The organism is Bacteroides sp. 3_1_23, assembly GCF_000162555.1.
GTDB classification, from domain to species: domain Bacteria; phylum Bacteroidota; class Bacteroidia; order Bacteroidales; family Bacteroidaceae; genus Bacteroides; species Bacteroides ovatus.
Map to the genome: position 1 here is coordinate 2,003,252 of NZ_GG774949.1, position 57,671 is coordinate 2,060,922.

Consider the following 57,671-nt stretch of genomic DNA (forward strand, 5'->3'; position numbering starts at 1 on the left):
GACGGAATTCTACAGGAACAAACTGGAATTCACCTTCTCAAATAAACGCTGGTTGACAAACGAAGAAGTTCGTCAGGATGTGAAGTATGACCAGATGAATGCGGTGGGTTTCCACATTCCGGGAGCCTTTGACAAGGTGCTGGCTATTGAGAAATGCTGGTTACAGGATGATATATCCAACCGTATCCGCAACGCTGTACGTGACTACGCTTACGAACACGATTACTCTTTCATCAATCTGCGCACACAGGAAGGTATGCTGCGGAATATGATTGTACGCACCTCTTCAACTGGCGAACTGATGGTAATCGTCATTTGCAAGATTACGGAAGATCACGAAATGGAACTGTTCAAGCAGTTACTCCAATTCGTAGCGGACTCTTTCCCAGAAATCACTTCTCTTCTATACATTATTAATAATAAGTGCAATGACACAATCAATGATTTGGATGTGCATGTATTTAAAGGGAAAGATCACATCTTTGAAGAAATGGAGGGACTGCGTTTCAAAGTAGGACCGAAATCATTCTATCAGACCAACTCGGAACAGGCTTATAATTTATATAAAGTGGCCCGTGAATTTGCCGGATTAACAGGCAACGAACTGGTATATGACCTCTATACAGGAACGGGAACAATCGCCAACTTCGTATCACGCCAGGCTCGCCAGGTAATCGGTATCGAATATGTGCCGGAAGCTATCGAAGACGCAAAGGTAAATGCAGAAATCAATGATATCAAGAATGCATTGTTTTATGCCGGTGATATGAAGGATATACTGACGCAGGATTTCATCAATCAGCATGGACGCCCGGATGTAATCATTACTGATCCTCCTCGTGCCGGTATGCACCAGGATGTAGTTGATGTCATCTTGTTTGCCGAACCGAAACGGATTGTGTATGTAAGTTGTAATCCTGCTACTCAAGCACGGGATTTGCAATTACTCGATGAGAAATACAAGGTGAAAGCCATTCAACCGGTAGATATGTTCCCTCACACCCACCACGTAGAAAATGTGGTGTTGCTGGAACTTCGATAATCCGTGATGATAATAGAATTTCAAAAGAAAAAAGAAATGGGAAAAAGACCTAGAAGAACTCCTGCTGAAAAAGCACGTGCTCAATATACCAATTATGCAGTGAAAGAACCCATGGAACTAATGGAGTTCCTGGCTACCAAGATGCCGGACGCAAGTCGTACGAAATTAAAATCGTTGTTAAGCAAACGGGTTGTATTTGTTGATAATGTGATAACCACACAATTCAACTTTCCTCTTGAAGCGGGCATGAAAGTGCAAATCAGCAAACAAAAGGGAAAAAAAGAATTTAATAACAGACTGCTGAAAATCGTATATGAGGATGCCTATATCATTGTTGTCGAGAAGATGCAGGGACTTTTATCAGTCAATACAGAAAGACAGAAAGAGCGCACAGCCTATACAATACTTAACGAATACGTGCAACGTTCCGGACGTCAATTCCGTGTGTTTATCGTTCATCGCCTGGACAGGGACACTTCCGGCCTGATGATGTTTGCTAAAGACGAAAAAACACAGCGGACACTACGTGATAACTGGCACGATATCGTGACTGACCGTCGATATGTAGCTGTGGTGGAGGGAAGTATGGAAAAAGATTATGATACAGTCGTTTCCTGGCTGACTGATAAAACGCTTTATGTAAGTTCCAGTGAATATGATGACGGTGGATCAAAATCTATTACCCACTATAAGACCATCAAACGTGCCAACGGATATTCTCTGTTGGAACTCGATTTGGAAACCGGCCGAAAGAATCAGATTCGTGTACACATGCAAGATTTAGGACATCCTATTATCGGTGATGGAAGATATGGAAGAGAAGATGCTCCCAACCCTATCGGACGACTGGCACTCCATGCTTTCAAACTTTGTTTCTATCATCCGGTAACGGGAGATTTGATGGAGTTCGAGACACCTTATCCGGCGGAGTTTAAGAAGTTGTTTCTGAAAAAATAAATTCCTATATTCAAAAATAAAGCCAGAATCATAATCGACTCTGGCTTTATTTTTAATCTTCATTATTATTTTATTGACGCCTCATATAAAATGGCTGTCCATCTATTCTATCTCTAAAATCCTGCCAATTATTATACCATGTTCCACTAAATGTCCTGCCGGTAGCTTCTGCACCCCAAATATAGGCATAAGTGCGGTCACCGTAGAAAAATAATTCCATTGAATTATATCCTCCATCAATCCATCTCCACTCAAAAACCAGATAATTTGGATCACCAGCAGAACCAATCGTTCCTTGATTTCTCGCATTAAATGTCATGAGCGTACCTCTTCCCCAGGTATATGCCCCGAAATCAATTTCTTCATTAGTATACCACTCGCCAGGCAGATTAAATTCTGTCTCTTCTTCACTCTCACACGAAGTAAAGCCAACCAATAAAGTCAGCATCATCAAGATACCTGCATATCTCTTTATCATTTTCATAATTCTCTAGTTTATTGCGTTTATTAATACAAAATTAGCATTTTATATTTACTATACATCACAAGCCACAAGTTTTTTGTACCTTTGCAAAGATAATATTAAATTTTCCACATGAAACTTCTTTGGCTTGATTTAAATAGTTCGTACGCTCATTCTTCGCTGGCATTGCCAGCCTTACATGCCCAGATAGCAAATAATACAGACATTGAATGGTGTACGGTCTCCGCCACTATCAATGAAAATACCGGTAGTGTCGTCAATCAAATCTACCGCCATCAACCGGATATCATTGCAGCTACCAACTGGCTATTTAATCACGAGCAACTCCTGCACATCGTTTCACGCGCAAAAGCGTTACTACCTCACTGCTGTGTTATACTCGGAGGTCCCGAGTTTTTAGGAGATAATGAAGCTTTCTTATATAAGAACAAATTTGTAAGCGGAGTGTTTCGCGGAGAAGGCGAAGAAGTATTTCCTTTATGGTTAAAAGTGTGGAATCAGCCAAGAAAAGAATGGAAATCGATCACAGGACTCTGCTATCTGGATGAATCGGAAGCATACCATGACAATGGGCTCGCCCGTGTCATGAACTTTTCCGAATTAGTTCCTCCTGAAGAGAGCCGTTTCTTCAATTGGAGCAAACCCTTTGTGCAATTAGAAACTACCCGCGGATGTTTTAACACCTGTGCCTTTTGTGTCAGTGGAGGTGAAAAAACGGTTCGCACCCTATCTCTTGAAGCAACCCGGAAACGTCTTGACGTGATACACCAACACGGAATCAAGAATGTACGGGTACTGGACCGCACTTTCAATTACAACAACAAACGGGCAAAAGAATTACTAAATCTATTCCGCGAATACCCGGATATCTGTTTTCATCTGGAAATTCATCCTGCACTCCTTTCTGATGAACTCAAACGGGAATTAGCCACCCTTCCTAAAGGACTGCTACACCTGGAAGCCGGAATCCAAAGCCTTCGGGAAAACGTGCTTGAACAAAGCCGGAGAATAGGAAAACTCTCCGATGCTCTGGCCGGACTCAAGTATCTATGTTCCCTTGAAAACATGGAAACTCATGCCGACTTAATAGCAGGACTCCCACTCTACCATCTATCAGAAATTTTCGATGATGTCCGTACTTTAGCAGAGTATGACGCAGGAGAAATCCAACTGGAATCCCTCAAATTACTTCCGGGCACCGAAATGAAAAGAAGAGCGGACGAATTAGGTATACAGTACTCTCCACTCCCTCCATACGAAGTTCTTCAAACTCGTGAAATCACCGTAGATGAACTACAGACAGCACATTATCTGTCCCGCCTGTTAGACGGTTTCTACAATACCCCAACTTGGCGAAGCATCACACGGATACTCATTCTCGAAAACCCTCATTTTATACATGAGTTACTCGATCATTTAGTTCAAACAGATGTGATTGACACCCCTCTTAGCCTGGAAAAAAGAGGATTAATCCTCTATGACTTCTGCAAGAATCATTATCCCGACTACCTGACACAAGTCAGCATTGCATGGATAGAAGCGGGTATGTCATTAAAAAAAGCTCCGGCAGAAAAAGTAAGAACAAAAAGACAGATACCACCTGAAAGCTGGGAAATAGAATACGGAGCATATCGCGAGAATCTACGATTATGTTTCCTTCCCACCGATGAAGAAGGACATGGTTACTGGTTTGGTTTTGAGTCGGAGATTCAGAAGATACAACCGGTTTTCAAGGCTAAAAAACTATCATAAATAAAAGAAAAGTATTCTCATATTATGTGAAATTATTATTAGTCGCTAATCGTTTAGAGCAGCATTTCCTGTTTTCCACCGTCCATACAATAAACTCTACTAGCACAGTGTATGGACATTCGAAAATATCAATTCAATATTTTTTGCCTATTATTGTTTCCCTTATCCGTAACAGGACAAGAATGGAACAAACAGGATTCATTGAGACTTCAGCAAATGCTGGAATCCGGTCAGGAGATCAAGATAAATAGAAAATTTATCGAAAAAGTAGAGCAAAACATGTACTCTCGAAAACCGTTCGTAGATTTTGATCCCACACTACCGACTTTAAAATCTTCCATGATTTTTTCGAAACCTTCCATTCGCACTTATCAGACATTCCTAAAACCGGGTTCCACCTTTTTACCCACTTACTCCTGGTTAAGAATAAACAAGAATCTTGTGCTGCACAGTAAAAGTAATTTTGCAGAAAATTCCAGTTGCTTTCATATCCAAAGCCAAATAGAATATAATTTATCTCCCAAATGGTCTCTCAACATATATGGCGTACAAAACCTTGATACCCGAAAACACCGGGGCCTCCCTTCCGAAGTGGAACCCACCCAATTGGGTAGTAATGTTGTTCTCAAAATAAATAAAAACTGGAAAATAAAAACAGGGGTACAATACCAATACAATGTCCTCCGCAAAAGATGGGAATGGATACCTCAAATTAGTGTTTCATACGAATGGTAACCCGTGCCGACAATCAGGAATCGAAAAGTTTTAGAAAACAAGAAAGCATATTTTCCATTTATTCTCGTACCTTTGTCATACGATTAAATATGCTATCATAATGAAGAACTTTATCAAGGGATTCCGGTTTACCCCCTCTAATTATCCGGCAGAAGTAGAAGCAAAAATACAGAAATACAGAAAGCAAGGTTATAAACTTCCACCGCGCAAAGTACTCCGTACTCCCGAGCAACTGGAAGGTATCCGGGAAAGTGCCAAGATCAATACTGCACTGCTGGACTATATTTCAGAGAATATCCGGGAAGGCATGTCCACCGAAGAAATTGATGTGCTAGTGTATGATTTCACTACCAGTCACGGTGCCATCCCTGCCCCACTCAACTACGAAGGATTTCCCAAAAGTGTTTGCACCAGCATCAACGATGTAGTGTGCCACGGAATACCCAATAAAAATGAGATTCTGAAAAGCGGAGATATTATCAATGTAGATGTTTCCACCATTTACAAAGGATATTTTTCCGATGCATCCCGTATGTTTATGATTGGAGACGTCAACCCTGATATGCAAAAGTTAGTACAGGTAACCAAAGAATGTATGGAAATAGGAATTGCTGCCGCACAACCCTGGAAACAGCTGGGTGATGTAGGCGCCGCCATCCAGGAACATGCAGAAAAGAACGGATTCAGCGTAGTCCGTGATCTCTGCGGACATGGCGTAGGGATGCAATTCCATGAGGAACCGGACGTAGAACATTTCGGACGCCGGGGCACGGGCATGATGATCGTGCCGGGCATGACCTTCACCATCGAACCCATGATCAATATGGGAACCTACGAAGTGTTTATAGACGATGCCGACGGATGGACTGTCTGTACCGACGACGGACTGCCTTCCGCCCAATGGGAAAATATGATTCTGATTACTGAAACCGGAAACGAAATTCTGACATATTAATGGAACTGATTCTACTTATTGTTATTGCCGTGTTAATGATAGTCCTACTTGTATTATCACTAACCAAAGGCAACAATCAAACTCAAGCAGAACAATTACAAATAGCCTTGCGTCAGCAAATGCAGGAAAACCGGGAAGAACTGAACCGCAGCATCCGGGAACTTCGCATGGAAATGACGCAAACGCTGAACCAGAATATGCAACAGCTCCAAGATGTTCTGCACAAGAATATGATGACTACCGGAGAACTGCAACGACAGAAATTCGACATGATGGCCCGCCAGCAGGAAGCATTACTGAAATCCACCGAGAAACGACTGGATGATATGCGCCTGATGGTGGAAGAAAAGCTCCAGAAAACCCTGAATGAACGTATCGGTCAATCATTCGAAATCGTCCGTTCGCAACTTGAGAACGTGCAAAAAGGACTGGGAGAAATGAAATCTCTTGCTCAAGATGTCGGCGGACTAAAAAAGGTATTGAGCAACGTAAAGATGAGAGGAACGTTCGGCGAAGTCCAACTGGGTGCACTCTTAGAACAAATGATGAGCCCCGAACAGTACGACGCCAATGTCAAAACCAAAAAGAGCGGAACCGAATTTGTAGAATTTGCCATCAAACTTCCGGGAAAAGATGACGCCAACAGCACCGTCTACCTCCCCATCGACGCCAAATTTCCGAAAGATGTATACGAACAATATTACGATGCATTCGAAGCGGGAGACGCAGCATTGATGGAATCGTCCGGCAAGCAATTGGAAAATACAATCAAAAAGATGGCAAAAGACATCCATGATAAATATGTAGACCCGCCTTTTACCACAGATTTTGCCATCATGTTCCTCCCGTTTGAAAGCATATATGCCGAAGTAATCCGACGTACCAGTCTCATCGAAACACTCCAAAAGGAGTATAAGATTGTAGTTACAGGTCCGACAACATTAGGCGCCATCCTCAACAGTCTTCAGATGGGATTCCGCACGCTTGCTATCCAAAAACGTACCGGAGAAGTCTGGACCGTATTGGGAGCTGTCAAAACAGAATTCAGTAAATTCGGAGGATTACTTGAAAAAGTACAAAAGAACCTGCAAAGCGCCGGTGACCAACTCGAAGAAGTCATGGGAAAACGAACACGTGCCATCGAACGCAAACTGCGGCAAGTGGAACAGTTGCCACACGAAGAAAGCCAAAAGATTCTCCCTATTGACGTAGAGGACGATTTGACAGATTACTAACTGATATTATTTAGGCACGGATTACACGATAAACACGGAAAGAAAATAAACTTATCCGTGCAATTCGTATAATCCGCGCCTAAAAAATTAGAGAGAGTGTTTCGACACACCTCGACACTAAATAGAAAATGCTCTACAACATTTCCATATCACGTTAATCCGCATAACTCCGCAAAGCCAAATTCTTCACCCAAAGAACGAAGATACCCGTCAGAATCAGATTCAATACCAGAGTAAGCACTGAAATAACCAATGCCGGGCCACCCAAGTTATATCCCAATGCAATGAAAATGATTCCGGCTCCTACCTCACCACGGGTAAACATACCGATGGAAAGAGCCAGTCGCTCACTTAATTTCCGGTCACGATAGAAGAACATCGGACAAAGTTTTCCTATATTCGACAATAAAGAGACAATCACCACATGAAACATAATCATTCCCCACGACATCATCTCCTGTGATCCCGTTACAGAATAAGAACCTGCATGAGTCTCCGCAAAGTTCACTCCGATAAAATGCGGCATACTCATTCCCACCAGAAACATGAAGAAAAATGAAATCCCGGTAGACACCTTTCGTTCTACAGGTGTGTCATGTTCCTTATGTTTCATAATCATACCCAGAACAAATGCCGGCAACAGGACTTCAATATGAATACTTCCCTCGTCCCCATACAATTCTTTACTCCCCAGATACAGTATTTGAGTAGCCAGAAATATAATCACTGAATAAAAGAGGATAGCCTTCCAATCCTGACGCCAATCATACTTATTCAATCTTTGCCAGCCGATCGACAATAACAAGAACACAATTACCACTACAATAATCAACTGCCAGCGCAGTCCGATCATCATAATCTGAAGAGGAATCATCAAAAGAATCGTATCCAAGTCATCGAAAATTGCCAATACCTGTATTTTCTTATAAATCCAACTGGACTTCAGTCCGATAGCCGCCAACATCGTAAACAGAATACCGGCTGATGTAGGTGCAGCAAAACGGCTTAACAATAAATTCTCCTTCCACGCTTCCCAACTATTCCAAAACTCGGGCGGAAGCAAAATAAACACATAATAAATGGCAATCATAAACCACGGTAAAGCAGCCGTAGCCATAGCTATAAAATAATCTTGAGCGTAACTTTTCCACCGCGTTTTATCAAGGACGAACTCACGGCCTACATTAATCATTATAAAACTAAGACATACATAGAGTAGTACATTCGATATGGATTTAACAGCTCCATACCCATCTCCTGCCATCATCGGCAGGAATTGCGAAACCACGAGCCCCAACATCAGGAAGCCCGAAAAAGACAGAACTTTTCTCATATTTATAGTTGTTTGTTGCTAAAAAGTAATTGCCAAGGAAAGCTCTGCAGACAGAAGGCAATCACCTGGTGTATTAAAAACTAACCGCAAGTCAATTTGTTCAGAACAGATCTCTGAAAAATTGCTTGCGGCAGTATTTTTAATCCAGCTTCAGTACGGCGAGGAAGGCTTTTTGCGGCACTTCCACGTTACCGATTTGTTTCATTCGTTTTTTACCTTTTTTCTGCTTTTCAAGCAGTTTACGTTTACGGCTCACGTCACCACCATAACACTTCGCTGTCACATCCTTACGAACAGCCTTAATCGTTTCACGGGAAATAATCTTAGCCCCGATAGCTGCCTGAATGGCAATATCAAACTGCTGGCGCGGAATAAGCTCTTTCAGCTTCTCACACATCCGGCGTCCCATATCGTAAGCATTGTCAATATGTGTCAAAGTAGAAAGTGCATCCACAGGCTCACCGTTCAACAAAATATCCAGCTTCACCAGCTTCGAAGTACGGAAACCATTCGGATGATAATCAAACGACGCATACCCTTTAGAAATACTCTTCAACTTATCATAAAAGTCAATCACAATTTCTCCCAAAGGCATATTGTAATAGATTTCCACCCGGTTACCGGAGATATATTCCTGTTTAATCAATTCACCGCGTTTACCCAGACAAAGCGTCATAATCGAACCGATATAATCGGTAGTGGTAATAATAGACGCCTTGATATACGGTTCCTCGATATGGTCAATCATCGTCGGGTCGGGCATACCACCGGGGTTGTGCACCTCCTTCATATTGCCCTGCTTATCATATATATGGTAGGACACGTTCGGTACCGTAGTAATCACATTCATATCAAACTCACGATCCAGGCGCTCCTGCACAATCTCCATGTGGAGCAATCCGAGGAAACCGCAACGGAAACCAAAACCCAAAGCCAATGAAGACTCCGGCTGGAAAGTCAACGACGCATCATTCAGCTGCAACTTTTCCAAAGACGCGCGAAGATCTTCGAAATCTTCCGCCTCAATCGGGTACACTCCGGCAAACACCATCGGCTTCACCTCCTCAAACCCGGCAATAGCCTTGTCACACGGACGGGCAATATGTGTAATGGTATCTCCCACCTTCACCTCTTTGGAAGTTTTGATACCGGAAATTATATATCCTACATCCCCCGTACGAAGTTCGTTACGAGGCACCATATCCATTTTCAACACCCCTATTTCATCGGCATCATACTCTTTTCCCGTATTGAAGAACTTCACCTTGTCGCCCTTGCGAATCGTGCCGTTTTCAATCTTGAAATAAGCTATAATTCCACGGAAAGAGTTGAATACAGAGTCGAAAATCAAAGCCTGCAACGGCGCCTCTTCATTCCCTTCGGGATGAGGAATACGTTCAATCACAGCAGCCAGTATCTCTTCCACTCCCATACCCGTTTTACCGGATGCACGAATTACCTCCTTGCGCTTGCAACCCAACAGTTCAACGATTTCGTCCTCCACTTCTTCGGGATTGGCGCTCGCCATATCGCATTTATTGATAACCGGAATAATCTCAAGGTCGTGTTCAATGGCCATATACAGATTCGAGATCGTCTGCGCCTGCACTCCCTGCGAAGCATCGACAATCAGCAATGCCCCTTCACATGCAGCGATAGAACGTGACACCTCATACGAAAAGTCCACGTGTCCCGGAGTATCAATCAGGTTAAGGACATACTTCTCCCCCTGATAAGTATATTCCATCTGGATCGCATGGCTCTTGATAGTGATCCCTCTTTCTTTTTCCAGATCCATATTATCAAGCATCTGCCCTGAAGTCACCTGAATGGTGTTAGTAAACTCCAACAGACGGTCGGCCAACGTTGACTTACCGTGGTCAATATGAGCAATAATGCAAAAGTTGCGAATATTCTTCATTCTGAATTCTTATTATTTTAGCTTTTTGGTGTGCAAAGATACGTAAATGGCGGAATAAAAAAAAATGCGTTGATAACATTATGATCATGTACCAACGCATTTTTTTATTGCTTAAGTGAGTTACTCGCTTAGATCAATTTGATGAAGAGTTCACCTTCAACTTCTTCCACAGAGACTTTGTCTTCTCTCAATAACCAGCCAAGGCCGAGGAACAGATCTTTGTCAACCAATTTAGTTGCTTTTTTAAGCTGCTTGGCAGTCATTCCTTCTGTTTCGTTCAGTGCATTCCAGATAGTACCTGCAATTACACCAGCTTTTTCTTTCAACATTTGCTTTGCAATTTTAGTTAGACATGCTTAAAATCATCCGGTCAAAAAGACTTTCAGATTTTATTTCGGGGACAAAGATAGTTATTTTTATGTTATATAACACTTTATTGAGCACTTTTTTATCGTTTTTGTAATAAAAAAGCATTTTTTCTTTCATTTAGGATGCTTTTCGAGATATTCAGACCAAATTCTTGCCGCTTCTTCCACCATTTTTGCACAGGGACGCTTGCTATAATATTGAGCAGTACGCTCTTCCGGAATCGTTGAAACGGGATCTTTTTTCTTTAATCCCAACAATTCGCCACAAATCAGCGAGCCGTTACGCTTCTTAAATTCAGCCGCCAGTTCTTGCACCACTGCATAATTGGCAGCTTTTCCTTCCCGGTCTGTCGCTTCCGTAGCGCCGGTTTCCAAGCCCGCCACCAAAAACATGCCGCAGGCAGCTCCACACGTTTCACGCATTCGTCCTATCCCCCCGCCAAAAGAAGCACCCATACGCAACGCCTGTTCCTGTGTAAATCCATACATATCCGCAAAGGCCGCTACTACCGACTGTGAACAGTTGTATCCGCTCTTAAAAAGCTCCACTGCTTTCTGTATTCTATCTTCCATAAACTATTTTGCATTTTTATTTCGCACAAAAATATAAAAAAGTATCTTTGCATCAGATAGGGCGTAAAGATTAAAATCAAAAAAAAGAAAATATGAACAAAACTATTTCATATAAAGAATCGACAGCCATTGCCATCCAAGCTATGATAAGCGCAGCCAGAAAGGATGAATATGCTGACAGGAAAAGAAAAAGTGGTTTTCCCCAAAATAGAAAGAAACGTGATGTCACTCTCAAAGATGTACGTGAATGGAACAAAAGAAGAAATTATAAAGAGGATGCAGGAATTGCCGTCAATGCAATGATGGCGTCAGCTATCAACGACCCCTATGTGGACCTGAATCCACCCTCCAAATTCTAAGAGATAAAACAATGGCTACAACATTCGATATTCAACTCCCTCATTACTCGCGTGGATTTCATTTAATCACGCGTGATATCATTTCACAACTACCAGCACTTCCCGAAAGTGGCCTGCTGGTAATCTTTATCAAACACACCTCTGCCGGACTAACTATCAACGAAAATGCAGACCCGGACGTACGGCATGACTTCCAGACATTCTTTAATAAACTGGTTCCCGACGGTGCCCCCTATTTCATCCATACCCTCGAAGGCCCCGACGATATGAGCGCCCATATAAAAGCCTCCCTGATAGGAAGCTCGGTCACTATCCCCATCAAGAATCACCGCCTGAACCTGGGAACATGGCAAGGTGTCTACCTCTGCGAATTTCGCGACGGAGGAGACACCCGTAAATTGAGTATTACTATCCTATAATATTTCCAACGCCATCGGACAATGATCGGAATGTACGGCCTCATTCAGGATATACGCACGTTTCAACAGCGGGCGTACCGGCTCACTAACCATGCAATAGTCAATTCTCCAACCCTTATTTTTGGCACGCGAATTAAAACGATAGCTCCACCAGGTATATTCCTGTTTTTCGGGACAAAGCGTACGGAAAGCATCAACATACCCCGCAGACAGGAAACGTGTCATCCACTCCCGTTCTTCAGGAAGGAAACCACTGTTTGTTGCATTCCGGACAGGATCATGAATGTCGATCGGCTCATGGCAGATATTATAATCGCCACAAAGAATCAAATTGGGACGGGACTTCTGCAACTCCATCACATACTTTTGAAAATCTTCCAGCCACACCATTTTAAAAGCCTGGCGTTCGTCTCCGCTCGTTCCCGAAGGGTGATAAACACTGACTACCGATAAGTCTCCGAAATCCGCCCGGATAAAACGTCCTTCATTATCATAAGCCTCCATTCCCATCCCATATTCCACATGGTCCGGTTCCTGCTTGGTAAGTATGGCCACTCCACTGTATCCTTTCTTCTGCGCCGAATACAAATAAGACTTGTAACCCAACGCTTCAAACACCTCTCCCGGATACTGGTCCGGTTGCAGTTTCGTCTCTTGCAGACAAAGAATATCAGGATTCTCCTGCGCCAGCCATTCCGGCAAACCTTTAGATACGGCGGCACGTAGTCCGTTCACATTATAAGTAATAATCTTCATCGATCTATATGTATTGATTTATATTCATTTTATGAAAACAAAAGCATGATATTCAGTACCGAAACAATAATGGCAATCGAATACAACACAAACGTGCTCCAACGACTGTTGACATAATCTCCCATCACCTTTCGGGAAGACGTCAGTCCCACCTGCAAAAATACCGTGAAAGGTAATTGAATACTAAGTATCATCTGCGAAATAATCAATCCTTTGAAAGGATCTCCAATAAAGAAAATCAGCAATAAGGCAATTCCCAGAGATAAAAGGACTCCTACCTGCGAGTGGCTGTCTTTGATATGATACGATTCACCGAAAATACCCGCAAAGATGGAACCTGCCGCCATTCCGCTCGTAATGGTGGATGAAATACCCGCCATCAGCAATGCCAGTGCAAATACGATGGCAGCATTACTTCCCAACAAAGGTTCGAGCAATGACTTAGCCTGTTGCAGTTCCTCTACCTGAATACCGCTTTTAAAGAAAGTAGCGGCAGCCAGAAGAATCATGGCACTGTTAATCGCCCAGCCGACAATCATAGAGAAAAGAGTATCAAACAACTCATATTTCAAAACCTTCTTAATAGAAGCATCATCTTTCTTATTATATTCGTGACTCTGTATCACCTCCGAATGAAGAAACAGATTATGAGGCATCACTACCGCTCCCAACACACTCATGATAATCAGCATACTTCCTTTCGGAAAAGAAGGAGTCACCCACCCTGCTGTCGCAGCCGGCCAGTCTATTTCCACCAGAAACAGTTCGTAGATAAACGAAAGCCCGATAACGGAGACAAATGCAATGATGGAACGCTCTATCTTTTTATACGAATTAGTGAAAAGCATGATAGAGACAAAAAGCGTAGTCAACACAGCTCCCCATATAATAGGAATATCAAAGAGCATTTCCAACGCAATGGCACCTCCCAGAATTTCCGCTAAAGAAGTAGAAATCGACGCCAATACCGCCGTACCAAGAATAGGTCGCGACACCCATTTGGGAGTGTATTTAGTGGCCGCCTCCGAAAGGCAAAGTCCGGTAACAATCCCCAGGTGGGCAACATTGTGCTGAAGTACAATCAGCATAATAGTGGACAATGTAACCACCCAAAGTAAGGAATAGCCAAATTCGGAACCGGCGGCGAAGTTAGAAGCCCAGTTTCCCGGATCAATAAATCCTACCGTAACCAGAAGCCCCGGACCAATATATTTAAAAACATCCAGTCCACCCAGATAGCGTTTATGATCTTTGCGTTTTAAGTCTTGAAAAATATTCTTCATTTTTGCATAATAGTTTTAACCTTACAAATATACTTATAAATAACGAGTGAAGGTCAATTTTAGTTCAAAATACCGACAAGTAAGTAAACAACACCCGGATACTCCCCCTCTATGGATTCCCGCAAAAAAAGACCCTCGAACAAAATAAATTGCCGAAGGTCTTGAAAAATATCAAATTTTACAAAAATAAAAGAAGTCGATTAATATCCCATCTCATGTAATGCACGACACAATTGGTCAGGACATGAAGTCGGTCTGCCACCACAATGCACTCCTTCAAGTTTTGCAATAACATCCGCTACCTTCATTCCTCTCACAAGGCGGGAAATACCTTGAAGGTTACCATTACATCCTCCCCAGAAAGCAACTTCTTTCACCACTCCATCTTCCACATTCAGTTCGATGTTGGTGCTGCAAGTTCCCTGGGTTCTATACACATATTCCATAACCTTGTCTTATTCTCCCTCTTCCGGCTGCATATTGGTATAAACAGTCTGCACGTCGTCAAATTCTTCCAAACGTTCGATCATCTTATCCAATGTTTCGCGCTGTTCCGGAGTCACCTCTTTCATGTCGTTCGGGATATAAGTGAAGTCTCCACCGACATCTTCAAAGCCACACTCCTCCAGGTGTTTCTGAATAGCGGCATAGCTCTTGGGATTACCATAGATAGTGATTGTTCCTTCTTCATCATCCTCTTCGTATTCATCTTCCACATCATAATCGATCAGATCCAGAATCAGTTCTTCCATATCCAATCCGTCTTTCTTCTTGAAAGTGAATACACATTTGTGGTCGAACAGGAACGCGAGAGATCCCATTGTACCGAGATTACCGCCAAACTTATTAAATACCGAACGAACGTCAGCCACCGTACGGGTTGTGTTATCTGTCAGCGTATCCACAAATACAGCAATACCGTGAGGACCGTATCCTTCGTAAGTCATGCTCTTGTAGTCGCTCTGGTCTTTACCCATTGCGTTTTTGATAGCACGTTCAATATTATCCTTCGGCATATTTTCACGCTTACAAGTAGCGATCACCGAACGCAAAGTCGGGTTATTTTCAGGTTCCGGACCGCCTGCCTTTACAGCTATCGCGATTTGTTTACCCAGTCTTGTAAATGTTTTAGCCATGTGGCCCCATCTTTTCAGTTTAGCGGCCTTTCTATATTCAAATGCTCTTCCCATTGGTTTATATTTTTAGATTGAAATTTTAAGTTTATCTAAGTTTGGCACCCAGCTTATCTTCCAAGTTCTTCACCAGTTTCGACATGATCTTATCAATCATCTTATCATTCAAAGTCTGGCTCTCATCCTGAAGCAGGAAGCTCACCGCATACGACTTCTTGCCTGCTTCCAGATTCTTACCTTCGTACACGTCGAAGAGTTCCACTTCTTTCAACAGCTTCTTCTCTGTTTCGTAAGCAATCTTTTCGATTTCGGCAAACTGCACATTCTTGTCAAGCAACAATGCCAGGTCACGTTTCACAGCAGGGAACTTGGAGATTTCCTTGTAGCTGATCTTCACAGAACGGATAGCTTTCATCAGTTCCTTCCAGTTCAAGTCGGCAAAATACACTTCATTGTCGATATCAAATGCTTTCAATAGCTTCTTAGTCACGATACCGAAGGAAGCAAGACGCTTACCACCCTTCGTATTGATAGAAAGTGCGGCAGCAAAAATATCGTCCGTCAGATTACCGACAACCAGATTATGCAAATCCAGTCCCAGACGCTTCAATATATTTTCTACATAAGCCTTCAATTCATATACCGAACTGTTCTCATCTGCATGTGCCCATGAATTGGAAACCTTCTTACCGGTTACCCACAAGCCCAAGTGATAATCTTCCGAGTAAGGAGCCAATATCTTCTCTTCATTCTTCTTGTCAGCATCGAAATGATAGCAATTACCGAATTCGAAGAACTTCAAATCAGCATTCTTACGATTTGCATTATGAGCAATACTTTCCAGTCCACCGAACAGCAAAGTCTGACGCATAGCGTTCAAATCCGCACTCAACGGATTCAATAACATCACTAGATGGTTGGACGGATAAGTCTCCATACCATCATAATAAGCAGCACGCGTCAATGAGTTGTTCAGGATCTCATTAAATCCGCAGCCCACCAATTGCTCTGCAATCAGGTTCTGCAATTTATTCGATTTATCATGTTCACCTTTGGTAGTCAGGCTGGAGTTCAGTGTAGTCGGGATTTCAACATTGTTATATCCGTAGATACGAAGAATATCTTCAATCACGTCACAATCACGCTGCACGTCTACACGATAAGGAGGAACAGCTAATGTCAGCCCTTCCGCCGTTTCATTAGTGATCTTCATTTCCAGGCTAGTCACAATGCTCTTGATTGTCTCTACCGGAATTACTTTTCCTACCAAAGAATGTACTTTCTCATAAGCCAGATCAACTATAAAATCGGGTGCAGGAGTAGTGAACACGTCTTTTATTTCAGAAGAAATCGTACCGCCAGCCAGTTCTTTAACCATCAAAGCAACCAGTTTCAAGCAATATATCACACTGTTCGGATCGATACCGCGTTCGAAACGGAAAGAAGCATCCGTATTCAAGCCATGACGGCGGGCTGTCTTACGCACCCATGTAGGATGGAAATAAGCACTTTCAATGAATACATCTGTCGTAGCTTCCGTAGAACCGGAGTCCAGTCCGCCGAATACACCGGCAATACACATGGCCTCTTCCTTGTTACAAATCATCAGGTCGCGTTCGTTCAATTTACGTTCCACCTCATCCAGCGTAACGAACGGGGTTCCTTCCGGCATTGTCTTTACAATTACTTCATTGCCTTTTATCTTTCCGGCATCGAAGCAATGCAACGGCTGACCGAAAGCATGAACGATATAATTAGTAATATCCACTACATTATTAATAGGACGCACCCCGATCAGACGCAATTTATTTTGCAGCCATTCCGGACTTTCCTTCACAGTGACACCTTTCACCGTAACACCGGCATAATGCGGACAAGCTTCGCTGTTTTCCACCTTCACTTCAATATTCAAGTCATGGTTTTCCACTTTAAAGCCGTCTACCGACGGACGTTGCAAAGTAGCCTGTTTGCCGTTCTGAATCAGATAAGCATACAAGTCACGAGCCACCCCATAGTGAGAGCAAGCATCCGCACGGTTAGGCGTGATGTCCACTTCAAGCACATAGTCGCTCTTGATATTATAATAATCCTTGGCAAGCGTACCCGGAACAGCGTTTTCCGGCAATACGATAATACCTGCATGATCCGTACCGATACCGATTTCGTCTTCGGCACAAATCATACCAGTAGATTCCACCCCACGGATTTTTGATTTCTTGATGGTAAAACATTCGTCACCGTCATAAAGTTTTGTACCTAAAGTAGCTACCACAACTTTCTGTCCGGCAGCCACATTCGGGGCACCACAAACAATCTGTACCGGTTCACCGTCTCCCAGATTGACAGTAGTAATATGCAAATGGTCAGAATTAGGATGTTCCGTGCAGGTCAGCACTTCACCGATCACCAGTCCTTCCAAACCACCTTTAATGGTTTGCACTTCTTCTACACCACCTGTTTCCAAGCCAATAGACGTCAACGCAGCAGCCGTTTCATCGGGCGTCAGGTCGAAGTTGACATACTCTTTCAGCCAGTTATAAGAGATATTCATATATTTAATTTTTATTGTTTCTCAAAAAGATTTGCAAAGTTAATAAGATTTTTCGGTTGACCGAGAAGGATTTAAAAGAAAAATGCAAAAGGAGCGTCAGAATGGCAAAGGGCCATCTCCCGGTGCTCCGAATGGATTCTCCGTCTGCGGTGCAAAATCAGGTACGGGAGGAGGTACAGAACCAGCATTACCTGTATTCATTTTCGATCCTAACATAGCTCCTGCAGACTCGCCCGGCATCGGGATCACCATATCGTCCTCCGGATTAGAAAAACGGGTAAACTCACCCTTAAAGCGGAGCAGCACCTCTCCTACCGCACCGTTACGATGCTTGGCGATTACAATTTCCGCCATACCGCGCAAGTCATTACCACGATCATCCTGATAAATCTTATAGTATTCCGGACGGTGGATAAAGCACACCATATCGGCATCCTGCTCAATGGCTCCCGATTCACGAAGGTCACTCAACTGCGGTCGTTTACCGTCAATACCTTCACGACTTTCCACACCACGATTCAACTGTGACAGTGCGATGATCGGAATATTCAACTCTTTCGCCAGTCCTTTCAACGAACGGGAAATGGTACTCACTTCTTCCTGACGGCTACCAAACGCCATACCGCTCGCATTCATCAACTGAAGGTAGTCAATAATAATGATTCTCACCCCATGTTCACGCACCAGACGACGCGCTTTGGTTCGCAGTTCGAACACAGACAAAGACGGTGTATCATCCACGTAAAGCGGCGCATCCATCAGATTTTTCAGTTTATAGTCCAACTGTTGCCACTCATAACCCGCCAACTGTCCGCTCTTAATCTTTCCACTTTCAATTTCGCAGACATTGGAAATCAAACGGTTCACCAGCTGAACGTTACTCATTTCAAGAGAGAACAACGCCACCGGGTTCCGGTAATCCACCGCAATATTCTTAGCCATTGAAAGAACGAAAGCAGTCTTACCCATAGCAGGACGGGCAGCTATAATAATAAGGTCGGAATTCTGCCAACCCGAAGTCATCTTATCAAGTTTCGTGAAACCACTCTCCAGACCACTCAAACCATCGGTTCGAGCCGCAGCTTTCTGAATTAGTTTATAGGCTTCGTCAATCACCGGATTGATCTGCGTATAATCTTTTTTCATATTCTGCTGTGAGATCTCAAAAAGCTTACCTTCCGCTTCCTGCATCAAGTCGTCCACGTCCAAGGTCTCGTCAAACGCTTTACTCTGAATATTGCTCGTAAACGTTATCAGCTCACGCGCCAGCGATTTCTGTGCAATAATACGGGCATGGTATTCAATATGTGCGGATGAAGCCACCTTACTACTCAATTGAGTAATATAGAAGGGACCTCCCACCTCTTCCAAGTCTCCGCGTTTACTAAGTTGTTCCTTTACAGTCAGAATATCCACCGGTTTCTGGTTCACCGCAAGGTCGACGATAGCAGAATAAATCAACTGATGCCGGCGTTCGTAAAATGATTCGGGACGAAGAATTTCACTCACCAATGAATAAGCGTCCTTTTCAATCATTAAAGCTCCCAAAACTGCTTCTTCCAGTTCAGGCGCCTGCGGCTGAATACGACCATAATCATTTACCGGTTGTATTTTAGTAGACTTTGAATTGCGGGTATTTCTTTTCTGTTCGGCCATCGAGATATTTACTATTTTACGATTTACTATTTATTATTTTACGACTGGACAGACTCTATTATCACATTTATCACGGAATTCTTCCAGTCGAGACGACAAAGATAGAATATAATCACGAAGAATGAATAAGGAAAAATGAAGATTTTACTAACTTTGCTCCCGAATCACATTATCCAGCTATGATTAATTGTAATGTGAAGCACTGTAAATAGTAAATAGAAATATGATTGCTTTTCCCAATATCAAAATAAACCTGGGACTTTCCATCACGGAAAAACGCCCGGACGGATACCACAATCTGGAAACAGTTTTCTATCCGGTGGCTCTGGAAGACGCACTGGAAATCCGTACCTCCCCTAACGCTGACCGAAAATTCACTCTCCACCAACATGGAATGGAAATAGCCGGTAACCCTGAAGACAATCTGGTAGTAAAAGCCTATTTATTGATGGATAAGGAATTTCATCTCCCTCCTATCGAAATCCACTTATACAAGCACATCCCTTCAGGAGCCGGACTGGGAGGAGGATCATCGGATGCCGCTTTCATGCTAAAGTTGCTCAACGATCATTATCAGCTGGGAGTATCCGAAGAACAATTGGAAGTATACGCTGCCACTTTGGGAGCAGACTGCGCTTTCTTTATCAAAAACAGACCGATATTTGCCGAGGGAATTGGAAACATCTTCTCCCCGGTCGAACTTTCATTAAACGGCTACCAAATCATGATTATAAAACCGAATGTTTTTGTTTCCACCCGGGAAGCCTTTTCAAACATTCATCCCCATCGTCCGAAATATCCGGTTAGGGAGGCAATCCAGCGTCCTGTACAAGAATGGAAGGATACGTTAATCAATGATTTCGAAGCAAGTGTATTCCCGCAACATCCCGTCATTGGAGAAATCAAAGAAGAACTCTATCATCAAGGAGCAATCTACGCATCCATGAGCGGCTCCGGCTCATCCGTATTCGGGCTGTTTGCTCCCGGATTCGTCTTACCGGAAATTGATTGGGGAACTGATGTATTCTGCTTCAAAGGTACATTAAACAAATAAATCTCACTAACAATTATGTTTTGACTATTTTTTCAAAATCCCAACATGGCAGCGGGGTGTATATTGAGTACCCGGCAAAGCAAGCGAGCTATTTTTAAAGTAGGTTCCGAGCGACCCGAAATATAATCATTCACGCGTGAAGGGCTAACCCCTATTTCACTGGCAAGCTGTTTTTGTGTCATCCCCTTTTCTTCAAGGGACAATTCTATCAATTCTGCTACGGTTGGTTTTTCTATAGGAAAATGTTCCTTCTCATACGCAATCACTATATCAGACATAACAGAAAGCTCCACCATGCTCTTGTCATTTGCAGGAGTGCTGTCGTCCACCAAAGGCAGAAGTTCTTCGACTCTTGCCAATGCAAATTCGTATTGTTCTTTCGTTATTTTAGTCATATCTATTATATTATATAGTTGAACAATCTATTTTATCATACTCTTTATGAGTTCCCACCCAACGGACAAAAATGTATCCCACCGTAAATTTAACAACCACTACCAGCCGATAGTTGTTCCCTCTGATATTAAAAACATAGTGTTGATTGCCCACATAATCAGTCGATAGAAAATCCGCTTTTATATCAGACAAATTCCGCCATTCTGCTTTTTCCGCTATATCATACCAACGTTCTAAAGCAACACGTGAATCTTCACACCCTTTCGTCTCGTAGAAATCTTTCAATTTCTTATGTGATACTACTCTCATATCTTATTCATTTGATACAAAATTACAAAATAATTTTGGATAACAAAAGAATTAGTGCTAAATATTTTATAAAACAGAACATCCATGCTGGGCGTACCAAAAAACGGTACCACGACTCACGTCGTAGTACCGTCACAACACAAACACAAAATAAAACACGACAAAACTACTATGCAATCTTTCCTGTCTATGCCGGGGAGGCATAAGTACTATCTACGTATATTCACATACTCATAAACAGCTTCAGGTCGATTAGCATCAATTAAACAAATCGCATGCACGATTTGTTTAAACTTTTATGTTATTTAAAACAAGTTTCTCTTTTATTGAATCCCTCTTTCACGGAGTTTCAGCTGCCAGTTCCATGCAGAGCGTAAAGTATCTTCTAAAGTTTCTACGGCTTTCCAACCCAGCTCTTTATTAGCAAAATCCGGGTTAGCCCAAACTTTCTCAATGTCACCCGCACGACGTCCGACAATCTGATAATTCAATTTTACGCCAGTGGCTTTTTCAAAGCCATTTATTAATTCCAATACAGAAACACCACGTCCTGTACCAATATTAAATACTTCTACTTTTTCTTTTTGTGTCTTTTCCAAGATACGACGGATAGCAATCACGTGTGCTTTAGCCAAGTCAACGACATTGATAAAGTCACGGATACAAGAACCGTCCGGTGTATCATAATCGTCACCAAACACGCTAAGTTTCTCACGGATACCGATGGCTGTCTGGGTCAGATATGGAATCAGGTTTTGAGGAACCCCGTTAGGCAGTTCACCCAACAATGCAGTAGGATGCGCGCCAATCGGGTTGAAATAGCGCAACATGATCGCATTGATCGGAGCACCTGAAGCTACCGTATCACGAATAATCTCTTCATTGATCTGTTTGGTATTTCCATAAGGTGATTCCGCTTTCTTGATCGGAGCTTTTTCCGTTACCGGCAGCTCGTCCGGCTGACCGTATACTGTACAAGAAGAAGAGAACACAATACCTTCTACTCCATGTTTTGGCATCAGTTCGAGAAGGTTAATCAAAGAAACCAGGTTATTACGGTAGTAAAGCAACGGTTTTTGTACCGACTCTCCTACTGCTTTGCTAGCTGCAAAGTGAATGATTGCCTTAATTCCTTTATATTTTGCAAATACTGCATCCAGACCGGCAAAGTCCAAACAGTCCAGCTTTTCAAAAACTGGGCGAATACCGGAAACTTTCTCTATATTGTCAACAACGTCGGCACTTGAATTTGATAAATTATCGATGATGATTACTTCATATCCACTGTTTTGTAGTTCTACAACAGTATGAGACCCAATGTATCCTGTCCCGCCTGTTACTAAAATTCTTTCTTTCATATACTTTATAAAAAATGGTTAGTTTCTCGGCTTATTATTGTTTGAGTTACAAATGTATGGAAATAAAATGGAATTGCAATAATCTGCCACAAATTTATTTGCTGAAAAGTAATTAAGGTACGATTTGGTAGCATTTAGGTATAAAAAAAAATTGGAAACTCTAACCTGTATGTCGCCACACAGCAGAGCTTCCAATCCCCTATTTAATTATCAACTGTAAATCCTTACACCACGCCGGAGAATCCCATGAATGCCATAGCAAGCAAACCGGCGGTAATCAAAGCAATCGGAGTTCCTTGCATTCCTTTCGGAATTTTCACGAGGCTCATCTGTTCGCGCAATCCGGCAAAAAGCACCAGTGCCAGACCGAAGCCGATAGCCGTAGAGAATGCGTATACAACACCTGTCAGCAGGTCATAGTCTTTCTGAATCACCAGGATAGCGACACCAAGAATACAACAGTTCGTTGTAATCAGCGGCAAGAACACACCCAAAGCCTGATACAGGGCCGGAGACACCTTTTTCAGGATGATTTCCACCATCTGCACCAATCCGGCAATCACCAGGATGAATGTAATCGTCTGCAAGTATCCCAGTCCGAAAACATCCAGTACAAACTTCTGAATCAGGAAGGTGACGATGGTAGCGATGGTCAACACGAAAGCAACCGCAGCGCTCATACCCATCGCAGTTTCCACCTTCTTGGATACGCCCAGGAACGGACAGATACCCAGGAACTGCGACAACACGATGTTGTTTACAAAGATTGCCGAAATAAATATCAATATATATTCCATATTCTTTTCTTATTTAATTGAATTAGGCTTTCTTGAAACTGTTAATCAACGCAATGAGGTATCCCAAAGCGATGAAAGCGCCCGGAGCCAATACAAACACCAACATTCCATATTCTTCCGGCATGATGGTCAAATCGAAGATTTTACCGGTTCCCAAAAACTCGCGGACAGCACCCAGTAAAGTCAGGGCGATGGTAAATCCAAGCCCCATACCGATACCGTCGAACATAGAAGCAACTGCGTTATTCTTGGCAGCGAAGGCTTCGGCACGTCCCAGTACAATACAGTTCACTACAATCAACGGAATGAAAAGACCGAGTGTAGCATACAGCCCCGGCACGTAAGCCTGCATCACCATTTGAAGCAAGGTCACGAAGGATGCGATCACCACAATAAACGATGGGATACGCACCATGTCCGGAATCAGGTTCTTTATTAAAGAGATCACCACATTCGAGCAGATCAATACGAACATGGTAGCCAGTCCCATGCCCATACCATTGATAGCCGATGAAGTCGTACCCAATGTAGGACACATACCGAGCAGGAGTACAAACGTAGGATTCTCTTTGATAATCCCGTTCATCATTACTTTAAAGTTATTCATATCTGTCTCCTTTCTTATTTAGCACTGACTGAATCAGTTAGTTCAACTTTGATCGTAGCTCCCGTAGCAGCGTCAGCAGCATCTGCGTCCGCGCCTTTCGCTTTTTGAGAAGCACCGGTTACCCCGTTCACTTCCCCGCCTTCGGCCTTATAGGCCTGATAAGCAGCATTCACGGCATTAAGGAAAGCGCGTGAAGTAATGGTAGAAGCTGTGATGGCATCCACCGCTCCCCCATCTTTACTGACGGTCAACGGAGCTTCACCCGGATTCATACCCAAAATAGATTTCGTACTCTCTTCGTGAGATACTGCCTTTTCTCCTTTCGCAGGATCATACGCTCCGAACCATTTGTCGGCTTTAGAGCCCAATCCCGGAGTTTCCGTGTGAGCCAACAGAGAGTAGTTATAGATTTTTCCTTCGGCATTAAAGCCTACCAGCACTTTCAGTTCACCGCCAAATCCCATTGATTTAGCTTCAACAGCCGTACCTACAAGCTCTTCACCGTTCTTAGCCGGATAAACGATAAAGTCAACATTCTTCTTTCCGTCTTTCTCGCTGAAGATTGTATCGCTTTCCGCTACCGGATTATTGGTAAATTCGGGAAGAACCTTTTTCAAGGCCTCGTTCAGCGTCTTCGCATTCGCTTCGGCGATAGGGCCTTTTGTCAGTTCATTTACATAAGCCAGCAACGCAACGGAAATAGCAGTCACTCCCGTAAGTACCAGCAACATATTCTTTAAAGATGATTCTAACTTTTTCATTTCTTCTTCGCTACCTCCCCAAAGCGTTTTGGTTTACAATAGGTGTTAATCAGCGGAGTGAACGCATTCATAATCAGGATGGCGAACGACATACCTTCGGGATAGGCGCCGAACAGACGGATAACTACCGTCAGCAGACCGATACATACACCATAGATCAGCATCCCTTTCTTACTCATCGGAGAAGTCACATAGTCGGTTGCCATAAAGACAGCACCCAGCATCAGACCACCGGAAAGCAACTGCAATACCGGAGAAACGTATTTTTCCGGATCTGCCAGGTGCATGATGCCTGCAAAGACAAACACAGTAGCCAGGATAGACACAGGAATATGCCAGGTGATGATTTTCTTCCAGAGCATATAAACGAGTCCGATCAGTAGAGCCAGTGCACTCACTTCACCCAAGCATCCGCCATTCTGTCCGATCAGCAAGGTCAATGCGTCCGGAATCTGGCTTAAAGCGGCAGTGTCACCGTAAATGGCTTGCTTCATCAAGGCCAGCGGAGTGGCACCGGTGGTAGCATCCGTATAAGCGGTCAACTGTCCGACTACCGGCCAGCTGGTCATCTGCACCGGGAAAGAAAGCAGCAGGAATACGCGACCTGCCAATGCCGGGTTGAAAGGATTGCAGCCCAATCCGCCGAAAGACATCTTACCTACACCGATAGCAAACAGTGCACCGAGGATGATAATCCAGATAGGCAGGTTAGACGGTAAATTAAATGCCAGCAACACACCTGTGATGATGGCAGAGCCGTCGCAGATGGTAGTGGTCGGTTTCTTCATTAAATATTTTCCGATCGCCCATTCGAAGAACAAACAAGCCGCAACGGAAGTAGCCGTGACAATCAGGGCACCCAGTCCGAAGAAATAGAGAGACACCAGAAAAGCCGGAATCAGTGCAATCAGCACGCCATACATATTTTTCTGTACGCTGTCTCCGCCATGAACGTGGGGCGATAGTGATACGATTAATTTATTTTCCATATTCGTTATTTTTTAGCTTGACGTGCACGAATCATAGCTCCCACTTTGCCTTTACCCAGACGACAATAGTCGAGCAGCGGACGGTTGGCAGGACAAGTGAACTGGCAAGAGCCGCACTCGATGCAATCCATGATTCTTTCTTTTTCCATTGTTTCAAAATCTCCGTTTTCGGACAAAGCTCCGAGCAAGTACGGTTCCAGTCCCATCGGACAGGCACTCACGCACTTCGCACAACGGATACAGGTTTGAGCTTCACCACGTTTGGCTTCCTTCCGGTTCATAATCAGGATGCCGGAACTGCCCTTCGCAGTAGGAACCTCGATATTTACGAGCGCCTTACCCATCATCGGACCGCCACCGATCACCTTACCCGTATCTTCGGGCAAACCACCGCAAGCGTCAATCAACTGTTTCATCGGTGTACCGATACGGGCCAGGAAATTAGACGGCTTCGCAACCGACTTTCCCGTCACGGTAATCACCCGTTCAAACAACGGTTTATTCTTCTGCACAGCTTCATAAACGGCAAACGCCGTTCCCACGTTCTGCACGACTGCTCCCGTAGAGATAGGCAACGCACCGCTCGCCACCTGACGTTTGGTGATCGCATCGATCAGCTGCTTTTCACCTCCTTGCGGATATTTCACCTTCAAGGGAACGACTTCGATGCCTGCATAGCTGGAAGCTACTTTAGTCATCAGTTCGATAGCATCGGGCTTATTATTTTCGATTCCGATAAATGCCTTGTTCACTTTCACTGCTTTCATCAGGATAGAAACACCTACCATGATTTCTTCCGCGTGTTCCAGCATCAGCTGATGGTCGGCAGTCAAATAAGGTTCACATTCTACGGCATTGATAATCACACATTCAGCTTTAAAAGAAGGAGGAGGACAAAGTTTCACCTGTGTAGGGAAACAAGCACCACCCAGACCAACGATTCCGGCATCGGCAATTTTCTTCACGATCTCTTCTGCGGAAAGCTCACATTCCTTCACCAGTGTGGCGCTACGGTCGATTGTTTCTTCCCATTCGTCGCCTTCCACATCGATAAAGATAGCAGGTTTCGCATAACCGCTGGCATCGACAATAGTATCAATCTTCGCCACTTTACCACTGACCGAAGAGTGAATTGCTGCCGAAACAAAGCCGGCAGGTTCAGCAATCTTAGTGCCTACCTTTACCACATCCCCTTTCGCAACGATCGGTTTTGCAGGTGCACCGATGTGCTGCCCCAGCAAAATAACAGCCTTTGCAGGAACTTCCGCTGTGATAATGGGTTGATGTGCCGACAATTTATTTTCGTGTGGATGAACTCCACCAATTGAAAATGTCTTTAACATACAATTCTGTATTTATTCTGTTATTATTCTGTTACTTTCGGAGCTTCCGCCACTTCTTCCACTTTGGGTTTCCGCGGAGGGAAATTCAACTCGATAATGGTATTCTGCGGACAAACTTCCACACATTTGCGGCAAGATTTGCACTTGTGCGGATCGATGTAAGCCAAGTTATTTTCCAGCGTGATAGCTTCGAACGGACAAGTCTTCACGCATTTGCCACAGCCGATACAGCTCACCGTACAAGCCTTGCGTGCCACAGCTCCCTTGTCTTTATTCACACAAGAGATATACACACGGCGTGATTTCTTTCCTTGCGGACGGATTTCGATGATCGCCTTCGGACAAGCCTTCACACAGGCACCGCAAGCGGTACATTTTGCTTCATCCACTTCCGGAAGTCCTGTTTCAGGATTCATGTGGATGGCATCGAACTGACAGGCAGCCACACAGTCGCCACAACCCAGACAGCCATAACTACAACCCGTTTCCCCGCCATACAGCGAAGCGGCGATAGCACAACTCTTCGCACCGTCGTATTGATTGATACGCGGACGATTAGCACACGTTCCGTTACATCTCACCACTGCTACCATCGGTTCAGCTTCTCCGGCTGCCAGTCCGAGGATATCAGCAATCTGTGCCATGACGGGCTGTCCGCCTACAGGGCAGAACTTACCATCCAGCGAACCGGCTTTGACGCAAGCGTCGGCAAATCCGCTACAACCAGGGTAGCCACATCCACCACAATTAGCCTGGGGAAGCACTTCTCCCACCTGGGCAATCCGCGGGTCTTCATACACGGCAAATTTCTTGGAAGCCACATAAAGAATAGCGGCTAGCACGAGCGCTATAGCTCCCAATGAAATCACTGCAATCAGAATCAAATTCATAATGTTCTTAGTTATTTATTGGTTTTATAGTAAATGAAAATTGTTGTTTGAGTCGCGTTTTGTTAAGCCATAAAATAAAATAATAAGGTATAAGGATAGCCAGAGAAAGAAGAGCTGCATACAGTTCATTCTCCAACAGAGTCATCAAAAGAAACAATGAAAATATAAGAAGTAGGAAAGGAAGTACAAACGCCAACAATACCGCCATCATGCCCATCGACGTTTCGCCGACCACCATCACTTTCTCTCCCACCTGATAGGAAGAAGCCGCCGTATCTATGATATCTATGATTTTGTCCTTACTATCCGCCGAGGAACAATGCCCCTTTGCGCTACAAGCTGCACAAGCCGATGTCTGGACAATCCTCACCGACAGATGAGAACCTTGTATGTTTTCCACAATACCTAGATGCTTTATAGTATTATTCGTCATTTTGCAAACTCCGCATTACAAATCGCGGCAAATTTAATCATTATTTGTGAACTACGAAGCATTCCCCCAACTTTTTCTACCTAATAAACTGTTATTTCTTGCGTTTTCGTTATCGCACACGGAAAAGATATGCCTACCATTTGATATTTTTCAAGAATAGCAAATAGACATCCTAAACAAAAAATCCATTCATAAAGACCGCAGGCGGGAAACTTTTTCCCGCCTGCCACTTTTACTTTATCTGTTTTTTCACCGTTCTCCTCTCTCCTCCTCTTTTCTTCTCCTGTACTGAAAATACATTCTCCTCCATTCATCCCAGATAACTCCGGCTTCCTCTTCATTGAAGGCATCCAGACAGCACTCCACCACTTTTACGTAATCACTCAATGGGCGTTTTGCCCCTTTTTTAAATCATTAAAAGTAGAGTGGCCGATGTGTACTTTCTTACATATTTCTCCATTTTTCAAATTCGCACGCTTTCGCAACTTTTCAGTGTATGCTCCTAAAATCAGGTAACAACCGACTTCGTTTTCCATTCCTTTTTATTGTTAAAATTAAACTATATTGATTAATAATCTCCACTTTCATCCCAACATGTCGGGACGATGTCTATTTTGCATTTACTAATTTTACGCCGTGTTTTGAAACATATTTATGTATTTTCCACAAAAGTAAAGTTTTTAATTCATTACAACAAAAAATTATGTCCAACAATTACAGAATGTCCTATTTTATGCCACCTATCGCTCCTATCAAAGACAAACAAGGCCGACTGATGACTCCTCCCACACTTATCCCCTTCTGCGAAGTCTCCATCGAACAAGTTTTCCAAATGATTACTTGCAACGAGAACCTCAAAGCCCTGACCGAACAAGTACGCAACTCCGAAGATATACGAGCCGCCAAAGCATCATTACTACCGTATGTGACCCCCTGCGGCATATTCACCCGCCGTAGCGGTAAGGATTTCGTCTCCCCGTCTCACCTGGTGATAGTAGATGTGGACGGGCTCTGCTCCTATCAGGAAGCAATGGAAATGCGACGTATGCTCTATGACGATCCTCTCCTACAACCTGTACTCACCTTTATCAGCCCCAGCGGACTGGGTGTAAAGGCATTTGTTCCTTGCCCTTATTCCTCCACGACAAATGATGTCCAAAATATCACAGACAACATGAGTTGGGCGATGCGGTACGTAGAGACGGCATACAATACGGTAACAGCAGTTTCTTCCAAAACAAAATCCAAAGTCGATTTCTCCGGCAAAGACCTCGTGAGATCCTGTTTCCTTAGTTACGACCCGGAAGCATTGTTCAGAACCACCAACGAATAAATCATAAATCCAAATGACTGATATTGAATCTTTACGCCGTCTCACCGAAGCAGTCGAAACGGCAGGAGCGGACATTGCTCCCACTTATCTTGAATACGTACAATTGTCATTCGCCATTGCAACGGATTGCGGCGAAGCAGGACGTGACTTTTTTCATCGCCTGTGCCGGGTGTCTCCCAAATATCAGCGCGAACATGCCGAACGGGTATTCTCCAACGCACTCCACACCCAACGTGGAGAAGTGCACCTGGGCACCGCTTTCCATCTGGCCGAAGCGACGGGAGTAAGCATCTGCATAGAAGAAATGCCCAAACATCCCACAGGTACAAAAGGTACAGCAGGTACAGCACGCAAATTTCCCCCACACACGGGCGCGCATAACAAGGTGGGAAATGACAATATCTCCGATGATAGAGAAGGGGAAGAAGAACTATTACCGGGCAGTGAACCGCAACATCAATTGCCCACTTTTCCGGAAAACAACTGGCCGGAATTTTTGCAACGTATCATAAAAGCCGGGAGCAGCCCAATACAACACGACATCATGTTATTGGGAGCGCTCACTGCCCTGGGTGCTTGTATGTCGCGCCACGTGCGATGCCTATATGGCGGCAAATACCATCACCCCAGCCTCCAATGTTTCGTAGTGGCTCCTTCGGCTTCCGGCAAAGGTATTCTTTCTTACATCCGCTTACTCGTAGAACCTATCCACGACGAGATCCGCAAAGAAGTGGCCATACAGATGAAAGCATACAAAAAAGAGAAAGCCGAGTACGATGCAATGGGAAAAGAACGAACCAAAAAGGAGGCTCCACAAATGCCCCCCAACAGGATGTTCCTCATTTCGGGCAACAACACCGGTACGGGTATCCTACAAAACATCATGGACTCCGACGGAACCGGACTTATCTGCGAAGCGGAAGCGGACACTCTTTCCACCGCCATCGGATCGGACCACGGTCATTGGAGCGACACCCTACGCAAAGCGTTCGACCACGACCGCTTGTCCTACAACCGCCGCACCGACCAGGAATACCGGGAAGTGAAGAAAAGCTATCTTTCCGTTCTGATTTCGGGTACGCCGTCGCAGGTGCAAACTTTCATTCCGACGGCAGAAGACGGATCATACTCCCGCCAATTATATTATTACATGTGCGGAATCAGTAAATGGATCAGCCAATTTATGGACAACGAGATAGATTGGGAGGAGATATTCACCGCTATGGGACTGGAATGGAAAGAAAAGTTGAGCGTGATAAAAACGCACGGCATTCATACCCTGCAACTCACGGATGAACAAAAAGAAGAAATCGACACCGTCTTTTCCGACTTGTTTGAACGCTCCAGTGTAGCTAATGGAAGGGAAATGTATAGTTTTGTGGCACGTCTGGCCGTCAATCTATGCAGAATCATGTCGGAAGTAGCTGTATTGCGTGCCCTCGAAAGCCCGCAACCCTACGACTTCAAGACCTCCCCCAACTCTCCTTTCACACCGGACAAGGAGATTCCTGCGGACAACCGCAAAGATGACATCATCACTCGTTGGGATGTATCCATTTCACTGGAAGACTTTCATGCTGTGCTTAGTCTTGCGGCACCTCTCTACTGCCATGCCACGCATATTCTATCGTTCCTCCCCAGTACAGAAGTCAGCCATCGTCCTAATGCCGATCGTGATTATCTTTTCCAGAAACTGGGTGATGAATTTACTCGTACCCAGTTACTGGAAGAAGCAGTTGCCATGGGAATTAAAGAAAACACAGCCCTCACTTGGCTGAAACGGCTCACCAAACACGGAAAATTAATCAGTATGGACGGTAAAGGGTTGTATGCGCGTGCGTGTGTGTATGAGTGAACCGGAAAAAGTGTACCTACTGTACCCGTTTTATTTACGGATGCAGTAGTCATTTCAATTACCACATCCGTTTTGACTGAAACAATCGTTTGTCCTGCATAAAGCATCGCTTTAGGAGGTGTAAAGCTAAGCTTTAGACATCGTAAAGCGGTGCTTTATACACCATAAAGCGACGCTTTATTTAAGGCTCTCCTAAAGCATCCACAATAACTCTCACCTCCAACGGTGTGAATGAGCGTCGCTTTGATTCGTAGCCTAAGTCGTACAGGCGTTGCAGAAGTCCGGGGCACAAAGAGATCCATTTCTTCATTTTTCGATAGGCAGCGATGTCAGTTAGTTGCGGAGAATAGAGTTGCGCCAGTTCCATGCGCCCGTAAGCACGTATTTTAAATTCACTCATGATGGATATATTTCTGATTTACTGTTACAAAAATAACAAAAAACGACTATATAACCAACGTTTTTCCATTGAATAACCGACTATAATGACAAATAACCGACCGCTACCAGACACAACCGTGCACAGCTGATTTCCGGGAGATCCGGAGTAGTATTTTTGTATCGTCGAAAGGGAAAAGAATCCCCGGACAATATGTTTAACCCTTTAATTTATTGTTTTATGATTCGTTACAAAATTTATCAGAACCAGCAGAAGAAAGGCTTGAATGCGGGTAAGTGGTTCGCCCGTGCAGTAAGCGACGAGACGTTTGATTTGGCAAAGCTTGCCGAACACATGTCGAAGCACAATTCACCGTATTCCGGTGGTGTCATCAAAGGTGTGCTTTCGGATATGGTAGATTGCATCAAGGAATTGTTGCTAGACGGCAAGTGTGTGAAAATTGATGATCTTGCCATTTTTGGTGTGGGTATTCGCAGTAGGGCAGCCGATACGCTGGAAGAGTTCTCGTTGGAAAAGAATATTAGCGGCATGCGTCTGAAAGCCCGTGCCACCGGTAATCTGTCGACCAATAATCTGAAACTCGACAGTCAGTTGAAACAGCAGGCGGAATATCAGAAACCGACAACTGCCGGAGGAGGTTCTGATTCGGGTGACAACCCTGATCCGAAACCGGATGGAGGTGGTGAAGCGCCTGACCCGGCTGCCTAAAAGATTCACCACAGACTACACAGATTTCCACAGATTATATTGAATTGGTAGTTGTAAAGTAGTCGATTATTTATCTGTGTGAGTCTGTGTAAATCTGTGGTAAACCTATGGCAAACCTACAGTAAATCTGTGGTAAAAGAAAACTATTATTAATTTATTTAAAACCTGTTATTGTATGAGTAAATCATCATCTCCCCGCTCTGTATGGAGCTTAGTTCTCAAAATCGTTATCACTGTAGCCACCGCCATCGGAGGTGTGTTCGGAATACAAAGTTGCATGTAACCCCATGCGGACTATTACATTAATTATCATTCATTGCAGTGCCACGCCGGAAGGAAAGTCCCTTTCGGCGGAGGCTTGCCGACAGGATCATATCTTGCACCGTGGTTTCCGTGATATTGGCTATCATTTTTACATTACTCGTGATGGGGAGATCCACCGGGGACGTGCTCTAGAAAAGATTGGAGCACACTGCCGTAATCATAACACCCATTCGGTTGGTGTTTGTTATGAGGGAGGACTGGATGCGAACGGAAAACCGAAAGATACGCGTACACTGGAACAAAAAGGAGCTTTGCTTGCTTTGTTGAGGGAGTTGAAAAGGCAGTTTCCGAAAGCACTGATTGTGGGGCATCGTGATTTGAATCCGATGAAGGGGTGTCCGTGTTTTAGCTGTACAAAAGAGTATTTGCTAATATAAGCTGATAAAAACGAATGGCTGACAGAGGTTTCATTATCAGCCATTCGTTTTTATCTATTTTATTGTTTAAACTGTTAATCCCAATCAATTATACATTACCTTACAATCGCTTCTTTGATTGATTCCACAATATAACGCACATCATCATCCGTCACATAAGGACCCGCAGGTAGACAGAACCCTACCTTGAAAATATCCTCTTCCACCCCGTTAGTATAGAAAGGAGCATCCGCATAAACTGGCTGCTTATGCATCGGCTTCCAAACAGGCCTGCATTCTATCCTCTTAGATAGCATGAATATACGTAATGCTTCCACATTCTCATTCGGCTGACAATCAGTAGTAGCACTATCTACGGCTTTAATCACACCGGCAGCCCCCCCCACAGCAGTCTTGACAACTTCCTTATAGGCATTCTCCTGCCCTACCACCTTCACTTCCGGGTCGATGCTAGCAGTACAAAGCCAAAAATTAGAATCATAGCGGGAATCAGCAGGTTGCTTGTGAATATGAACACCCTCTACATCTGCCAACAGTTCTTCATAAAGTACCTGCACATGCTTATGATGAGCAATATGTGTATCAGCAACAGTCATTTGGCCACGACCTATACCGGCGCAAACATTACTCATGCGGTAATTATAACCGATCGCAGTATGCTGATAGTAAGGATAAGCATCCCGAGCTTGAGTTGCATACCACATAATGGTATTTTTGTCCGCAGCATTCTGGCAGATTAGAGCACCACCACCTGACGTAGTAATCATCTTATTACCGTTAAATGATAATACACCAAACTTACCAAATGTACCCAACACTTTACCATCGAACTTAGAACCGAATCCTTCAGCAACATCTTCCACTACCGGAATATCATAACGATTAGCGATCTCCATTATCTTCTCACAATCGTAAGGCATACCATAAAGCGCTACAGGTACAATTGCTTTTGGTTTTTTCCCTGTCTTAGTGATACGATCTTTGATAGCTTCTTCGAGCAAAATAGGATCCATGTTCCATGTCTCCTTTTCCGAACCCACAAATACAGGTTTTGCGCCAAGATAAATGATCGGATGTGACGAAGCACAAAATGTAAATGACTGGACTATAACCTCGTCACTTAGCTTTACTCCACAAGCAATTAATGCCAGATGTACAGCAGCTGTGCCCGCAGAGAGTGCAACAATTTCACTTGTACCTCCAACGAATTTTTTAAGCTCATCTTCAAACGCATTCACATTTGGTCCCAAAGGTACCACCCAGTTAGTATCAAATGCCTCTTTTACATATTTTTGTTCAGCACCTTCCTCGCTCATGTGGGCAAGGCAGAGGTAAATTGTTTTTTCGGGTACGTAACTCATTTTACTTCAATTTTTATTGGGTTTTAATTAAATTCATAGAATGTAATGTCCGGCCATTATTTTTACACCACTCAATTCATAACTTTTAAGTTTTTCCCAACTATCCTGTGCCTCCTGTCTATTGCTCTTAGGCCATTTTGTAACCACTTTAGTGCCGGGAATATAGCTATCACCTGTGAACAAGAAACCATTACACAAATAAGAAATACAGCTCCAATCATGGCCGGGAGTTAAGATTGCAGCAACCTTCATTCCTGCTAAAAAATTAACCTCACCATCGTACAAAGTATGAATCATCTCAGACTCAAAAGATATATCAGAAGCCTCTATATGATAACGAGAAATATTCAACTTCGGCTCCTTTAGCCCCTTTACTCCATTCTCTGATGTACAAATAACAGCATGGGGATAGGTGACAGCAATTTCAGGCAATCCATAAATATGGTCAAAGTGAGAATGAGTAAGTAACACAGCGGCTAATTTCAGGTTATGCCTTTGTAGATATTCCTTTATAGGTTGTACATCGCCACAATCCACAATAAAGGCATCATTGCTCCATTCCTCATACACAATGTATGTGCATGAATGAAACACGCTGTTCACTATACGGTGTATTGTCATTAATATGCAGTATAGCCGCCATCAACGGCAATTGTCTGTCCTGTAACCCAACGCGCAGCATCACTTAGCAGATAAATACAAGCATTGCTAATATCAGATGTCTCACCCAACCCCAACGGATGCTTAGCCTCAAGTACAGCACGCTTTTCAGGATCAGCCATATGAGGAAGGTTGGCATTAATAGGAGTCATGATAGCGCCAGGAGCTACGCAATTAACACGTATTTTCTTAGGTGCTAACTCTATGGCTAAACTACGACAGGCCGATTGTAAAGCACCTTTTGTAAGGCTGTACATGGTCTTTGCATTATCTCCTACAAGTCCCATGATACTCGACAAAAAAATGATACTTGTTCCAGCCTTATCATAGTGCCCCATACGACAAATCTCCTTTGTTAAAAACAAAGCTGAATAAATATTGGATTGAATCATAGCTGTCATATCAGTTTCCTTAATAAGTTTTAGAGGGGTAATAGAGCTGACACCTGCACAGTTGATAACACCGGCTATGAAACCTACTTCTTTTACTACTTCTTTCACCTTTTGAGCCATCAATTCTATATTTGTGAGGTCAAGTGATAACAACACATGATTATCGTTAACCATTTGTAACATAGTTTCTTGCAATCTTTGTTCATTGCGTCCTATAAGAATAACACGCGCGCCCATAGCAGCACAATCCATAGCACATTTACGTCCAATGCCACTACTAGCACCTGTCACTATTATATTTTTACCTTCTAATGAAAACGGATTATCCATGCCCCTCTACACACGCTCACCATGAGCAACTTCTACTATATCACTAATCTTTAAATCAACAAAAGGAACAATGGCAGTAGTCCATGTCATACCCACACCAAAAGCACTAAGCATAAGATATTTTTCACCGCCCATTTTGCCCTTCAATTGGTCAGCAATAGTAAGTGGACAGCTTACTGAAGACGTATTACCATACTTACCGATAGTTGAAGGGATTTTGTCAATATTAAGTTTCAACTTCTTAGCCAAATAGCTGTTGATAAAATTATTAGCCTGATGAAATACATAGTAATCCAGTGACTGGATGTCCATCCCACTCCACTCTATCACTTTTTTGATGTCACGGGGAATTTCACGGATAACGAAATTGAAAACATCCCCTCCCTGCATATATCCTTGCTCATCAGAACGAATATTACCATACTCATCAATAACCTTTTCTTTAATTGTTTCAGCTGAACTAGGCATACGGTAGCCACCACCGTTAATTTTAATGAGATCACCACGTGAACCATCAGAATTAAGTGAGAACCAACTATCACCAAACTTCTCATCGCATTCTACAAGCGCAGCAACACCGCCATCTCCAAACAAAAAGGCGGAACGGCGATCCTTTGGTGAATAAACTTTAGAACGTGTTTCGCCATCAAGCACCAGCGCTTTACGCAAGCTACCATTTTTCACCATTGAGAAAGCAATACTGAGTCCATACATAAAAGCCGAACAACCAAGATTAACATCAAAAGCGATACAAGAGTTCGATAGTTCCAAACGATCCTGCAACAGTACTGATGTAGCAGGCATACGGTAATCAGGAGTCTGTGAAATAAAGATGAGTAAATCAATCTCATTCCTGTCAATATTATTATCAGCTATTAATTTCTCGGCTGCTGCAAAGCATAAATCTGATGAACATGTCTCTGCATCAGCAAAACGACGTTCATAGATACCAACTTTGTCTACCACCTCTCTCACTTGATCCTCGGGAAAAAACTCTGTATATTTATAATTATTAACAATCCGTTGAGGAACAGCACCAGCCAAAGCGGTAACACCCACCCCTTTATATTTAAGAAAAGCCATAATCAGCCTACTTTTTACTTATTATTGGTAATATAGTTCATGATGTCGCCCAAAGTCTTCAACTGTTTGAACTCCACATTCTCAATCTGAATTTCAAACTCTTCATCCATCATTGCAATCACAGACAGATACGCCAGTGAATCCCATTCCTCTAATTCACGGAAAATTGTTTCTGTACTCAAAACATCAGTAGTTTCAATTTCAAGAGCCTCTGCGAACTTCTCAATAAAAATCTTTGTATCCATATTTTTTCAGTTTATGATTAATTTAATAATTTACAATTGAATTTTCCTTGCAGGATTACCCATATATAAATGTTCATCTTTAGGTTTGGTCATAAGTACACTACCGGCACCTAGACGCACATTATTACCAATCTTTATTTGCTGCAATACAATGCTGCCTACTCCAAAAAAGTTTCCATCACCTATAGTTACAGCACCTGATATACGTACTGCAGGCATAAGCACATTAAAACTCCCTAATACATTGTCATGTCCCAACTGTACAGATGAATTTAATACATTGAAATCGCCCAATATAACATCACACGAACCTGTACAGTTACGCTGTATAATGTTTCCCTTTCCAATCTTAAAACTCTCTAAATCAAGAATATCTACAGAGGGGTGAATAAGATTTGGAAAATTTATATTAGAATTGGTGATGATATTTGACAGTTTTTTTAAGAATAGCCCCACTGCCAATAGCAATTACAAGATCAAGAGGTTTATCCCAACTATTTACAGTTTCGATCCCCCCCAGCACCTTTCCAAAATGAGAAATTGAAGTACCAGCTTCTATACTGTCATCAAAAAAACCGATAAAGTTCCATTGGTTATTATCCCCCCTTGCCCTATTAATAGCCCCCACTAAGCAAGCTACTTCTTTACCGAAACCACCCGCTCCAAATATCGCTATATCTTTCATTGTCATTTCCATTCAACATTTGTCCTAATAACTTTCATTGGACGCCCAACAGCCAATGCCTTAGCCGATATACCATGAGTAACAATTGAACCTGATCCAATAATCGCACCATCTAACTTCAAAATATTAAAAATTCCAAGGAATGTCAAAATGCGATATTCCTTCCCCACTTATTTTAGCTTTTCTATGAATAGCTGTAAGATACAGCTTGTACAAGAACATGCATGGAGGTATTTTATGTCGTCCATTCCAAATACATATCTTATCAGCTATAGCTTCTATAAAAGAACGACATTTAATAATGAAATACAAAAAAAATCTTTTATACACTAATTCTTTCCATTAAATTTTGGCATTGTGGCAGAAACACCGTTCGATATATCCTTTCTACCCAAAACTTTCTGAATTGTAATCAATATCACTTTGATATCCGTCAACAATGTACAATGATCAACATACCACACATCAAGTTTAAACTTTTCAGTCCAACTTATAGCATTACGTCCATGGCACTGTGCCCAACCAGAAATTCCGGGACGCACCTCGTGACGACGCGCCTGCTCTGGTGAATAGATCTCCAAATATTCAACTAGTAAAGGACGAGGGCCTATCAACGCCATATCACCCACCAACACATTCCATAACTGCGGCAGCTCGTCAATACTTGTAGAACGAACGAATTTACCCACCTTAGTAAGTCGCTGTGCATCAGGCAGTAATCTACCATTGGGATCACGTTCATCAGTCATCGTCTTAAACTTTACAATCTTGAAAATTTTACCTCCTTTTCCTGGACGCTCCTGAAAAAAAAATGCACCAGCTCCCTTATTGGCAAAATATAACCAAAGTGTTATAACCAGCAATATCGGCCAAATAACCAACAATATACAAAAAACAATTGTGAAGTCAATACAACGTTTCAAACAATTCTTATACATACTTTTTCGCATTTTGAAATGTAAAATATTTCGCCGCATTCAACGAATTATCACTTAATTGTTTATAATATTCTAAGTTATTCTTCAAAGATAAAATATAATCAGCCATCGAATGAATTGCATTTTTATCAAAGCAAACCCCATTGTTATAACAAGATATTAACCCTGCTAATTCTGAATGTTTTGAAGCAATACATAATAACGGAACTCCTACCGCCAATAAATTATACGTTTTACTTGGAACACTAACTTGTGCTGTCTCATCATTTAAGGTCACTACCGCCACATCAGCAGCCCCTAATGAGTAAGGCAACATTTCTCTCTCTTGCCATGTCAAGAAAAGACACGAAGACAATCCATATTCTTTCACCATATTCTTCAAAGTCTCTTTTTTCTTCCCTTCTCCAATTATCAAAAACTGAATATCAACCTCCTCTTTCAGGAAGTTTGCCACCTCTATCATGTATTCCACATTATGGGTATATCCAATATTTCCAGAATACAAAACGATAAACTTATCACCTAAAGAATACTTTTGCACAAACGGGTTAACATTTTTCTCTATGGGATGAAACTGTTCGGATGCAACCCAATTCGGAACTACCCGAATCCTTTTTTTATCCACGTATTTTTCCAAAATCGTTCCCATACCTTCACTCAATGTAATCACTTTAGATGCTTTAGAGAATATTCTTCGATTCCATCTTTCCCAACATTTATACAGCATATTCCCTTCTCTTATTCCTATATTTCGCAAAGCATCCGGATATATATCATATACAATTACAGAAAAAAAGTTCTTAAAAAACAAAGCAAGAAGATAACACATAGGCGGATTAGTAACATACACCACCTCATATCCTTTGTAATTAAATAAAAGTTTAAAAAAGACTTGTAAAGTACCCCAACACCATGTAAAAAGCCTTTTTATAGAAGATTTTCTATTGTAAGCTATTATCTTATCCACTACTACCATATCTTTCAGTGGACGTTCCATCACTTTGACACTTCCTGCAATCAACGAAACCTTATCATATTCATCTGCATAAGCATTGACAATATCAATCATCAAATACCCTGTACTTTGATTTATCAAAACTACTTTTTTCATGCCTGTCCTGAAAATATTAAGTCTCCTAATTCCTCGGAGGTCATAAACTCTATATCCGGCCATTTTTTCAACATCTTTGCCAACAACTCCTCTAACTTCCTTAACGAATTTTCCCGGTTCTCTGGGTGCAAGAAACCTATATAATTTACACGATGAGAACTAATAGTAGCAGGTTTATGCCACAAAAAAGCTATTTCCATTTCTTTCAAGCAGTTACCTACCCAATCCGTACCGGATGGACTTTCCATACTAGAAGGTTCAAAGAAACAATTACGTGTCAAATAAACCTGACCTAACCCATTCTTTTGTCCTAAGAAACGTATATTCTTTTTAAATTGTCCATTGCCTAAAGGTTCCATTTGAATCTTTCCAGTATTAATATATTTCACCCCATTGTCAAAAAGAACCTTTTCCAATGAATTATTGAAAGGACCATTAGTAGGAACAAAATATTTTGAACGATAACCATATAACTGTTCAAACAAATCTAATCCTGTATTCAGAACATTTTCCATATAAGGAAGATCATCCATTGTATCTAAATCAAACGCCGCTTGAAACTCCGGTATTACCTCTCCATTGATACCATTATAAATACCAGTAATCTCATTTTTAAAAGCAAGTAAAGTAGAACAATGACCGCTCCTTAATGCACGTAACCAACGTTGCACATTCAAATGTTCACGCCCATGAAAAACAGGAACAAACAAACGCTTTTCTACTCCTTCTTTCCACAAGTCATAAACTTTGTCATGAGCAGGATATCGTTTCAGTGTCTCCGTATAAGGTTCATAAAAATATTCTGTATAACCACTTTCTTTTATTTTGTTAAATACAGGATTTGCTACCACATTCACTCCTGTCATCACAGGAACTTTCCCTTTTTTATCTTTGAATTTGGATAAAGTTTCAAACAAATACTCTAAGTCCTTATTACTTTCCAATGAATCATACAGATTATAATGATTGAGATTCTCTCTCATTCCTGCTTTCAACAAATTATTAAAAGCCTCTAGTGAAGACATGCGTATACTACCCCAATCATCCGACTCGATCACTACAATTTTCCGTTTTGTTCGCCAGCCAGGCACATTACTAGCGTGTGCTGACAGTAATGATTTCCATGTATTTCTATACATATGTGATTATAATAAAGATTTATACAGTTCTATGTAATCCTGATAACGCTCTTCTTTATTAAAAAAAGATTCGACACGCTTCCTACATAGGGGTTGATAGTACCTCTTTCCTTTCTCCAATATTTCAGATACAGCTTGATATAAGGCCTCAACATTCCCTTTCTCGACAATCCGCCCTGTATCTTTAGAAATAGCTTCCGGACTTCCTCCGGTTTGATAAGTAACTACAGGAGTACCACACGCAAGAGCTTCTATATTAGTAGTAGGGAAATTATCTACCCATGTAGGATTCACAAAAACATCAGCAACCGAATATAATGCAGCTAAGTCATACATATTTTCAGTCCGACTCACCCCAACAATCCCCTTCGGCAAGCTCCGAATCTGATCTTTATTTAAACCTACCAATACTATTTGTTCATTCTTGGCCAACATTTGATTCATTCGAATAAAATCAGTCAACCCTTTCCGGCGGTCCCATATACTAGCTACTCCCAAAATGATTTTATTCTCTGTACTCAAGCCGTATTTCACTTTCACCTTTTCATCTTTCTGCGGCTCAAATACCTTCAGATCTACTCCATTATGAATCACTTTTACTGGATAAGAATTGAAATATGAATGTTCTACAATCCCTTTCAGCCAATGAGACGGGGTTACAAAAGTTATATTACATACAGACGTAAACACCCTTTTTTTTCTAATAAAATTCTCTTTAGACTTATCTATAAATAAGGTGGCAGGATATCCTTTCAAATTAGGGCATTTACAACACTCTGTTTCCCACTTATTACAATTCACATAGTCAAAATAAGAACAATGTCCTGTCATCGGCCAACAATCGTGTAACGTCCAAACTATCGGTATCTGTACCCTAGATAAATAATTAAATAATACTTCCACATTCAAATAATACCCATGTAGATTATGAAAATGAATAATATTCGGATTTACTTTTTTTAATTCATCAATAAACCTTTTAGTTGCGTGGGTAGAAGAAAAGCCATGTTTATCCCACAATCGAGTAGCCAAGACATGGCACTTCACATCCCAATCATTCCCTATACGAATAATAGAGGATTGACTATCCCTAACTATCCGACCATAAGCAATATAACTTTCCATCCCATTGGCAATAACAGTCTGACCGATTTCTTCAGCTATTCGACCAGTACTACCTGTATTGACAGAAGTGTTTATTTGAATAATTCTCATCTTATCCTAATTAATTTATGTATTACATTTCCTGGCAATACATTATCAACAAACCTAAAAGGAACATTCTCATATTTCAAAGAATCAACATATTCCAAGGCCCATTTTAGATTAGATATATTAATTTTATCATCACCTATATTAGATGTTATAACTCCGTTCTCTGTTATATAATAACTCTCCAACCGAGGATTATAATTTTCTACACAATTCAAAATTTCCCATACACCTTCTGAAGAGTTTGTCGAAATAACAGGAGTATTTAAAAACAAAGACTCAATCAATACACCTGGCAACCCTTCACTAATAGAACAGGAGACTAATACTTTAGCCCTTCTCATATACTTATAAGGATTCTCCTGTCTCCCCCAATAATGTACATTTTCTATTACTCCCATCTGATTAGCCATTTTTTCCAATCCATTCCATAAATGATCTGTATCTGCACCTATATACACTAGATGATAAGACTTTTCCAATAAATTAGACTCACCAAATGCTTTCAATATTCTTTCTGGAGCCTTATTTTTATCTAAACGACCGCAATAAAGAATAACAGGATTTTCAAATATTTTTTTTTCGTTATCATTCAAAGCATCAGCAGATAAAGTAAAAAGTCTATCCGTATTATGAATATTATAAACCACCTCCACTTTTTTAGTCGGAATGAATGGAAAGGATTCCAATATCGTCCTTTTTACTTCATTACTCACACAATACAATTTATCCAAAAAGGGATATATAAAATTATATATTAACAAAGTATATATATATGCGACTTTACCAACTGATTTCACTTGTTGATGAGGAGAATGAAAAATACCAATTTTTTAAATCCTTTCTTCCAGAAAGAACATTAATTGTAGAACAGCTGAATAACGTTGAAATAGTAATATCAGGACTAAAGACCTTTTTTATCTTTCTAAGCCAAACAATCTGCCTGATTGCTATTCCCAAACGTTGTACTCCTGACGAAACATGATCAATAAACCACTCACAATCCTCAAATTCTTTGAATCCACCTAAAGATTTATGAATCAATACACATTTCACATTAACATCTTCAACTCTTTGTAAAGCTGTATATATATTCAAAGAACATAACGCTATCGTACCTTTATTACTTGGCACAACAATAAGTACTTTCTTTTTTCTCATTAATTCTGCCCTTAACCTAGTGAGACTTTAATCCCGTCTTTCTTAATAATTTTCGCAGGAACTCCTGAAACAACACAATTATCCGGTACATCTTTCACTACTACTGAATTTGGAGCAATAACCACATTATTTCCTATAGAAACTTTACCGATAATCTTTGCTCCCACAGTCATTTCCACATTATCTCCAATAGTTGGCACATTATCAAAAGTTTGTTTCGTTCCTACCACTACGCCAGGAGCTATAATACATTGCTTTCCTACTCGAGCTCGGGGTATAACTATGATAAAACCTAAATGGGGAATAAATAATCCTGGACCACATGTATTTACGCCAATTCTCATATTATACTTTGAACACAAATGTTTATAATTCCAAAAAACATAAGCATATTCCAATTTTTGAAAAATATTCTTTTTGATATTTGTTAAATACTCCAAACGTCGCAAAGTTCTTAAGTATTTTACCGCATGATAATTTTCATTAAATATAAAACGATCTATAAATCTTAAATGATAGCGTTTTAAATCTTCTGAAAGATAATATTTATAATCAACTTTATTCTTTATCATATCAATTGTGTTCTATAATTTCTCCCAACATATCAGAAGAAACAAATTCTACATCTGGCCATTTTCTTACAATACTATTTAAGAGCTTTTGAAACAAAATCAAATTTTTATCTCTGTTCCGAACATCTATATTTCCAATAAAATTTACTCTATGCGAACTTATAACTGCTGCTTTTCCCCATCTAAAAGCAATATTTATTCGCGATAAACATTCATCCACAACATCAAACTTATTTCTAAAGTGAGAAGGTTCAAAAAAGCAATTCCTCATCAGATATATTTGTCCTAGTTTATTTCTTTTTCCTTGATAATTATTCTTTTTAAAGTAAAAATTGGTACCAGAATCAAGAGGAATGCGTTGCGACACTAACCCCTGAATATATCTTATACCATTCAATTTTAAACTCTCCTCAATAAGGGGACTCCATGTATATGTAGTAGCAATAAAAGACTTCGAACGATATCCAAATAATTTTTCAAACAAGTTTAATCCTTCTTCAATAATATTATTATATAGCTTAATATCATCCTCCTTTGCTGAATCAAAAGCTCCCATATAATTGCCTTGTATATAGGGAGACACATTAGAAGTCAAACCAAATGTTCCTAAATGAAAAGCTCTTTTAGTTATCGAATCTTTTCCCTGAAGTACAGTAAGCCACTTCTTCACGTTCAAATGTTCTCTTCCATGAAATTGAGGGTGAAAAATACCAGCATCAATGCCTTTTTTCCACATTTCAAATACATTTGAATGATGAATACTATTACTCATAGTTGTAGTGAGAGGTTCATAATAATATTGTTGGAAATCAGATTCACGTATTTTTTGAAAATCAGGATTAGCAACGACAGCATCTGCTGTCAACACAGCTGAATTTCCATTTTTGTCTCGAACTGAAGTCAACAACTCAAATAATATCTCTAAATCATCCTGAGTAGCTAAGTTATCATACCGGCAATATATATCTTTATCAACTCGTATACCTTCTTTCAAAAATTGATTATATACTTCTAAAGAAGGCATTCGAACACTCCCCCAATCATCGCTTTCTATAACAACAATATGCCGCTTCGTACGCCATCCCGGAATATTGAAAAAATTATATGCTATGTTTTGTTTAAGTGACATCTTTATTCAAAAAACTTAAATTACTTAATTAGATAATTACTTAAATAGTATAATAATAGGTGAAAGCGAGATATCTAGAATTGACACATAATAAAACATACATCGTATAGAATATAAGGTATAGAATATACCTCCTAATATACTCATGTATGATATTATTTTCACCAATATACTACCTCTATTCTGCATAAAAATATGATAAAGTAAAAAATAGAATAAAGCAATAAATATGGCGTTATATCTACTTCCAAAATCAGGAATATTTATAATGATATTACGACATGAAAGAAAAACCAATGCTAACAAAATATACTGAAATGCTTTTTCATCTATTTTTATTCTCTTATGGTATATACCTATAAGCGACAATGAGATAACAGCTGCCCAATAGACTATTTTGCCACGCAAGGCAACATACCACACTGTTTCACTTTGGATATTATTTACAAAATCTACATAATCTGTATTTTCAAGCGAATAAGTATTTGCACGAGTTTCTATCGAACCGCCCAAATAGGAAGCATATTGAGAGATTATACTACTTATTGAAGTAAAAGACATAACAAATGAAAGTCCTACAATCATATAAATAATATAGGGTTTAGCCTTAAATACATAATACACAGCAAATAAGAATACTGCAAAAATATAGCTAAAATGTATAAGACAAGCCGTGGGAAAAGTTAATAAATATATTTTCTTTGATGTATTAATGTATGAAATAGCCCCAAAAGCAAACACATAGAACGCCGTATAAAAACGTACTCCAGCTAGACCCTGTATTCCAAAGACATTTATAAATAAAAAAATATTCCAAATGAGAGTAATGTCTTATCTGAAAATTTAGGTAATAACTTTATCATTTTGACATAAAAGATACCAAACACAAGCCCAAATGCCAACATTAAAATATGTCCATTATTAGTAAAAGAACCTATAATAGTTTGCAACAAAGACACATATAAATCGGACGTAGAATTACTTCCCGATGAATATAGATTTGCAAAAACAGATGAGATGTCATTATAGGGCGTCTCTTGTAACAAATTCAAGTATCTATACAAGTCCATCCTATAATCTGTTGTGTTCATCAAATAGCCAAACAAACCCGAAAAAAGAAAAATGACAAGTTTTGCTCCATATTCATTCCGTTTCCACAATGCAAACAACAGTGCTATAATAGGAGAAAAAAGAAAACCTATAATCCAAACAATAGTTTGACCAGATCTCATCTTAGAATAAATATATTGTTGCCCTTCCATTATTGTTTATATAAGAAACGGAATTTAATAAATACACATGCATATCTTAATATCCAATCACCATATCTAAAAAACAACCTTATGGTTTTTTGGGGCTGCGTCCTAAAACCTGACGGGAATATAAAATGGAAAGCTTTGCACCCATGACGCAATTTAGCAGAGGTAGTTGTGAAATCTTTTCTAGAACGATCAATCCTTGCTATAGGTGCAAATCGTCCTGTCTCAACATTTCTCAAAGAGTTGTTCTCAGCATCTATAATATAAAGCGCAACAGTAATATCTGATTTTGCGAAAGGAGTAATTTTCGACAATCTCAACCACATATCCAGATCTTCTCCATGTGTGTAATTCTCATTAAACATCCCTACCCACTCAAAACAATCACGGTGCACACAAATACAATCAGAGCATGTTACGGCAAATCCTGTTTTGGCTATAGATACTGTTTCTGCTAATTCATAATCAGTAACCAAATAACGGTTAGGGCAAGAATTGTACTTCTTATTACTCTGGTCAAAAGAGGCTGTTACAACCTTCGCCTCAGAAAAATGTTCTATTAAATAATCATATTCCTCCAAAGCATTGGAATACATTACATCATCAGCATCAAAAAAGGCTATCCATTCACCCGTTGCCTCTTTTATACCTCTATTTCTGGCACTTGAAACACCTCCATTCGATTTAGAAACAATTTTAATTCGTGGATCAACAACAGCACGCGCCTCTTGCAAACTATCATCGGTAGACCCATCATCCACAACAATTATTTCAAAGTTATCATAATGCTGCTTTAAAATAGATTCCAATGTTTTTTTTATGCAGGACGCCTTATTATAAAGAGGAATAACGATTGAAAATTTTATCATTATTATAGATTTTTCATTAAAAAGGAATAAGATATTGTCTGCATTGCCTGCTTTCGCTTATCAACCGCTTTCCAATCAATAGGCTCACACAAACGACTAGAAATCATATCATAGTTTAAAACATCAGATTGATCTACTTGGCGTTTTTCCAATCCTGCCATTTCTAGTAACGATTCGAATCGTGAATTACCACGATCCTTATTACCCAAACAGACAAATTGTTTATGGAAAATAATAGAAAAAACAGTACCATGAAATGAATCGGTAAGTACATAGTCTGCTTTTCTAATACCATTGAGCCAATCCTCAACAGGAGGAGACTGACGATCCCTATAACTAAAGCTACTGTTCTGTGCATCAGGATTGCCTATAACATTTATTTTACAATGTAAACGTTTCTGCAAATCATCAAGCAGTAGCCTCTTATTTTCGGTCATGTCAAGTATATAAACAGCTATACTTGTGTCCGGCTTCACTGGGCCTAATAAAAGCAACTGTTCATAGTCAGTAGCATTCAACAGCAAAGTAGGATCGAGTACATACTGTGCGGGCATACCCAAATATTCCTTCACTAATGATACCGCATCTTTCTCACGTACCGATATAGCATTAAATTGCTGCGCAAGTGTTGCACACATTATACTTTTATCCTGTGGATAGTCCCAATAAGCTATACCTATTGAGGCTGCATAAGCAATCCTTTTAACTGATTCATCTTTTACAAAAGAAAGATACATCCATTCAATATGTGCATTGTATGCCCATCGCCAAACTTGATCACTCCCCACTATATAAGCATCAAACTCATATTGCTTTAATTCTTCGGCTGATATATGATGCATTGCCTTAGTTGTTGCGATGTGCGAAGCTATAAAGGGATTGGTATACTTGCGCATATAATTCACCTTAGTCGGTGACAAAGGAAACTGTACGGGATGCATCATCAAACAACGTACTAAACTCTTACAATAGTCAATACACCATCGCATATATGAATTATCGTTGGACCAATCAACAGTTAATACATCGTGCCCCATACGTTTGAGAATTTCTTGCATGGCAAATGCTTGCAGAAGTCCTCCGTAATTAGAATATAACGGTTGCGTTAGTATCCCTATTCTCATTATCTCTTTTTACTTAAAAATCTTACGCAATTTATTAAGTCCCTTTTCACCTGTTACTGATTTTACAGCATCAACCACTTTTCTACGTGTAGCAGCTTTTTCATCTAAGTATGTCATAATATTCAAAGCTTCACTCTCATTTTCATGTTGCGTAAAAACCTCAAAAATCATAGGTTTATCAGTTATTTGAGGATTTGTAAATACTTTAAGAGCCTTCATATACTCTTCTTTGGTTGTAGCAGAAAGATATTGATAACCTAGATCTTCCACAAAATGTTTAACAAGCAATGGAGATTGGTTTCCAAAATGTCCGGCTGCCGCCATATACTTGTCAGCCTCTTGACCAAAAGCAGCACAATAATGAATACTTAACCTGAATTCTGCTCCACGACCATTGTTAATAAGCATAATACGCACATTATTACCTACATGACGGTTACCTATCACATTAAGGTCATAAAAAAATGTTAAATCGCCCAATACTCCGTAAAATAAACGATCAGGACGAATAAGAGAAGCGCCAATCAAAGCACTAGTACATCCATCTATACCGCAACAACCTACATTACATGACGATTCAACGCCTTCGGGCAATGGGAAAATGTTCCAAGAACGTCGAGTATTGGACACTCCAATATGTATTGTTGAATCTTTGGGCAGACGAGATGAGAGCTGCTGCGCAGCCCATATATTACCGAACGGTAATTCAGGAATAGAATCATAAATAAGACTATAGGCTTTCTTACATTCATCTATGAATGAATGTTTACTTACAGAATCCTGTCCATAATTGTGAAAAAAAACTTCTTCCTGCATTTGAAAAACAGTAGTCAATTTGTTAAATGGATCACGCAATTCACCATCCTCACTAACACGCCATATCTCTTTATTAGGTATCTTACCTGCAAAAGTACTAGCCGATACTTCTCCAATATGTATCATTAAGTCAAGTGTCGGCATTGGTGAAGGAACTCCAGGCTGCAATTCGGCCAGTGTTGGTAACAGACGATATTTACCATAGTAACCACTAGTATGATCGCAAATAACTATAGCATCATATGTTGCACAAAAACGATCAATTGCATGAACAAGGGAGGGTGAAAAGTGTGCATGAGAACCTACATAGACTCCAATACGTCCCTCTGGCATCTCAGGAAGTTTATCCCAAGCCATAAAACGATGCATTACACGTACCTCTGGTAAAGTTTTCACCGAAAAATCCCTGCTATAAGATGTAAAAAGGTTTATATGTACAGGTCCACCACCATTACGACGTAACTCGAGTACAGCCTTATTGGCCTCCATCATCACATAATCCTCATCACGACTATCACGTACCACTGGTAATTCAACCTGTAACAACGCTATATCGTTAGGAATATTACGACGGTCAATATTCTGTGGGATTAACTGACCTATACGATCAGTTCCTTGATGAGAAGTGACTGCCAATATAGGTAATTTTCGATAGAATGCTTCTGTCATCCCTGGAATATAATTTCTAGAGGCTGTCGCACCTGTACAAGTCAAAACAATAGGTTCACCACTTTCTGCTGCCATGCCACACGCCATATATGCAGCAGAACGCTCATCAACAGAAGAATAAACCTCAAACCAAGGATCATTCTGCACACTTCCAACTAAAGAATAGTTCGTGGTGCCAGGAGAAGCGATAATTTTCTTTATTCCGTTTGCTTTTAACAGCGAAAGCAAAATTTGAACGTTTCTCTCAGATGTGTAAAACTTATCATTACTCATATTTTTATTTTTTATATCATTAACTTATAAATAGTTCTTAAACTTTCCTCATGTCATTCGTTATTAGATTAAACAAATTGATAAGGAAACACGGCATATAACGATGTTTTATATAACTCATTTTTTGCATGAAACCCGGAATTTCACATAAGCGAGTATGCTCACCACAGACTCTATCGTTCACAGCTTCTATTGCCCAATTAATATTTGAGAATTTTGGCGCATTTAAAAACTCTATCAGACATTTTTTCAGTCCTTCTTGAGGAGAGATAAAGTCATTTACATCACAAAAATGTGCTATTTTTGCATTGTCGAAACTACGATTAAAATATCGACAATATATCAATTGATAAACAAACCCCGGAAACTTAAAATTTGTAGATTTTTTAGTCATCACTACTCTAACATTACGTTTTACAGTCGGATGAACTCGCAATACATCAAGATATATATTCAGAACATCACTCCAAGGTAAGGATTGAGTAGAAGTGACGTGAAAAGCCTCTCCTATTGCATCTTTTTGTCCAACAATTGATGCTATTCCTTTTGCAACATCGTCACCAAAAGTCATAGTGGTAATCTTCGTATTCACATCATCAGAGAAAACTATCGAACGCCCATGAATAGCTCTATAAAGCCAATTCTCTTTTTCTAATACCCCCAATTGCAAACGGTACGTGTTATAAGTAATAGATGGACGTATTATGGTATAATTCTCATAACCAGAATTACGCAATATATTTTCTTCACGTGCCTTAGCTAGGGCATACTCGTTAGTCCTCAAATATACAGCATCAGTCGATACATCCAACAACCGTGGAGAATCCTCTGAAATCAATGCATTATTCTCAGCATACACACGGGCAGAACTCACGAATACATATTGATTAGTATAAGATAGTAATAATTTAACAGCATCTGCAAAAAAAGTTTCATCATGTACCATAAAATCTATGACTACATCCCATCGCCGTTCTTTTAAAATTCTTTCTAAAAATTCTATATTACGAGCATTACCCTTGATGTATATAACATTGTCAGTAGATAACCTTTCATTTCTACTTGTTACATATACTATATTAGATGCTGACAGTATTTGTACTAATGGGCGCCCCATTGCCCCAGTACCTCCCAGTACAAGAATATTCATAACTACTATTAATCTATTATCTTTTTAAACGAGAAAAAAGTTTCTTCACCTTATCCAATATAGTACAACGCTCCAGATTTGTCATACCCACATATAGAACAACCATTGAAACCGACACAATTCCAACCACAATTGAAATCACTAAACGAAAAAATGTTTGTGGTAAAGTATAAACTACGATAAGGGAAGGTATTATTGATATAATTGCAACTGCAAATATTGGACGAATTACATCTCTCATATATCGTCTAGTACTCAAACCTACCATTTCTTTCAACAAAAACATTCGAACTACAATTATCGTAGCTTTTATCACTATATAAAGATAATAGGTAGAAACAACTTGTGCACCCCAAAAGAACAACAACCATGTAAAAGGAAATTCCAAAAAACCGATTGGAGTAATGATTAGTGCATATTTTTTTAACCTACCAGTTGCAATGCAAGCAGTATAACCTGATGAACCCACAGTATCAATAATACCCATTATCAATGAAAGTTGTACGAAAATAACAGTGTAATCAGGTACAGTAGTAAGCCAAATTTCTAAAACGGTTTTCGCCTCACAAATAAGAGGTAAAACCATAATAAGCATCATGAAAAAGGAAAATTTCGCACCACGACAAATTAAACCATACAAAGAATCTGTATCTCCTCCTGCATAACTTTTGGTAATCTGGGGATTTACAGCCATTGTAAAATTATTAACAAACGTCAATACAGCTCCTTCTACTTGAGTTGCTAATCCACGGGCTGCGTTAACTGACACACCAAAAAAAACATTAATGAGCATATTAACTCCCTGATTGTTAAAAACATGAACAGTATTGGTAAAAAAGCTCCATCCCGAAAAACCCAACATCTCTTTAAACACACTCTTATCAAATACCAATTCACCTTTTGTTTCTTGAAATTTCTTTTGACAGTAGTATACATAAATAAATCGGATAATCAAGGCAGAAACAGTCATAAGTATAGAGAAAAATACAAGCTTGTCAATAGGAGCAATAATAAGACACAAGCATATTCCCAATTTCAACAATACATCTATAATACTTATATAAGCAAAAGCTGTCATATGCTCGTGAGCTATAATACAAGCATTATAAGGCACAGCAATAAGGTTAATACAAAATGTAAACAATGAACACTGCAATACCCAAATAGCCGCTGTCACACGTTCTTCTGGTATTGTCATCTCTTCATTAATAAACCACATAGCAACTATTTCGGCTATAAGCAATACTATAACTGAAATACCAAATTGAATGATAACACTAGTAGAAAATATACGACGGAGTTTTTCCTTGTTCCCCTTTCCTATTTCAAACGTAATAAAACGGCTAATAGAAGTAGACAAAGCATTAGACATCAATGAGAACATTGCTACCAAACCACCAATTACACTATAAATACCATAATCATCTACTCCCAATTGTTTCAACATGACTCTACTGGTATAGAGATAAATGAGCATTATTACGATAGATCTCAAATAAAGTATTATCGTGTTTTTTGCTATGCGTTTATTTGAACTAGACATTTTTAATTACAGAATAATCCCTCCCCATTTAACAAACTTCTATTTTTGATTCTCACTATCATACAAGACTGCATATATCTTTATATACAGAGAATAAATTCTAGCATTTAGCCAAGTCAACAATCTAAAATTAAGTTTCAATCCTTTAGTAACAATTTATAAAATAAAAATATAAGGAATTACAAGAAACATTTCACACAAAAAGAGTTTTTATCTTGCTGATATCTGATTTTAATGTATGTGGTTCAAAAATACCTTTAAATATTTCTATTACAATTTTATATTTAACTTTCCTTTATCTTATGTTCTCCATAACCGTAGCCATAACCATATCGTTTACCATAACCGTAATACTTACCATATTTTCCATAACCATGGTAATAACCATATTTTCTTTTCTGCAAATCTAAACCATTAATAGCAACACACAGATTAGGTAATTTATTATTTCCAGTAAGCTCATTAATCAAAATGAATTCATCCTTACGAGTGTAATCGGCACGACATACATAGACAGACAAATCTGCAATACGTCCTATAAGCAAAGTATCAGTTACCATACCTACCGGTGCCGTATCCAATATTACATAATCAAAATTCTTCTTCAACGTTTCGATAGCCTTATCTAGTCCGTCACGAGCCAATAATTCTGTCGGATTAGGAGGAACAGTTCCACCAAGGAGAATGAACAGATTCTTGTTTATATCGGAAGGCTGTACCAAATCCATCAGATTCGTTGTCGGATTGGTCAGAAACTGGGTAATACCATGTTCCTTTTTGGAAATATTAAAAACCTTATTCAATCCCGGTTTACGAATGTCAAGACCTACTATCACAACCTTTTTCCCTAACAAAGAAAGACTAATAGCCAAATTAGATGATACAAAAGACTTACCTTCACCACTAATGGTAGAAGTCACCAAAATCACATTCTTGCCATTTTCAAGTATAAACTGAAGGTTAGTACGAACATTTCGGAAAGTCTCACTCATCAGATTATTCTGATTCTCAAATACAGCTATAGAACCGGACTTCTCATCTGCTAACGGAATATCACCAATGACAGGAAGCGAGGTTAGCTTTTCAACATCAGCACGTCCCTCAATTTTGAATTTAGTCAATCCAATCAAATAAATGATACCTACCGGAAGACCTACCCCCAGCAACAAGGCAGCAAGATAGACCATCATTTTCTTAGGAGAAACCGGATTATTATCTGCTAACGCTTCATCAATAATCTTGGCATTATTTGCAGTAGCTGCCAAAGTGATAGCATTCTCCTCACGTTTTTGTAGTAACATCAAATATAATCCAGCCTTGATTTCCTGCTGACGAGCGATACTCACAAACTGACGTTCTTGAGTCGGCGCATCGTTAATACGACGAGAATAACGACCAGCTTCACGGGCTAAATCTTCTTTGGTAATCTGTAATCCTTTCAATGTAGCATCCAACGTAGCTTGTACATTACTTCGCATCGCACGGATACTGGTATCCAAATTTATGATTGTTGGGTTATTCTCTGTTGATGTACGAAGCAAGCGTTTCCTTTCAACCAACATTTCATTATATCTATCTATTGCACCTGCTGATGCTGCATCTTGTAACCCAATATTACTTGGTAATACCTCATATTCATTACCCTTCATATAGCGTTGCAAATCCATAACCAGATTGATTTGGGTCTGGTTTTCCACACGCTTCTTTTCATATTCCGCATTACCAGTTAAGGCTATTTGTGCTTCACTACTCAAATCTGTAATTCCCGCGCTACGTTTGAAATTCTCCAAGTCTTGTTCCGTACTACCAAGTTCCTTTGAAATAATTCCAATACGTTCATTAATAAATTCTGCAGTTTTTTGGGCTACCTCATTCTTGTCATTATTGGCATTGATATTATACATCTCAAGCAGCTTATTTATGAAATCCTTACCACGCCGAGTATTTGAGTTTCTCAATGATATAACCACAACAGAAGTCATCTTCGATGTGGGAGATATTGACAAAGAATTAGTATATCCTTTCGCTACAGAAGAAGGACTGTTGATGAAAGCAGTAATATGACGTTCCTGTGTCACACTTTCCGGACGAACAGATGACAGTGTATCATTATTTGCAAAGAAGGCGACTGTACCCTCATCTGTCGGAAATACGGCAGGTAATTTTTCAAATTGTTTCCGATATTCCTTTTCCCCCATTATAATCTGTACATCCATCGCACCCGCAGGTTGCAAAGTCATATTTACCTCCATTGAATGCGGTAGTTTGTCCGCTTCCTGCGGAGTTAGGCTCACCACTACAGGCGAAGTACGGTAAAGTTCCCTACTGGGAAACTCATCTTCATCCTTATAAGTCACAAACAAACCTAAATGATTGACCACCTCTCTTGCTAATGACTTAGAACGTAAGACTTCTATTTCATTGTCTACATTATTTGACGAAGAGACAAAACCATCCAGTCCCATTCTTTCCAGTTCAGAGGACATACTTGCCCCACTGCCTTTCTTATCATCCTTAATCAAGACAGTGGCGGAAATATTATAAACTGGTGTTGCTAGTCGCAAGTACCCCCATGCACAGGCGATACAAATAACTACCGATACTATAAACCAAGGCCAGTGAATCAGATAACGAAAAAGAATTTCCTGAATATTCACCTGCTCTTCTGATTGCTCACCCCGTTTTTCTCTTTTTTCCTCAATCATATGATGCTACTATTTGAAGATTGTTACTAATAAACTCGCCAGTGATACCAGAATAGACGTAGCGGAGAACCACAAACTAGTACTGTTACCGATATCGGAGTTACGTGCTTTTGCTTTATTAGGAGTCACATAAACAATGTCATTCTGCTGTAACCAGTAATATGGAGAAAGAATTGTCTCTGCTTTGTTTAAATCTAACGTCACAATCTCCTGTTTGCCATTAGCGCCCTCACGAATCAGTTTGACATTATCACGAACTCCCCAGACAGTCATATCACCTGCCATAGCAAGAGCTTCCAACAGATTCACTTTTTCATTGCTGATCGTAAATGTACCGGGACGGGCAACTTCACCCAGTACAGAAATTTTATAATTTACCATGCGAACTGTTACGATCGGAGTTTCTTTGATATAGGGTTTTAGTTTATCCACTATCAGTTGTTCAGCCTCTCTCTTCGTTAGTCCTCCTACATTCAATTCACCCAAAACAGGAAAATTAATCTTTCCTTCATTATCCACTAGATAAGGTTGTAGAACCGGCTGAACAGTCAACTGCGAATTTCCAGTAGCCACACTAGCAGGGCTAGCTACCGTCAGATTGAAAGGAACCGCCAACTCCGGGCTAGTACACGAAACCACAATAGTAAGTAGATCTTTAGGCATTATTTTGGCGTCATACAAATTTTCCTGTTGAGCTGTCTGTTCCACAACTTCCACATCCTGCAAGTAAGGCACCTTTTTGTATGACTGACAAGACGCGAGTAGAAATATCGCAATCAGGCAGATAAGCACATTGCGTCCCATACTTTGCATACTCATATACATATAAAATGATTTATTCATAAAATTATTGAATTTATTATTCTTTATCCAGTATCTCAAATTTCGGAGAATTCTTTGACTTAAATTCCGGCACAACCCTTTTCATCAACCGCACGGTATCCATGATCTTTACCGCACGCGACAACTTTTCAAATTCTGCATAAGTATCAAGAATATCAGCATATTCATACCGACGAACTTTGGCGATCATGATTTTCTTATTTTCTGTCGGGATCGTATTTTCTTTATCGCTCAATACCTCTTCATAAAGCTTCTCACCCGGACGTAATCCCGTAAACTCTATCTTTATATCTTCATCCGGACGATACCCCGCCAATTCAATCATACGAGTCGCCAGATCAACGATCTTGACCGCTTTTCCCATCTCAAAAACAAAGATCTCATTACCCTCACCCATGGTAGCAGCCTCCATTACCAAACGGCAAGCTTCGGGAATGGTCATGAAGAAACGGATAATATCAGGATGAGTAACAGTGACAGGACCACCATTCTCTATCTGTTCTTTAAAACGAGGAATGACAGAACCGTTACTACCCAATACATTACCAAAGCGGGTGGTGATAAATTTGGTATGACCTTTCACTTTTCCTTCACGGATAGCACATCCCAGACTTTGAACATAGATTTCAGCTAAACGCTTGGAACAGCCCATTACATTAGTAGGATTTACAGCTTTATCCGTAGACACCATAATCATCTTTTCAGCACCATATTCCACAGCCATATCAGCCACCTGACGAGAACCGGTCACATTGACAAGTACAGCCTCACAAGGATTTTCTTCCATCAATGGTACATGTTTATAAGCGGCGGCATGAAAGACGATTTGAGGATGATACAATTCGAATACCATACGAACGCGTTCCTTCACACGCACATCACCAATCACCGGAACAAAATCTATATTTGGATATTTTTTCTCAAACTCAAGACGGACATTATGCAAAGGTGTTTCT

At 40.6% G+C, this 57,671-nt stretch carries 62 protein-coding genes (2 of these 62 running past the window's edge); 14 read left to right on the forward strand and 48 right to left on the reverse strand.

Annotated elements, in window-relative coordinates:
* Together rlmD and HMPREF9010_RS16370 are read left to right on the forward strand one after the other, a co-directional pair.
* On the forward strand, positions 1-1,042 hold the 3' portion of the coding sequence (gene rlmD, locus HMPREF9010_RS16375) for a 23S rRNA (uracil(1939)-C(5))-methyltransferase RlmD (protein ID WP_217622112.1). 329 nt of this gene lie to the left of the window's left edge; only the last 1,042 of its 1,371 coding nucleotides appear in the window; the start codon falls outside the window, past its left edge; the stop codon is at positions 1,040-1,042.
* A 36-nt stretch (positions 1,043-1,078) separates the two neighbouring features.
* Positions 1,079-1,999, forward strand: coding sequence for an RluA family pseudouridine synthase (locus HMPREF9010_RS16370; protein WP_004317963.1), 921 nt, complete (start codon positions 1,079-1,081; stop codon positions 1,997-1,999).
* Between the two features lie 70 nt (positions 2,000-2,069).
* Here the strand turns inward: HMPREF9010_RS16370 and HMPREF9010_RS16365 are convergent, their stop codons facing one another.
* Positions 2,070-2,483 carry a hypothetical protein gene (locus HMPREF9010_RS16365; RefSeq protein ID WP_004295611.1) on the reverse strand — a complete coding sequence of 138 codons (414 nt, stop codon included), beginning with the start codon at positions 2,481-2,483 and terminating at the stop codon, positions 2,070-2,072.
* 111 nt (positions 2,484-2,594) lie between these two features.
* On the opposite strand from HMPREF9010_RS16365, the gene HMPREF9010_RS16360 reads away from it, so the two are divergent.
* The 4 genes from HMPREF9010_RS16360 to HMPREF9010_RS16345 all read left to right on the forward strand — a co-directional run bounded on the left by HMPREF9010_RS16360 (position 2,595) and on the right by HMPREF9010_RS16345 (position 7,160).
* Entirely contained in the window at positions 2,595-4,235 is a 1,641-nt protein-coding gene (locus tag HMPREF9010_RS16360) for a B12-binding domain-containing radical SAM protein (protein WP_008648154.1), read from the forward strand.
* Between the two features lie 111 nt (positions 4,236-4,346).
* Positions 4,347-4,970, forward strand: coding sequence for a DUF4858 domain-containing protein (locus tag HMPREF9010_RS16355; RefSeq protein WP_008648155.1), 624 nt, complete (start codon positions 4,347-4,349; stop codon positions 4,968-4,970).
* A 100-nt stretch (positions 4,971-5,070) separates the two neighbouring features.
* Positions 5,071-5,925: a type I methionyl aminopeptidase gene (gene map / locus HMPREF9010_RS16350; RefSeq protein WP_008648157.1), complete on the forward strand. Its 855-nt coding sequence runs from the start codon at positions 5,071-5,073 to the stop codon at positions 5,923-5,925.
* A complete protein-coding gene (locus HMPREF9010_RS16345) occupies positions 5,925-7,160 on the forward strand; it encodes a DNA recombination protein RmuC (protein ID WP_004303563.1) in 1,236 nt (411 codons plus the stop codon). Before map ends, HMPREF9010_RS16345 begins: the two co-directional genes overlap by 1 nt.
* Positions 7,161-7,314: 154 nt before the next feature.
* Here HMPREF9010_RS16345 and HMPREF9010_RS16340 read toward each other — a convergent pair whose 3' ends face one another.
* The 4 genes from HMPREF9010_RS16340 to HMPREF9010_RS16325 form a co-directional block, all read right to left on the reverse strand.
* Positions 7,315-8,493, reverse strand: coding sequence for a hypothetical protein (locus HMPREF9010_RS16340; protein WP_008648161.1), 1,179 nt, complete (start codon positions 8,491-8,493; stop codon positions 7,315-7,317).
* 139 nt (positions 8,494-8,632) lie between these two features.
* Positions 8,633-10,414, reverse strand: coding sequence for a translation elongation factor 4 (gene lepA, locus HMPREF9010_RS16335; protein ID WP_008648162.1), 1,782 nt, complete (start codon positions 10,412-10,414; stop codon positions 8,633-8,635).
* A gap of 128 nt (positions 10,415-10,542) precedes the next feature.
* Entirely contained in the window at positions 10,543-10,743 is a 201-nt protein-coding gene (locus HMPREF9010_RS16330) for a winged helix-turn-helix domain-containing protein (protein WP_004295603.1), read from the reverse strand.
* Between the two features lie 153 nt (positions 10,744-10,896).
* Complete coding sequence (locus HMPREF9010_RS16325; RefSeq protein WP_004295601.1) at positions 10,897-11,355, reverse strand: C-GCAxxG-C-C family protein; 459 nt, start codon at positions 11,353-11,355, stop codon at positions 10,897-10,899.
* Positions 11,356-11,447: 92 nt separating this feature from the next.
* Here HMPREF9010_RS16325 and HMPREF9010_RS16320 point away from each other — a divergent pair, with 92 nt between their 5' ends.
* Both HMPREF9010_RS16320 and HMPREF9010_RS16315 read left to right on the forward strand, forming a co-directional pair.
* On the forward strand, positions 11,448-11,714 hold the full coding sequence (locus HMPREF9010_RS16320) for a hypothetical protein (protein WP_004295600.1): 267 nt from the start codon (positions 11,448-11,450) through the stop codon (positions 11,712-11,714).
* Between the two features lie 11 nt (positions 11,715-11,725).
* Positions 11,726-12,133 (forward strand): secondary thiamine-phosphate synthase enzyme YjbQ, encoded by a 408-nt coding sequence (locus tag HMPREF9010_RS16315; protein WP_004317958.1) that lies wholly within the window; start codon positions 11,726-11,728, stop codon positions 12,131-12,133.
* Here HMPREF9010_RS16315 and HMPREF9010_RS16310 read toward each other — a convergent pair.
* The 6 genes from HMPREF9010_RS16310 to dnaB all read right to left on the reverse strand — a co-directional run bounded on the left by HMPREF9010_RS16310 (position 12,128) and on the right by dnaB (position 19,512).
* Positions 12,128-12,889 (reverse strand): exodeoxyribonuclease III, encoded by a 762-nt coding sequence (locus tag HMPREF9010_RS16310; protein ID WP_008648163.1) that lies wholly within the window; start codon positions 12,887-12,889, stop codon positions 12,128-12,130. The genes HMPREF9010_RS16315 and HMPREF9010_RS16310 overlap by 6 nt on opposite strands.
* A gap of 29 nt (positions 12,890-12,918) precedes the next feature.
* Complete coding sequence (locus HMPREF9010_RS16305) at positions 12,919-14,172, reverse strand: Nramp family divalent metal transporter (protein WP_004295597.1); 1,254 nt, start codon at positions 14,170-14,172, stop codon at positions 12,919-12,921.
* Between the two features lie 200 nt (positions 14,173-14,372).
* Positions 14,373-14,618 carry a TIGR03905 family TSCPD domain-containing protein gene (locus HMPREF9010_RS16300; protein ID WP_004295596.1) on the reverse strand — a complete coding sequence of 82 codons (246 nt, stop codon included), beginning with the start codon at positions 14,616-14,618 and terminating at the stop codon, positions 14,373-14,375.
* 9 nt (positions 14,619-14,627) lie between these two features.
* Positions 14,628-15,362 carry a YebC/PmpR family DNA-binding transcriptional regulator gene (locus HMPREF9010_RS16295; protein WP_004295595.1) on the reverse strand — a complete coding sequence of 245 codons (735 nt, stop codon included), beginning with the start codon at positions 15,360-15,362 and terminating at the stop codon, positions 14,628-14,630.
* A 31-nt stretch (positions 15,363-15,393) separates the two neighbouring features.
* On the reverse strand, positions 15,394-17,856 hold the full coding sequence (gene pheT / locus HMPREF9010_RS16290; protein ID WP_008648164.1) for a phenylalanine--tRNA ligase subunit beta: 2,463 nt from the start codon (positions 17,854-17,856) through the stop codon (positions 15,394-15,396).
* Positions 17,857-17,952: 96 nt separating this feature from the next.
* A complete protein-coding gene (gene dnaB / locus HMPREF9010_RS16285) occupies positions 17,953-19,512 on the reverse strand; it encodes a replicative DNA helicase (RefSeq protein ID WP_008648165.1) in 1,560 nt (519 codons plus the stop codon).
* Positions 19,513-19,735: 223 nt separating this feature from the next.
* On the opposite strand from dnaB, the gene ispE reads away from it, so the two are divergent.
* Positions 19,736-20,566 (forward strand): 4-(cytidine 5'-diphospho)-2-C-methyl-D-erythritol kinase, encoded by an 831-nt coding sequence (ispE, locus tag HMPREF9010_RS16280; RefSeq protein ID WP_004317955.1) that lies wholly within the window; start codon positions 19,736-19,738, stop codon positions 20,564-20,566.
* A gap of 32 nt (positions 20,567-20,598) precedes the next feature.
* Here ispE and HMPREF9010_RS16275 read toward each other — a convergent pair whose 3' ends face one another.
* The 12 genes from HMPREF9010_RS16275 to HMPREF9010_RS26330 all read right to left on the reverse strand — a co-directional run bounded on the left by HMPREF9010_RS16275 (position 20,599) and on the right by HMPREF9010_RS26330 (position 28,985).
* The gene (locus HMPREF9010_RS16275) at positions 20,599-20,961 is read right to left on the reverse strand and encodes a type II toxin-antitoxin system HigA family antitoxin (protein WP_004295590.1); all 363 of its coding nucleotides are present in this window, start codon (positions 20,959-20,961) and stop codon (positions 20,599-20,601) included.
* A 10-nt stretch (positions 20,962-20,971) separates the two neighbouring features.
* Complete coding sequence (locus HMPREF9010_RS16270; protein WP_004295589.1) at positions 20,972-21,271, reverse strand: type II toxin-antitoxin system HigB family toxin; 300 nt, start codon at positions 21,269-21,271, stop codon at positions 20,972-20,974.
* Between the two features lie 323 nt (positions 21,272-21,594).
* Complete coding sequence (gene galE, locus HMPREF9010_RS16265; RefSeq protein WP_004325755.1) at positions 21,595-22,629, reverse strand: UDP-glucose 4-epimerase GalE; 1,035 nt, start codon at positions 22,627-22,629, stop codon at positions 21,595-21,597.
* A gap of 224 nt (positions 22,630-22,853) precedes the next feature.
* Positions 22,854-23,426, reverse strand: coding sequence for an electron transport complex subunit RsxA (gene rsxA, locus HMPREF9010_RS16260; protein WP_004295587.1), 573 nt, complete (start codon positions 23,424-23,426; stop codon positions 22,854-22,856).
* Between the two features lie 22 nt (positions 23,427-23,448).
* Entirely contained in the window at positions 23,449-24,033 is a 585-nt protein-coding gene (gene rsxE / locus HMPREF9010_RS16255; RefSeq protein ID WP_004295586.1) for an electron transport complex subunit RsxE, read from the reverse strand.
* A gap of 14 nt (positions 24,034-24,047) precedes the next feature.
* Positions 24,048-24,794 carry an RnfABCDGE type electron transport complex subunit G gene (locus tag HMPREF9010_RS16250; protein WP_004309218.1) on the reverse strand — a complete coding sequence of 249 codons (747 nt, stop codon included), beginning with the start codon at positions 24,792-24,794 and terminating at the stop codon, positions 24,048-24,050.
* Entirely contained in the window at positions 24,791-25,783 is a 993-nt protein-coding gene (locus HMPREF9010_RS16245) for an RnfABCDGE type electron transport complex subunit D (protein ID WP_004303572.1), read from the reverse strand. Before HMPREF9010_RS16245 ends, HMPREF9010_RS16250 begins: the two co-directional genes overlap by 4 nt.
* A gap of 5 nt (positions 25,784-25,788) precedes the next feature.
* Positions 25,789-27,126, reverse strand: a complete 1,338-nt coding sequence (rsxC, locus tag HMPREF9010_RS16240) for an electron transport complex subunit RsxC (protein WP_008648168.1) — start codon at positions 27,124-27,126, stop codon at positions 25,789-25,791.
* 23 nt (positions 27,127-27,149) lie between these two features.
* Positions 27,150-28,016, reverse strand: coding sequence for a Fe-S cluster domain-containing protein (locus HMPREF9010_RS16235; RefSeq protein WP_008648169.1), 867 nt, complete (start codon positions 28,014-28,016; stop codon positions 27,150-27,152).
* A gap of 7 nt (positions 28,017-28,023) precedes the next feature.
* Positions 28,024-28,449, reverse strand: coding sequence for a SoxR reducing system RseC family protein (locus tag HMPREF9010_RS16230; RefSeq protein WP_008648171.1), 426 nt, complete (start codon positions 28,447-28,449; stop codon positions 28,024-28,026).
* A 249-nt stretch (positions 28,450-28,698) separates the two neighbouring features.
* Positions 28,699-28,836, reverse strand: coding sequence for a hypothetical protein (locus HMPREF9010_RS26125; protein ID WP_157453726.1), 138 nt, complete (start codon positions 28,834-28,836; stop codon positions 28,699-28,701).
* Positions 28,833-28,985, reverse strand: coding sequence for a hypothetical protein (locus HMPREF9010_RS26330; protein WP_008648173.1), 153 nt, complete (start codon positions 28,983-28,985; stop codon positions 28,833-28,835). The genes HMPREF9010_RS26125 and HMPREF9010_RS26330 overlap by 4 nt, the downstream gene beginning before the upstream one ends.
* Before the next feature lie 167 nt (positions 28,986-29,152).
* Here HMPREF9010_RS26330 and HMPREF9010_RS16220 point away from each other — a divergent pair, with 167 nt between their 5' ends.
* Entirely contained in the window at positions 29,153-29,782 is a 630-nt protein-coding gene (locus HMPREF9010_RS16220; RefSeq protein WP_032852513.1) for a BT4734/BF3469 family protein, read from the forward strand.
* Between the two features lie 13 nt (positions 29,783-29,795).
* Complete coding sequence (locus tag HMPREF9010_RS16215) at positions 29,796-31,637, forward strand: DUF3987 domain-containing protein (RefSeq protein ID WP_008648175.1); 1,842 nt, start codon at positions 29,796-29,798, stop codon at positions 31,635-31,637.
* A 181-nt stretch (positions 31,638-31,818) separates the two neighbouring features.
* On the opposite strand, the gene HMPREF9010_RS16210 is transcribed toward HMPREF9010_RS16215, so the two are convergent.
* Positions 31,819-32,037 carry a DUF4248 domain-containing protein gene (locus tag HMPREF9010_RS16210; RefSeq protein ID WP_004295574.1) on the reverse strand — a complete coding sequence of 73 codons (219 nt, stop codon included), beginning with the start codon at positions 32,035-32,037 and terminating at the stop codon, positions 31,819-31,821.
* A 219-nt stretch (positions 32,038-32,256) separates the two neighbouring features.
* Here HMPREF9010_RS16210 and HMPREF9010_RS16205 point away from each other — a divergent pair, with 219 nt between their 5' ends.
* The 3 genes from HMPREF9010_RS16205 to HMPREF9010_RS16200 all read left to right on the forward strand — a co-directional run bounded on the left by HMPREF9010_RS16205 (position 32,257) and on the right by HMPREF9010_RS16200 (position 33,446).
* Positions 32,257-32,745: a DNA-binding protein gene (locus HMPREF9010_RS16205; protein ID WP_008648176.1), complete on the forward strand. Its 489-nt coding sequence runs from the start codon at positions 32,257-32,259 to the stop codon at positions 32,743-32,745.
* A gap of 175 nt (positions 32,746-32,920) precedes the next feature.
* Positions 32,921-33,028 carry a smalltalk protein gene (locus tag HMPREF9010_RS26130; RefSeq protein WP_004303578.1) on the forward strand — a complete coding sequence of 36 codons (108 nt, stop codon included), beginning with the start codon at positions 32,921-32,923 and terminating at the stop codon, positions 33,026-33,028.
* A gap of 4 nt (positions 33,029-33,032) precedes the next feature.
* Entirely contained in the window at positions 33,033-33,446 is a 414-nt protein-coding gene (locus tag HMPREF9010_RS16200; protein ID WP_008648178.1) for an N-acetylmuramoyl-L-alanine amidase, read from the forward strand.
* 95 nt (positions 33,447-33,541) lie between these two features.
* Here HMPREF9010_RS16200 and HMPREF9010_RS16195 read toward each other — a convergent pair whose 3' ends face one another.
* The 24 genes from HMPREF9010_RS16195 to HMPREF9010_RS16100 all read right to left on the reverse strand — a co-directional run.
* Positions 33,542-34,807, reverse strand: coding sequence for a DegT/DnrJ/EryC1/StrS family aminotransferase (locus tag HMPREF9010_RS16195; RefSeq protein ID WP_008648180.1), 1,266 nt, complete (start codon positions 34,805-34,807; stop codon positions 33,542-33,544).
* 33 nt (positions 34,808-34,840) lie between these two features.
* Complete coding sequence (locus HMPREF9010_RS16190; protein ID WP_008648181.1) at positions 34,841-35,428, reverse strand: MBL fold metallo-hydrolase; 588 nt, start codon at positions 35,426-35,428, stop codon at positions 34,841-34,843.
* Positions 35,428-36,189: an SDR family NAD(P)-dependent oxidoreductase gene (locus HMPREF9010_RS16185; RefSeq protein ID WP_008648182.1), complete on the reverse strand. Its 762-nt coding sequence runs from the start codon at positions 36,187-36,189 to the stop codon at positions 35,428-35,430. The genes HMPREF9010_RS16190 and HMPREF9010_RS16185 overlap by 1 nt, the downstream gene beginning before the upstream one ends.
* Positions 36,190-36,195: 6 nt before the next feature.
* On the reverse strand, positions 36,196-37,272 hold the full coding sequence (locus HMPREF9010_RS16180) for a 3-oxoacyl-ACP synthase III family protein (RefSeq protein ID WP_008648183.1): 1,077 nt from the start codon (positions 37,270-37,272) through the stop codon (positions 36,196-36,198).
* 14 nt (positions 37,273-37,286) lie between these two features.
* On the reverse strand, positions 37,287-37,517 hold the full coding sequence (locus HMPREF9010_RS16175) for an acyl carrier protein (RefSeq protein ID WP_008648184.1): 231 nt from the start codon (positions 37,515-37,517) through the stop codon (positions 37,287-37,289).
* A 30-nt stretch (positions 37,518-37,547) separates the two neighbouring features.
* Complete coding sequence (locus HMPREF9010_RS16170) at positions 37,548-37,973, reverse strand: hypothetical protein (protein ID WP_369746136.1); 426 nt, start codon at positions 37,971-37,973, stop codon at positions 37,548-37,550.
* A complete protein-coding gene (locus HMPREF9010_RS26500) occupies positions 37,927-38,202 on the reverse strand; it encodes a hypothetical protein (RefSeq protein WP_232284325.1) in 276 nt (91 codons plus the stop codon). Before HMPREF9010_RS26500 ends, HMPREF9010_RS16170 begins: the two co-directional genes overlap by 47 nt.
* 329 nt (positions 38,203-38,531) lie before the next feature.
* Positions 38,532-39,140 (reverse strand): sugar transferase, encoded by a 609-nt coding sequence (locus tag HMPREF9010_RS16165; protein WP_032852515.1) that lies wholly within the window; start codon positions 39,138-39,140, stop codon positions 38,532-38,534.
* On the reverse strand, positions 39,133-40,251 hold the full coding sequence (locus tag HMPREF9010_RS16160) for a glycosyltransferase family 4 protein (RefSeq protein WP_008648186.1): 1,119 nt from the start codon (positions 40,249-40,251) through the stop codon (positions 39,133-39,135). Before HMPREF9010_RS16160 ends, HMPREF9010_RS16165 begins: the two co-directional genes overlap by 8 nt.
* Positions 40,248-41,390, reverse strand: coding sequence for a hypothetical protein (locus tag HMPREF9010_RS16155; RefSeq protein WP_032852516.1), 1,143 nt, complete (start codon positions 41,388-41,390; stop codon positions 40,248-40,250). The genes HMPREF9010_RS16160 and HMPREF9010_RS16155 overlap by 4 nt, the downstream gene beginning before the upstream one ends.
* A gap of 6 nt (positions 41,391-41,396) precedes the next feature.
* Positions 41,397-42,605, reverse strand: a complete 1,209-nt coding sequence (locus HMPREF9010_RS16150) for a glycosyltransferase (protein WP_008648189.1) — start codon at positions 42,603-42,605, stop codon at positions 41,397-41,399.
* The gene (locus HMPREF9010_RS26505; protein ID WP_232284326.1) at positions 42,602-43,318 is read right to left on the reverse strand and encodes a glycosyltransferase; all 717 of its coding nucleotides are present in this window, start codon (positions 43,316-43,318) and stop codon (positions 42,602-42,604) included. Before HMPREF9010_RS26505 ends, HMPREF9010_RS16150 begins: the two co-directional genes overlap by 4 nt.
* Before the next feature lie 67 nt (positions 43,319-43,385).
* Positions 43,386-43,763: a hypothetical protein gene (locus HMPREF9010_RS26510; RefSeq protein ID WP_232284327.1), complete on the reverse strand. Its 378-nt coding sequence runs from the start codon at positions 43,761-43,763 to the stop codon at positions 43,386-43,388.
* 11 nt (positions 43,764-43,774) lie between these two features.
* Positions 43,775-44,335, reverse strand: coding sequence for a serine O-acetyltransferase (locus tag HMPREF9010_RS16140; protein ID WP_008648190.1), 561 nt, complete (start codon positions 44,333-44,335; stop codon positions 43,775-43,777).
* Between the two features lies 1 nt (position 44,336).
* Positions 44,337-45,464, reverse strand: coding sequence for a hypothetical protein (locus HMPREF9010_RS16135; protein WP_008648191.1), 1,128 nt, complete (start codon positions 45,462-45,464; stop codon positions 44,337-44,339).
* Between the two features lie 794 nt (positions 45,465-46,258).
* Positions 46,259-46,726 (reverse strand): hypothetical protein, encoded by a 468-nt coding sequence (locus tag HMPREF9010_RS0124290; protein ID WP_032852518.1) that lies wholly within the window; start codon positions 46,724-46,726, stop codon positions 46,259-46,261.
* Positions 46,726-47,592, reverse strand: coding sequence for a glycosyltransferase family 2 protein (locus HMPREF9010_RS25000; protein ID WP_008648194.1), 867 nt, complete (start codon positions 47,590-47,592; stop codon positions 46,726-46,728). The genes HMPREF9010_RS0124290 and HMPREF9010_RS25000 overlap by 1 nt, the downstream gene beginning before the upstream one ends.
* Before the next feature lie 2 nt (positions 47,593-47,594).
* Positions 47,595-48,716, reverse strand: coding sequence for a polysaccharide pyruvyl transferase family protein (locus HMPREF9010_RS16130; RefSeq protein WP_008648195.1), 1,122 nt, complete (start codon positions 48,714-48,716; stop codon positions 47,595-47,597).
* Between the two features lie 9 nt (positions 48,717-48,725).
* The gene (locus HMPREF9010_RS16125) at positions 48,726-50,474 is read right to left on the reverse strand and encodes a thiamine pyrophosphate-binding protein (protein ID WP_008648196.1); all 1,749 of its coding nucleotides are present in this window, start codon (positions 50,472-50,474) and stop codon (positions 48,726-48,728) included.
* Positions 50,475-50,511: 37 nt separating this feature from the next.
* Positions 50,512-51,624 (reverse strand): sugar nucleotide-binding protein, encoded by a 1,113-nt coding sequence (locus HMPREF9010_RS16120; RefSeq protein WP_008648197.1) that lies wholly within the window; start codon positions 51,622-51,624, stop codon positions 50,512-50,514.
* A 16-nt stretch (positions 51,625-51,640) separates the two neighbouring features.
* Complete coding sequence (locus HMPREF9010_RS16115) at positions 51,641-53,167, reverse strand: oligosaccharide flippase family protein (RefSeq protein WP_008648198.1); 1,527 nt, start codon at positions 53,165-53,167, stop codon at positions 51,641-51,643.
* A gap of 284 nt (positions 53,168-53,451) precedes the next feature.
* Complete coding sequence (locus tag HMPREF9010_RS16110) at positions 53,452-55,872, reverse strand: GumC family protein (protein ID WP_008648200.1); 2,421 nt, start codon at positions 55,870-55,872, stop codon at positions 53,452-53,454.
* A gap of 9 nt (positions 55,873-55,881) precedes the next feature.
* Positions 55,882-56,715, reverse strand: a complete 834-nt coding sequence (locus HMPREF9010_RS16105) for a polysaccharide biosynthesis/export family protein (RefSeq protein ID WP_032852519.1) — start codon at positions 56,713-56,715, stop codon at positions 55,882-55,884.
* A gap of 16 nt (positions 56,716-56,731) precedes the next feature.
* A protein-coding gene (locus tag HMPREF9010_RS16100; RefSeq protein ID WP_008648204.1) for a polysaccharide biosynthesis protein crosses the window boundary here: on the reverse strand, positions 56,732-57,671 show its end. Its footprint extends 989 nt past the window's final position; only the last 940 of its 1,929 coding nucleotides appear in the window; its start codon lies off the right edge, out of view; the stop codon is at positions 56,732-56,734.

Coding starts and splice junctions, on each gene's coding strand:
- HMPREF9010_RS16370 (WP_004317963.1), top strand. CDS start 1,079: ATGGGAAAAAGACCTAGAAGAACTCCTGCTGAAAAAGCACGTGCTCAA.
- HMPREF9010_RS16365 (WP_004295611.1), bottom strand. CDS start 2,483: ATGAAAATGATAAAGAGATATGCAGGTATCTTGATGATGCTGACTTTA.
- HMPREF9010_RS16360 (WP_008648154.1), top strand. CDS start 2,595: ATGAAACTTCTTTGGCTTGATTTAAATAGTTCGTACGCTCATTCTTCG.
- HMPREF9010_RS16355 (WP_008648155.1), top strand. CDS start 4,347: ATGGACATTCGAAAATATCAATTCAATATTTTTTGCCTATTATTGTTT.
- map (WP_008648157.1), top strand. CDS start 5,071: ATGAAGAACTTTATCAAGGGATTCCGGTTTACCCCCTCTAATTATCCG.
- HMPREF9010_RS16345 (WP_004303563.1), top strand. CDS start 5,925: ATGGAACTGATTCTACTTATTGTTATTGCCGTGTTAATGATAGTCCTA.
- HMPREF9010_RS16340 (WP_008648161.1), bottom strand. CDS start 8,493: ATGAGAAAAGTTCTGTCTTTTTCGGGCTTCCTGATGTTGGGGCTCGTG.
- lepA (WP_008648162.1), bottom strand. CDS start 10,414: ATGAAGAATATTCGCAACTTTTGCATTATTGCTCATATTGACCACGGT.
- HMPREF9010_RS16330 (WP_004295603.1), bottom strand. CDS start 10,743: ATGTTGAAAGAAAAAGCTGGTGTAATTGCAGGTACTATCTGGAATGCA.
- HMPREF9010_RS16325 (WP_004295601.1), bottom strand. CDS start 11,355: ATGGAAGATAGAATACAGAAAGCAGTGGAGCTTTTTAAGAGCGGATAC.
- HMPREF9010_RS16320 (WP_004295600.1), top strand. CDS start 11,448: ATGAACAAAACTATTTCATATAAAGAATCGACAGCCATTGCCATCCAA.
- HMPREF9010_RS16315 (WP_004317958.1), top strand. CDS start 11,726: ATGGCTACAACATTCGATATTCAACTCCCTCATTACTCGCGTGGATTT.
- HMPREF9010_RS16310 (WP_008648163.1), bottom strand. CDS start 12,889: ATGAAGATTATTACTTATAATGTGAACGGACTACGTGCCGCCGTATCT.
- HMPREF9010_RS16305 (WP_004295597.1), bottom strand. CDS start 14,172: ATGAAGAATATTTTTCAAGACTTAAAACGCAAAGATCATAAACGCTAT.
- HMPREF9010_RS16300 (WP_004295596.1), bottom strand. CDS start 14,618: ATGGAATATGTGTATAGAACCCAGGGAACTTGCAGCACCAACATCGAA.
- HMPREF9010_RS16295 (WP_004295595.1), bottom strand. CDS start 15,362: ATGGGAAGAGCATTTGAATATAGAAAGGCCGCTAAACTGAAAAGATGG.
- pheT (WP_008648164.1), bottom strand. CDS start 17,856: ATGAATATCTCTTATAACTGGCTGAAAGAGTATGTCAACTTCGACCTG.
- dnaB (WP_008648165.1), bottom strand. CDS start 19,512: ATGGCCGAACAGAAAAGAAATACCCGCAATTCAAAGTCTACTAAAATA.
- ispE (WP_004317955.1), top strand. CDS start 19,736: ATGATTGCTTTTCCCAATATCAAAATAAACCTGGGACTTTCCATCACG.
- HMPREF9010_RS16275 (WP_004295590.1), bottom strand. CDS start 20,961: ATGACTAAAATAACGAAAGAACAATACGAATTTGCATTGGCAAGAGTC.
- HMPREF9010_RS16270 (WP_004295589.1), bottom strand. CDS start 21,271: ATGAGAGTAGTATCACATAAGAAATTGAAAGATTTCTACGAGACGAAA.
- galE (WP_004325755.1), bottom strand. CDS start 22,629: ATGAAAGAAAGAATTTTAGTAACAGGCGGGACAGGATACATTGGGTCT.
- rsxA (WP_004295587.1), bottom strand. CDS start 23,426: ATGGAATATATATTGATATTTATTTCGGCAATCTTTGTAAACAACATC.
- rsxE (WP_004295586.1), bottom strand. CDS start 24,033: ATGAATAACTTTAAAGTAATGATGAACGGGATTATCAAAGAGAATCCT.
- HMPREF9010_RS16250 (WP_004309218.1), bottom strand. CDS start 24,794: ATGAAAAAGTTAGAATCATCTTTAAAGAATATGTTGCTGGTACTTACG.
- HMPREF9010_RS16245 (WP_004303572.1), bottom strand. CDS start 25,783: ATGGAAAATAAATTAATCGTATCACTATCGCCCCACGTTCATGGCGGA.
- rsxC (WP_008648168.1), bottom strand. CDS start 27,126: ATGTTAAAGACATTTTCAATTGGTGGAGTTCATCCACACGAAAATAAA.
- HMPREF9010_RS16235 (WP_008648169.1), bottom strand. CDS start 28,016: ATGAATTTGATTCTGATTGCAGTGATTTCATTGGGAGCTATAGCGCTC.
- HMPREF9010_RS16230 (WP_008648171.1), bottom strand. CDS start 28,449: ATGACGAATAATACTATAAAGCATCTAGGTATTGTGGAAAACATACAA.
- HMPREF9010_RS26330 (WP_008648173.1), bottom strand. CDS start 28,985: ATGGAAAACGAAGTCGGTTGTTACCTGATTTTAGGAGCATACACTGAA.
- HMPREF9010_RS16220 (WP_032852513.1), top strand. CDS start 29,153: ATGTCCAACAATTACAGAATGTCCTATTTTATGCCACCTATCGCTCCT.
- HMPREF9010_RS16215 (WP_008648175.1), top strand. CDS start 29,796: ATGACTGATATTGAATCTTTACGCCGTCTCACCGAAGCAGTCGAAACG.
- HMPREF9010_RS16210 (WP_004295574.1), bottom strand. CDS start 32,037: ATGAGTGAATTTAAAATACGTGCTTACGGGCGCATGGAACTGGCGCAA.
- HMPREF9010_RS16205 (WP_008648176.1), top strand. CDS start 32,257: ATGATTCGTTACAAAATTTATCAGAACCAGCAGAAGAAAGGCTTGAAT.
- HMPREF9010_RS26130 (WP_004303578.1), top strand. CDS start 32,921: ATGAGTAAATCATCATCTCCCCGCTCTGTATGGAGCTTAGTTCTCAAA.
- HMPREF9010_RS16200 (WP_008648178.1), top strand. CDS start 33,033: ATGCGGACTATTACATTAATTATCATTCATTGCAGTGCCACGCCGGAA.
- HMPREF9010_RS16195 (WP_008648180.1), bottom strand. CDS start 34,807: ATGAGTTACGTACCCGAAAAAACAATTTACCTCTGCCTTGCCCACATG.
- HMPREF9010_RS16190 (WP_008648181.1), bottom strand. CDS start 35,428: ATGACAATACACCGTATAGTGAACAGCGTGTTTCATTCATGCACATAC.
- HMPREF9010_RS16185 (WP_008648182.1), bottom strand. CDS start 36,189: ATGGATAATCCGTTTTCATTAGAAGGTAAAAATATAATAGTGACAGGT.
- HMPREF9010_RS16180 (WP_008648183.1), bottom strand. CDS start 37,272: ATGGCTTTTCTTAAATATAAAGGGGTGGGTGTTACCGCTTTGGCTGGT.
- HMPREF9010_RS16175 (WP_008648184.1), bottom strand. CDS start 37,517: ATGGATACAAAGATTTTTATTGAGAAGTTCGCAGAGGCTCTTGAAATT.
- HMPREF9010_RS26500 (WP_232284325.1), bottom strand. CDS start 38,202: ATGAAAGATATAGCGATATTTGGAGCGGGTGGTTTCGGTAAAGAAGTA.
- HMPREF9010_RS16165 (WP_032852515.1), bottom strand. CDS start 39,140: ATGTATAAGAATTGTTTGAAACGTTGTATTGACTTCACAATTGTTTTT.
- HMPREF9010_RS16160 (WP_008648186.1), bottom strand. CDS start 40,251: ATGAAAAAAGTAGTTTTGATAAATCAAAGTACAGGGTATTTGATGATT.
- HMPREF9010_RS16155 (WP_032852516.1), bottom strand. CDS start 41,390: ATGTATAGAAATACATGGAAATCATTACTGTCAGCACACGCTAGTAAT.
- HMPREF9010_RS16150 (WP_008648189.1), bottom strand. CDS start 42,605: ATGAGAATTATTCAAATAAACACTTCTGTCAATACAGGTAGTACTGGT.
- HMPREF9010_RS26510 (WP_232284327.1), bottom strand. CDS start 43,763: ATGAGAAAAAAGAAAGTACTTATTGTTGTGCCAAGTAATAAAGGTACG.
- HMPREF9010_RS16140 (WP_008648190.1), bottom strand. CDS start 44,335: ATGATAAAGAATAAAGTTGATTATAAATATTATCTTTCAGAAGATTTA.
- HMPREF9010_RS16135 (WP_008648191.1), bottom strand. CDS start 45,464: ATGTCACTTAAACAAAACATAGCATATAATTTTTTCAATATTCCGGGA.
- HMPREF9010_RS0124290 (WP_032852518.1), bottom strand. CDS start 46,726: ATGGAAGGGCAACAATATATTTATTCTAAGATGAGATCTGGTCAAACT.
- HMPREF9010_RS25000 (WP_008648194.1), bottom strand. CDS start 47,592: ATGATAAAATTTTCAATCGTTATTCCTCTTTATAATAAGGCGTCCTGC.
- HMPREF9010_RS16130 (WP_008648195.1), bottom strand. CDS start 48,716: ATGAGAATAGGGATACTAACGCAACCGTTATATTCTAATTACGGAGGA.
- HMPREF9010_RS16125 (WP_008648196.1), bottom strand. CDS start 50,474: ATGAGTAATGATAAGTTTTACACATCTGAGAGAAACGTTCAAATTTTG.
- HMPREF9010_RS16120 (WP_008648197.1), bottom strand. CDS start 51,624: ATGAATATTCTTGTACTGGGAGGTACTGGGGCAATGGGGCGCCCATTA.
- HMPREF9010_RS16115 (WP_008648198.1), bottom strand. CDS start 53,167: ATGTCTAGTTCAAATAAACGCATAGCAAAAAACACGATAATACTTTAT.
- HMPREF9010_RS16110 (WP_008648200.1), bottom strand. CDS start 55,872: ATGATTGAGGAAAAAAGAGAAAAACGGGGTGAGCAATCAGAAGAGCAG.
- HMPREF9010_RS16105 (WP_032852519.1), bottom strand. CDS start 56,715: ATGAATAAATCATTTTATATGTATATGAGTATGCAAAGTATGGGACGC.